At 54.7% G+C, this 55,905-nt stretch carries 60 protein-coding genes, 1 tRNA gene and 1 pseudogene; 25 read left to right on the top strand and 37 right to left on the bottom strand.

Features of this window, described 5'->3' with window-relative positions; translation table 11 throughout:
* Positions 1-127 precede the first annotated feature (127 nt).
* Positions 128-1,573, bottom strand: a complete 1,446-nt coding sequence (gene pyk / locus GOW48_RS14780; RefSeq protein ID WP_170754955.1) for a pyruvate kinase — start codon at positions 1,571-1,573, stop codon at positions 128-130.
* Positions 1,574-1,706: 133 nt separating this feature from the next.
* Between pyk and GOW48_RS14775 the strand changes: the two genes are divergently transcribed.
* From GOW48_RS14775 to GOW48_RS14765, 3 genes are all read left to right on the top strand, one after another.
* Positions 1,707-2,444, top strand: coding sequence for an N-formylglutamate amidohydrolase (locus tag GOW48_RS14775; RefSeq protein WP_170754953.1), 738 nt, complete (start codon positions 1,707-1,709; stop codon positions 2,442-2,444).
* A 59-nt stretch (positions 2,445-2,503) separates the two neighbouring features.
* On the top strand, positions 2,504-2,743 hold the full coding sequence (locus tag GOW48_RS14770) for a DUF6868 family protein (protein ID WP_170754952.1): 240 nt from the start codon (positions 2,504-2,506) through the stop codon (positions 2,741-2,743).
* Positions 2,744-2,816: 73 nt separating this feature from the next.
* On the top strand, positions 2,817-3,131 hold the full coding sequence (locus GOW48_RS14765) for a DUF1244 domain-containing protein (protein WP_170754950.1): 315 nt from the start codon (positions 2,817-2,819) through the stop codon (positions 3,129-3,131).
* A 43-nt stretch (positions 3,132-3,174) separates the two neighbouring features.
* Here the strand turns inward: GOW48_RS14765 and GOW48_RS14760 are convergent, their stop codons facing one another.
* The 3 genes from GOW48_RS14760 to dgcN form a co-directional block, all read right to left on the bottom strand.
* Positions 3,175-4,035 carry a D-amino-acid transaminase gene (locus tag GOW48_RS14760; protein WP_170754947.1) on the bottom strand — a complete coding sequence of 287 codons (861 nt, stop codon included), beginning with the start codon at positions 4,033-4,035 and terminating at the stop codon, positions 3,175-3,177.
* A gap of 10 nt (positions 4,036-4,045) precedes the next feature.
* A complete protein-coding gene (gene dgcA, locus GOW48_RS14755; RefSeq protein WP_170754945.1) occupies positions 4,046-5,011 on the bottom strand; it encodes an N-acetyl-D-Glu racemase DgcA in 966 nt (321 codons plus the stop codon).
* A 61-nt stretch (positions 5,012-5,072) separates the two neighbouring features.
* Positions 5,073-6,074 carry an N-acetyltransferase DgcN gene (gene dgcN, locus GOW48_RS14750; protein WP_170754943.1) on the bottom strand — a complete coding sequence of 334 codons (1,002 nt, stop codon included), beginning with the start codon at positions 6,072-6,074 and terminating at the stop codon, positions 5,073-5,075.
* 295 nt (positions 6,075-6,369) lie between these two features.
* Between dgcN and GOW48_RS14745 the strand changes: the two genes are divergently transcribed.
* Positions 6,370-7,332: an L-malyl-CoA/beta-methylmalyl-CoA lyase gene (locus tag GOW48_RS14745; RefSeq protein WP_170754941.1), complete on the top strand. Its 963-nt coding sequence runs from the start codon at positions 6,370-6,372 to the stop codon at positions 7,330-7,332.
* A gap of 33 nt (positions 7,333-7,365) precedes the next feature.
* On the opposite strand, the gene GOW48_RS14740 is transcribed toward GOW48_RS14745, so the two are convergent.
* Positions 7,366-7,944: a PA14 domain-containing protein gene (locus tag GOW48_RS14740; RefSeq protein WP_170754939.1), complete on the bottom strand. Its 579-nt coding sequence runs from the start codon at positions 7,942-7,944 to the stop codon at positions 7,366-7,368.
* 117 nt (positions 7,945-8,061) lie between these two features.
* A complete protein-coding gene (locus GOW48_RS14735; protein ID WP_170754938.1) occupies positions 8,062-8,514 on the bottom strand; it encodes an Lrp/AsnC family transcriptional regulator in 453 nt (150 codons plus the stop codon).
* Between the two features lie 73 nt (positions 8,515-8,587).
* On the opposite strand from GOW48_RS14735, the gene GOW48_RS14730 reads away from it, so the two are divergent.
* Complete coding sequence (locus GOW48_RS14730; RefSeq protein ID WP_170755109.1) at positions 8,588-9,184, top strand: LysE family translocator; 597 nt, start codon at positions 8,588-8,590, stop codon at positions 9,182-9,184.
* Position 9,185: 1 nt separating this feature from the next.
* Here the strand turns inward: GOW48_RS14730 and GOW48_RS14725 are convergent, their stop codons facing one another.
* Positions 9,186-10,019 (bottom strand): AraC family transcriptional regulator, encoded by an 834-nt coding sequence (locus GOW48_RS14725; RefSeq protein WP_170754936.1) that lies wholly within the window; start codon positions 10,017-10,019, stop codon positions 9,186-9,188.
* Between the two features lie 122 nt (positions 10,020-10,141).
* Here GOW48_RS14725 and GOW48_RS14720 point away from each other — a divergent pair, with 122 nt between their 5' ends.
* A complete protein-coding gene (locus GOW48_RS14720) occupies positions 10,142-11,104 on the top strand; it encodes an acetyl-CoA carboxylase carboxyltransferase subunit alpha (protein WP_170754934.1) in 963 nt (320 codons plus the stop codon).
* Between the two features lie 5 nt (positions 11,105-11,109).
* On the opposite strand, the gene GOW48_RS14715 is transcribed toward GOW48_RS14720, so the two are convergent.
* The 3 genes from GOW48_RS14715 to GOW48_RS14705 form a co-directional block, all read right to left on the bottom strand.
* On the bottom strand, positions 11,110-12,237 hold the full coding sequence (locus tag GOW48_RS14715; RefSeq protein WP_170754932.1) for a lytic murein transglycosylase: 1,128 nt from the start codon (positions 12,235-12,237) through the stop codon (positions 11,110-11,112).
* 112 nt (positions 12,238-12,349) lie between these two features.
* Positions 12,350-12,997, bottom strand: a complete 648-nt coding sequence (locus tag GOW48_RS14710) for a GntR family transcriptional regulator (protein WP_170356067.1) — start codon at positions 12,995-12,997, stop codon at positions 12,350-12,352.
* A gap of 30 nt (positions 12,998-13,027) precedes the next feature.
* Positions 13,028-13,723, bottom strand: coding sequence for a M48 family metallopeptidase (locus GOW48_RS14705; protein ID WP_170754930.1), 696 nt, complete (start codon positions 13,721-13,723; stop codon positions 13,028-13,030).
* A 100-nt stretch (positions 13,724-13,823) separates the two neighbouring features.
* Between GOW48_RS14705 and GOW48_RS14700 the strand changes: the two genes are divergently transcribed.
* The 6 genes from GOW48_RS14700 to GOW48_RS14675 all read left to right on the top strand — a co-directional run bounded on the left by GOW48_RS14700 (position 13,824) and on the right by GOW48_RS14675 (position 20,064).
* Complete coding sequence (locus GOW48_RS14700) at positions 13,824-14,150, top strand: TIGR02300 family protein (protein WP_170754928.1); 327 nt, start codon at positions 13,824-13,826, stop codon at positions 14,148-14,150.
* Between the two features lie 140 nt (positions 14,151-14,290).
* Positions 14,291-14,366, top strand: a tRNA-Ala gene (locus tag GOW48_RS14695).
* A 503-nt stretch (positions 14,367-14,869) separates the two neighbouring features.
* Positions 14,870-16,633 carry an adenylate/guanylate cyclase domain-containing protein gene (locus GOW48_RS14690; RefSeq protein WP_170754926.1) on the top strand — a complete coding sequence of 588 codons (1,764 nt, stop codon included), beginning with the start codon at positions 14,870-14,872 and terminating at the stop codon, positions 16,631-16,633.
* 354 nt (positions 16,634-16,987) lie between these two features.
* On the top strand, positions 16,988-17,821 hold the full coding sequence (locus GOW48_RS14685) for a c-type cytochrome (protein ID WP_170754924.1): 834 nt from the start codon (positions 16,988-16,990) through the stop codon (positions 17,819-17,821).
* A 534-nt stretch (positions 17,822-18,355) separates the two neighbouring features.
* A complete protein-coding gene (locus GOW48_RS14680) occupies positions 18,356-19,120 on the top strand; it encodes an MBL fold metallo-hydrolase (protein ID WP_234900793.1) in 765 nt (254 codons plus the stop codon).
* A 2-nt stretch (positions 19,121-19,122) separates the two neighbouring features.
* The gene (locus GOW48_RS14675) at positions 19,123-20,064 is read left to right on the top strand and encodes an MBL fold metallo-hydrolase (RefSeq protein ID WP_170755108.1); all 942 of its coding nucleotides are present in this window, start codon (positions 19,123-19,125) and stop codon (positions 20,062-20,064) included.
* A 1-nt stretch (position 20,065) separates the two neighbouring features.
* On the opposite strand, the gene GOW48_RS14670 is transcribed toward GOW48_RS14675, so the two are convergent.
* From GOW48_RS14670 to GOW48_RS14605, 14 genes are all read right to left on the bottom strand, one after another.
* A complete protein-coding gene (locus GOW48_RS14670) occupies positions 20,066-21,124 on the bottom strand; it encodes a YeeE/YedE family protein (protein ID WP_331251816.1) in 1,059 nt (352 codons plus the stop codon).
* 52 nt (positions 21,125-21,176) lie between these two features.
* Positions 21,177-22,400, bottom strand: coding sequence for a 5-aminolevulinate synthase (hemA, locus tag GOW48_RS14665; protein WP_170754919.1), 1,224 nt, complete (start codon positions 22,398-22,400; stop codon positions 21,177-21,179).
* 1 nt (position 22,401) lies between these two features.
* Complete coding sequence (locus GOW48_RS14660) at positions 22,402-22,836, bottom strand: DUF302 domain-containing protein (RefSeq protein WP_170754917.1); 435 nt, start codon at positions 22,834-22,836, stop codon at positions 22,402-22,404.
* A gap of 80 nt (positions 22,837-22,916) precedes the next feature.
* Positions 22,917-24,179 (bottom strand): NAD(P)/FAD-dependent oxidoreductase, encoded by a 1,263-nt coding sequence (locus GOW48_RS14655; RefSeq protein ID WP_170754915.1) that lies wholly within the window; start codon positions 24,177-24,179, stop codon positions 22,917-22,919.
* A 24-nt stretch (positions 24,180-24,203) separates the two neighbouring features.
* Positions 24,204-24,911, bottom strand: a complete 708-nt coding sequence (locus GOW48_RS14650; RefSeq protein ID WP_414478919.1) for a c-type cytochrome — start codon at positions 24,909-24,911, stop codon at positions 24,204-24,206.
* 2 nt (positions 24,912-24,913) lie between these two features.
* The gene (locus GOW48_RS14645) at positions 24,914-26,239 is read right to left on the bottom strand and encodes a c-type cytochrome (protein ID WP_170754913.1); all 1,326 of its coding nucleotides are present in this window, start codon (positions 26,237-26,239) and stop codon (positions 24,914-24,916) included.
* The gene (gene soxC / locus GOW48_RS14640) at positions 26,223-27,485 is read right to left on the bottom strand and encodes a sulfite dehydrogenase (protein ID WP_170754911.1); all 1,263 of its coding nucleotides are present in this window, start codon (positions 27,483-27,485) and stop codon (positions 26,223-26,225) included. Before soxC ends, GOW48_RS14645 begins: the two co-directional genes overlap by 17 nt.
* Positions 27,486-27,509: 24 nt before the next feature.
* Positions 27,510-29,207 carry a thiosulfohydrolase SoxB gene (gene soxB, locus GOW48_RS14635; RefSeq protein WP_170754909.1) on the bottom strand — a complete coding sequence of 566 codons (1,698 nt, stop codon included), beginning with the start codon at positions 29,205-29,207 and terminating at the stop codon, positions 27,510-27,512.
* A gap of 87 nt (positions 29,208-29,294) precedes the next feature.
* Positions 29,295-30,140, bottom strand: a complete 846-nt coding sequence (gene soxA / locus GOW48_RS14630; RefSeq protein ID WP_170754907.1) for a sulfur oxidation c-type cytochrome SoxA — start codon at positions 30,138-30,140, stop codon at positions 29,295-29,297.
* A gap of 70 nt (positions 30,141-30,210) precedes the next feature.
* Positions 30,211-30,540, bottom strand: a complete 330-nt coding sequence (gene soxZ, locus GOW48_RS14625; protein WP_170542839.1) for a thiosulfate oxidation carrier complex protein SoxZ — start codon at positions 30,538-30,540, stop codon at positions 30,211-30,213.
* A gap of 34 nt (positions 30,541-30,574) precedes the next feature.
* The gene (soxY, locus tag GOW48_RS14620; RefSeq protein WP_170754905.1) at positions 30,575-30,991 is read right to left on the bottom strand and encodes a thiosulfate oxidation carrier protein SoxY; all 417 of its coding nucleotides are present in this window, start codon (positions 30,989-30,991) and stop codon (positions 30,575-30,577) included.
* A gap of 46 nt (positions 30,992-31,037) precedes the next feature.
* Positions 31,038-31,514: a sulfur oxidation c-type cytochrome SoxX gene (gene soxX / locus GOW48_RS14615; RefSeq protein WP_170353169.1), complete on the bottom strand. Its 477-nt coding sequence runs from the start codon at positions 31,512-31,514 to the stop codon at positions 31,038-31,040.
* Positions 31,515-31,644: 130 nt separating this feature from the next.
* Positions 31,645-32,223 carry a thioredoxin family protein gene (locus tag GOW48_RS14610; RefSeq protein ID WP_170353170.1) on the bottom strand — a complete coding sequence of 193 codons (579 nt, stop codon included), beginning with the start codon at positions 32,221-32,223 and terminating at the stop codon, positions 31,645-31,647.
* A gap of 14 nt (positions 32,224-32,237) precedes the next feature.
* The gene (locus tag GOW48_RS14605; protein WP_170624581.1) at positions 32,238-32,978 is read right to left on the bottom strand and encodes a cytochrome c biogenesis CcdA family protein; all 741 of its coding nucleotides are present in this window, start codon (positions 32,976-32,978) and stop codon (positions 32,238-32,240) included.
* 149 nt (positions 32,979-33,127) lie between these two features.
* On the opposite strand from GOW48_RS14605, the gene GOW48_RS14600 reads away from it, so the two are divergent.
* The 3 genes from GOW48_RS14600 to GOW48_RS14590 all read left to right on the top strand — a co-directional run bounded on the left by GOW48_RS14600 (position 33,128) and on the right by GOW48_RS14590 (position 34,945).
* Positions 33,128-33,433, top strand: coding sequence for a hypothetical protein (locus GOW48_RS14600; RefSeq protein WP_331251815.1), 306 nt, complete (start codon positions 33,128-33,130; stop codon positions 33,431-33,433).
* A 100-nt stretch (positions 33,434-33,533) separates the two neighbouring features.
* Positions 33,534-33,842, top strand: coding sequence for an ArsR/SmtB family transcription factor (locus tag GOW48_RS14595; protein WP_058276434.1), 309 nt, complete (start codon positions 33,534-33,536; stop codon positions 33,840-33,842).
* Between the two features lie 41 nt (positions 33,843-33,883).
* Positions 33,884-34,945 carry a YeeE/YedE family protein gene (locus GOW48_RS14590; RefSeq protein ID WP_170754901.1) on the top strand — a complete coding sequence of 354 codons (1,062 nt, stop codon included), beginning with the start codon at positions 33,884-33,886 and terminating at the stop codon, positions 34,943-34,945.
* A 184-nt stretch (positions 34,946-35,129) separates the two neighbouring features.
* On the opposite strand, the gene GOW48_RS14585 is transcribed toward GOW48_RS14590, so the two are convergent.
* From GOW48_RS14585 to GOW48_RS14560, 6 genes are all read right to left on the bottom strand, one after another.
* Entirely contained in the window at positions 35,130-36,848 is a 1,719-nt protein-coding gene (locus GOW48_RS14585; protein ID WP_170754899.1) for a SulP family inorganic anion transporter, read from the bottom strand.
* 12 nt (positions 36,849-36,860) lie between these two features.
* Positions 36,861-37,199 carry a protein tyrosine phosphatase family protein gene (locus GOW48_RS14580; protein ID WP_170754897.1) on the bottom strand — a complete coding sequence of 113 codons (339 nt, stop codon included), beginning with the start codon at positions 37,197-37,199 and terminating at the stop codon, positions 36,861-36,863.
* A gap of 19 nt (positions 37,200-37,218) precedes the next feature.
* Positions 37,219-38,100, bottom strand: a complete 882-nt coding sequence (locus tag GOW48_RS14575; protein WP_170754895.1) for an MBL fold metallo-hydrolase — start codon at positions 38,098-38,100, stop codon at positions 37,219-37,221.
* Between the two features lie 37 nt (positions 38,101-38,137).
* A complete protein-coding gene (locus GOW48_RS14570; RefSeq protein ID WP_170754893.1) occupies positions 38,138-38,566 on the bottom strand; it encodes a DUF6691 family protein in 429 nt (142 codons plus the stop codon).
* Between the two features lie 4 nt (positions 38,567-38,570).
* The gene (locus GOW48_RS14565) at positions 38,571-39,002 is read right to left on the bottom strand and encodes a YeeE/YedE family protein (RefSeq protein WP_170754891.1); all 432 of its coding nucleotides are present in this window, start codon (positions 39,000-39,002) and stop codon (positions 38,571-38,573) included.
* Positions 39,003-39,087: 85 nt separating this feature from the next.
* Complete coding sequence (locus GOW48_RS14560; protein ID WP_170754889.1) at positions 39,088-39,750, bottom strand: Crp/Fnr family transcriptional regulator; 663 nt, start codon at positions 39,748-39,750, stop codon at positions 39,088-39,090.
* 912 nt (positions 39,751-40,662) lie between these two features.
* Between GOW48_RS14560 and GOW48_RS14550 the strand changes: the two genes are divergently transcribed.
* The gene (locus GOW48_RS14550) at positions 40,663-41,178 is read left to right on the top strand and encodes a hypothetical protein (protein ID WP_170754885.1); all 516 of its coding nucleotides are present in this window, start codon (positions 40,663-40,665) and stop codon (positions 41,176-41,178) included.
* Positions 41,179-41,417: 239 nt separating this feature from the next.
* Here the strand turns inward: GOW48_RS14550 and GOW48_RS14545 are convergent, their stop codons facing one another.
* Positions 41,418-41,834, bottom strand: coding sequence for a MerR family transcriptional regulator (locus GOW48_RS14545; protein WP_170754883.1), 417 nt, complete (start codon positions 41,832-41,834; stop codon positions 41,418-41,420).
* A gap of 72 nt (positions 41,835-41,906) precedes the next feature.
* On the opposite strand from GOW48_RS14545, the gene GOW48_RS14540 reads away from it, so the two are divergent.
* Positions 41,907-42,542, top strand: a complete 636-nt coding sequence (locus GOW48_RS14540; RefSeq protein ID WP_170754881.1) for a cation transporter — start codon at positions 41,907-41,909, stop codon at positions 42,540-42,542.
* Positions 42,543-42,933: 391 nt separating this feature from the next.
* A pseudogene (gene rsgA, locus GOW48_RS14535) lies at positions 42,934-43,851 on the top strand (ribosome small subunit-dependent GTPase A).
* Here the strand turns inward: rsgA and GOW48_RS14530 are convergent.
* Positions 43,805-44,182 carry a hypothetical protein gene (locus tag GOW48_RS14530; RefSeq protein WP_269149609.1) on the bottom strand — a complete coding sequence of 126 codons (378 nt, stop codon included), beginning with the start codon at positions 44,180-44,182 and terminating at the stop codon, positions 43,805-43,807. The pseudogene rsgA and the gene GOW48_RS14530 overlap by 47 nt on opposite strands.
* Before the next feature lie 691 nt (positions 44,183-44,873).
* Here GOW48_RS14530 and GOW48_RS14525 point away from each other — a divergent pair.
* Positions 44,874-45,623: a site-specific integrase gene (locus GOW48_RS14525; RefSeq protein ID WP_170754879.1), complete on the top strand. Its 750-nt coding sequence runs from the start codon at positions 44,874-44,876 to the stop codon at positions 45,621-45,623.
* A gap of 150 nt (positions 45,624-45,773) precedes the next feature.
* Here GOW48_RS14525 and GOW48_RS14520 read toward each other — a convergent pair whose 3' ends face one another.
* Positions 45,774-46,655, bottom strand: a complete 882-nt coding sequence (locus GOW48_RS14520) for an AraC family transcriptional regulator (RefSeq protein WP_170754877.1) — start codon at positions 46,653-46,655, stop codon at positions 45,774-45,776.
* A gap of 161 nt (positions 46,656-46,816) precedes the next feature.
* On the opposite strand from GOW48_RS14520, the gene GOW48_RS14515 reads away from it, so the two are divergent.
* The 6 genes from GOW48_RS14515 to GOW48_RS14490 all read left to right on the top strand — a co-directional run bounded on the left by GOW48_RS14515 (position 46,817) and on the right by GOW48_RS14490 (position 52,422).
* Positions 46,817-47,770: an SDR family oxidoreductase gene (locus tag GOW48_RS14515; protein WP_170754875.1), complete on the top strand. Its 954-nt coding sequence runs from the start codon at positions 46,817-46,819 to the stop codon at positions 47,768-47,770.
* 372 nt (positions 47,771-48,142) lie between these two features.
* Positions 48,143-48,703, top strand: a complete 561-nt coding sequence (locus GOW48_RS14510) for a recombinase family protein (protein ID WP_170754872.1) — start codon at positions 48,143-48,145, stop codon at positions 48,701-48,703.
* A 1,217-nt stretch (positions 48,704-49,920) separates the two neighbouring features.
* Complete coding sequence (locus GOW48_RS14505) at positions 49,921-50,634, top strand: DUF6629 family protein (RefSeq protein ID WP_170754870.1); 714 nt, start codon at positions 49,921-49,923, stop codon at positions 50,632-50,634.
* Between the two features lie 131 nt (positions 50,635-50,765).
* Positions 50,766-51,107 carry a copper resistance CopC family protein gene (locus GOW48_RS14500; RefSeq protein ID WP_331251814.1) on the top strand — a complete coding sequence of 114 codons (342 nt, stop codon included), beginning with the start codon at positions 50,766-50,768 and terminating at the stop codon, positions 51,105-51,107.
* Positions 51,108-51,109: 2 nt separating this feature from the next.
* Entirely contained in the window at positions 51,110-51,976 is an 867-nt protein-coding gene (locus GOW48_RS14495) for a copper resistance D family protein (RefSeq protein WP_170754869.1), read from the top strand.
* An 11-nt stretch (positions 51,977-51,987) separates the two neighbouring features.
* Complete coding sequence (locus tag GOW48_RS14490) at positions 51,988-52,422, top strand: c-type cytochrome (RefSeq protein ID WP_170754867.1); 435 nt, start codon at positions 51,988-51,990, stop codon at positions 52,420-52,422.
* A 98-nt stretch (positions 52,423-52,520) separates the two neighbouring features.
* Here the strand turns inward: GOW48_RS14490 and GOW48_RS14485 are convergent, their stop codons facing one another.
* The 4 genes from GOW48_RS14485 to GOW48_RS14470 form a co-directional block, all read right to left on the bottom strand.
* On the bottom strand, positions 52,521-52,847 hold the full coding sequence (locus tag GOW48_RS14485; RefSeq protein ID WP_170754865.1) for a potassium channel family protein: 327 nt from the start codon (positions 52,845-52,847) through the stop codon (positions 52,521-52,523).
* 31 nt (positions 52,848-52,878) lie between these two features.
* Positions 52,879-54,105 (bottom strand): HlyD family secretion protein, encoded by a 1,227-nt coding sequence (locus tag GOW48_RS14480; RefSeq protein ID WP_170754863.1) that lies wholly within the window; start codon positions 54,103-54,105, stop codon positions 52,879-52,881.
* Positions 54,098-54,436, bottom strand: a complete 339-nt coding sequence (locus GOW48_RS14475; protein WP_170356634.1) for a hypothetical protein — start codon at positions 54,434-54,436, stop codon at positions 54,098-54,100. Before GOW48_RS14475 ends, GOW48_RS14480 begins: the two co-directional genes overlap by 8 nt.
* Before the next feature lie 695 nt (positions 54,437-55,131).
* Complete coding sequence (locus GOW48_RS14470) at positions 55,132-55,779, bottom strand: glycine-rich domain-containing protein (protein ID WP_170754861.1); 648 nt, start codon at positions 55,777-55,779, stop codon at positions 55,132-55,134.
* Between the last annotated feature and the right edge of the window lie 126 nt (positions 55,780-55,905).

Raw genomic sequence — 55,905 nt, 5'->3', positions numbered from 1 at the left:
CCGTGAAAATCAGTATCCGAGAAAAACAGCGAAAAACAGAGGGGAAACTGCTGATTACCCTCAAATTTCATCTATATATATGTTTTTAAAGTGTATATTTTGCCTATTTATTGAGCAACACAGGGCTTCAACCCGGATCTGTGTTGTAAATCAAACGCTCATCACAGGGCGCGATACGTAGGATATTGGTGGTGCCCGGCACATTAAACGGCACACCAGCAGTCACCACGATCTGATCAGTTTCAGCGGCAAAGCCCCCAGCACGAGCTGCACGGGCTGCATTCACAACCGCGCCCTTGAAACGCTCCAGCTCGGGCGTCATCACACAATGGCACCCCCAGCTCAGGCATAGTCGCCGCGCAGTGCCGGTGGCCGGGGTCATGGCGATAATCGGCACTTCGGGCCTTTCTCGGGCAGTCAGCAAAGCAGTAGTCCCGCTTTGGGTGAAGCAGCAGATCGCCTTGATATCAGTCTTTTCTGCAATCTCGCGCGCAGCGGCAACGATCCCATCGGCGATCGTTGTCCCCTTGGCCGTACGAGACGAGGCAATAATCTGGCCATATGTCGGGTCCGCCTCGACCTCGATGGCGACCTTGTTCATTGTCTGCACGGCTTCGATCGGGTAGGAACCCGCAGCCGACTCGGCACTGAGCATGATAGCATCGGTGCCCTCATAGATCGCGGTTGCCACGTCCGAAACCTCGGCCCGCGTGGGCATTGGACTTTCAATCATGCTTTCCAGCATCTGCGTCGCGACAATCACCGGTTTGGCCGCGCCCCGGCACTTGCGCACCAGACGTTTCTGAATGGGCGGTACTGCTGAAACGGGCAGTTCAACCCCCAGATCGCCACGCGCCACCATGATCCCATCAGACGCATCCAGAATGTCGTCAAATGCCTCGACCGCGGCGGGCTTTTCAATCTTGGACAGGATCGCCGCCCGACCATCGGCCAGCGCGCGCGCCTCAAAAACGTCCTTGGCGCGCTGCACAAAGCTCAGCGCCAGCCAGTCGACACCCAATTGGCAAACAAATTCCAGATCGTCGCGGTCCTTGGCCGACAGGGCCGCCAACGGCAGCACCACATCAGGCACATTCACGCCTTTGCGGTTAGAGATCGTGCCACCCACCTCAACGGTACAATTGGCGAAATCCTGACCGCACTCCTGCACGATCAGGCGGATTTTACCGTCATTGACAAGCAGGCGTGCGCCGGGTTCCAACGCAGCGAAAATCTCGGGATGCGGCAGGCAAACGCGATTGATGTCCCCGGCCTCCGGGTCAAGGTCCAGCCGGAACGCCGCCCCCTCTTCCAATTCCTCAGAGTCGTTGGCAAAGACGCCGACACGCAGTTTCGGTCCCTGCAAATCGGCCAGAATGGCAATCGGGCTGTCCAGATCCTTTTCAACCTGACGGATAATCCGGTGCCGCTCGCGGATTTCATCATGGCTACCGTGGCTCATGTTCAAGCGGAACACATCGGCCCCGGCCTCGTGCAGGGCTCGGATCATGTCATAGTCATTCGACGCCGGACCCAGCGTCGCCACGATTTTCACATTTCTCAGGCGTCGCATTGTTGGTGCTCTCCTCACGTATTCCCTGGGCGTCGCGCAAATGTTACCGCAAACATTGCTTCAAGCTGCTTATTGCGCAATTCCCTTTTATTAGCAACTGCCCTACACCTGCGACGAACCAGATGACAGGCTTATGACGTATTCTCCGTTTTTTATCCACGGCGCAGATCGCCCTTCGCGTTGGCTGATCACATGTGACCACGCCACCAACACCGTCCCGCATGACATCAACGGCGGAGACCTCGGCCTGCCGCGCGAGGATATGGAGCGTCACATCGCCTATGACGTGGGGGCGTACGAGGTCTCGAAACATCTTGGGGAAATCCTGAACGCGCCTGTAGTGGCGGCCAATTTCTCGCGTCTGGTGATCGACCCGAACCGGGGCGAGGATGACCCGACCCTGCTGATGAAGCTGTATGATGGGTCGATCATCCCCGGCAATCGTCACGCCGACGCGGCCGAGCGGGAACGGCGGCTGAACATGTGTTATCGCCCCTATCACAATGCTTTGGCCGAGCTGGCGGCCTTACCCCATGCGGTGATTGTGTCCGTGCACTCCTTTACCCGACAGCTGCGGGGGCGCGACCCCCGCCCGTGGCATGTGGGCGTTTTGCACACCCCGGACGAGCGTTTTGCGCGCCCGCTGATCACCCGGTTGCAGGCAGAAGACGACCTGTGCGTCGGCGTAAACGAACCCTATACCGGTGTCCTGCCCGGAGATGCCATCGACAAGCACTGCACCGCCTTTGGTCGCCCCAATGCCCTGATCGAGCTGCGCAATGATCTGATCGCCGATCACGCTGGACAACGGGCTTGGGCGGAACGTTTGGCCGTTGTGCTACAGGACGCGCTGGATACCAGCGACCTTTGATCACACGTCATTGTGAGGATACCACCTGATCCCCATATATTCGTCGAAAGGGGATCGCCATGACCCAGGAATTCGTAACCTCTGTGTTTGGTTGGATAGCCGCGCTGAACATCGCAGTACTGTTGTTCACAACATTAATGGTCCTGCTGCTGCAGGAGCAGATTGCGGGCATTCACAGCAAGTTATTCCAGATGGAGCGGTCGGAAGTGAAACGAACGTATTTCCGGTATCTGGCCAACTACAAGGTCCTTACATTGATCTTTTGCATCGTACCTTGGCTGGCCTTGAAACTGGCCTGACATCCTGTTTGTTGAAACATCGCCTCCGGGCCGCTAGGTCAAGGACAACGATACTGTCATCCGGAGTCAGCACATGGACAAGCAAACCGAAATCGAACTTCAGGCCGCAGCCTTCCGCCGGTTGCAAAAGCACCTGATGGAAGACCGCACCGACGTGCAGAACATCGACATGATGAACCTGGCCGGGTTCTGCCGCAACTGCCTGTCGCGCTGGTATCAGGAAGCCGCAAACGAAAAAGGCATCGAGATGGGCAAGGACGAAGCCCGTCAGATTTTCTACGGCATGACCATGGATGAGTGGAAAGCCAATTATCAGACCGAAGCCAGCCCCGAAAAACAGGCAGCCTTCGAGGTCGCCTTTGACGAAAACGTCACCAAAAAAGGTTGAACGCTGAAATCAAAAAGGCCCGCCGGTTTGGCGGGCCTTTTCCTTAGATCGCCGCCTTGCGGCTTTCATCCAGATAAATCTCGCGTAGGCGTTTGGCAATCGCTCCCGGCGTACCATCGCCCAGCGCGACACCGTCAATCTCGACCACTGGCATAACAAAGGCGCTGGCCGAGGTGGTGAACGCTTCATCCGCCTCTTTCGCCTCATCGATCGTAAACAGGCGTTCTTCGACTTCCATCTGCGCCTCGGCAGCCATACGCAACACAGCCTTGCGGGTGATCCCGTGCAAGATGTCATTGGACAACGGGCGGGTCACGATCTTGCCGTCCTTTACGAAATAGGCGTTGTTGCTAGTGCCTTCAGTGACATAGCCATCCTCAATCATCCACGCATCATCGCATCCGGCGGCCTTGGCCATCATCTTGCCCATCGACGGGTACAGCAACTGCACTGTCTTGATATCACGGCGGCCCCAGCGAATGTCATCAATCGAGATGATCTTGGCGCCCTTCTGCGCCGCCGGGCTGTCGGCCAATCCTGGCTTGTTCTGGGTGAACAGAACCAGCGTCGGCTTGGTATCGGCCGCAGGGAACACGAAATCCCGGTCCCCGTCGCTGCCACGCGAGACCTGCAGGTAGATCAGACCTTCTTCGATCCCGTTCAGCTCGACCAGTTTGCGGTGAATAGCCAGGAGTTTATCCTTACTGCATGGCTCGGCCATCTGCAGCTCGTCCAGAGAGCGTTTCAGGCGCACGGCGTGGCCTTCGAAATCGATCAGCTTGCCGTCCAGCACGCTAGTCACCTCATAAACGGCATCGGCCATCAGGAAACCACGGTCAAAGATCGAGACCTTGGCCTCGGTTTCGGGCAGGTACTCTCCGTTCACGTAAACGGTGCGGGTCATGTCACTCTCCTCAGCCCCAGAGCGCCGCTTTTGGCGGATGCACTCCGGCGTCATCAAAAATCAGCGGGTTGGTGCGGTCTTCGGCCAGAAGAAGCGGGCCGTCAAGGTCTGTGACCATCGCACCCTGTGCCAACAAGGTCGCAGGGGCCATCGCAAGCGAGCTGCCGACCATGCAACCAACCATGACCTTATAGCCCTCGGCCAACGCCTGTTCCCGCAGGGCCAGCGCTTCGGTTAAACCACCGGTCTTGTCGAGCTTGATGTTGACGACATCGTACTTGCCTTTAAGACCGGGTAGGCTGCTGCGGTCATGACAGGACTCGTCGGCACAAACGGGCACTGGACGCGCCATTCCGATCAACGCCTCATCTTCACCGGCAGGCAAGGGTTGCTCGACCAGCGCCACACCCAATCGCACCAGATGCGGGGCAAGGTCGGCATAAACAGCGGCCGACCAACCCTCATTTGCGTCGACGATGATCTGCGCACCGGGCGCGCCCGCGCGAACGGCCTCAAGCCGGGGCATGTCATCCGGCGTGCCCAGCTTGATCTTGAGCAAAGGGCGGTGCGCATTGGCCGCAGCTTGCGCCTGCATTGCCTCGGGCGTGTCCAGCGACAGGGTATAGGCGGTGATCTCGGGGCCGGGCACCGGCAGACCGGCCAGGTCCCAGGCCCGCTTGCCAGTGCGCTTGCACTCCAGATCCCACAGCGCACAGTCTACGGCATTTCGCGCCGCCCCGGCGGGCAGCAAATCCATCAGGGATTGGCGAGTGAAGTCCGCAGGCAGACCCGCGATCTCGGCCTCGACCGAGTCTAGCGTTTCATCATAGCGCGCATAGGGCACACATTCGCCCCAGCCCTTATGCACCCCGTCCGAGATCCGAACGGTCAGCACCTTGGCCTCGGTCCGCGACCCGCGCGAGATGGTAAACACCTGCGCCAACCGAAACACATCCCGCGAAATGTCTATCCGCATCACAAATCTTTCCCCTGCAGAGTGACCAAGATCTTTCGACGAAAATCTTAGCCAGACCGTGTTACAGCGCCGCCAGCGCGTCAACCAGCTTACCCGCACCAAAGCGGTACGGGTCGGTTGCGGGCAAGCCCATCTCCGCCTCAACCTCGGCGATATAGGCACGCGCGTCGTCTTCGCTTAGGTTCTGCGTGTTAATCGACACACCGACAACCTGACAGGCCGGGTTGGCGATCCTCGCCAGCGGCAGGGCCGTATCGCGCAAGTCCGGCAACGATGGCAGAGAATACTCGGGCAAGCCCCGCATATGCGTCCGAGTGGGTTCGTGACACAGGATCAGCGCGTCGGGCTGACCGCCATGGATCAACGCCATGGTCACCCCGGAATAGGATACGTGATACAGCGACCCCTGCCCTTCGATGTGATCCCAGTGATCGGCGTCATTCTCGGGCGTCAGATACTCGACCGCACCAGCCATGAAGTCGGCCACAACCGCGTCCAAAGGAACACCCTGACCAGTGATCAGAATACCCGTTTGCCCTGTGGCGCGGAAGGTGGATTTCATGCCCCGTTTGCGCATCTCGGCGTCCATCGACATGGCGGTGTACATCTTGCCTGCCGAACAATCGGTCCCCACGGCCAGACACCGCTTGCCGCTGCGCTTTTTTCCATTGGCAATCGGATATCCAACGGTCGGAACGCGCACGTCGTGCAACGTGCAGCCATGGGTTTGCGCCGCGGCCACCAGATCGCCCTCGTCGCGCAACAGGTTATGTAGGCCAGAGGCCAGATCAAACCCCATCTCAAGTGCCTCAATCAGCACTTTCTTCCACGCCGCACTGATCACGCCGCCCCGATTGGCAACGCCAATGACCAGCGTTTTCGCACCAGCAGCTTTGGCCTCGGCCAAAGTCAGGTCGGTCATGCCCAGATCGGCCTTGCAACCCTCCATCCGGTACTGACCCACAGCGTTCTCGGGACGCCAGTCCCGGATGCCGATGGCAACCTTAGCGGCCAGCTGGTCGGGCGCATCGCCCAAAAACAACAGATACGGTGTCTCGATCATTGCGGTGCACTCCTTTGATTCCGACGCAGGCTAGTGGAGCTGGCAGGCGAGAGTTTCGCGAATTCCTTGGGCAACGTCAGGTCGTGTGGGATAATTTTGCACATATGTCACGAACTACGCAAAAACCTTTCATGTTTTCAAACCGATTAAACTTTAACCGTCCGCGACGCAGCGTATTTTGGTGAATGCTGCGAACGCAATGCCGCAACTGCACAAAGGTGCTTGCGCCGGGTTGCGCAATTTAATACCTCATAAAGCAAGAAAATCGTAATTTCCTTTCTCGCACGAGGTCCAGATGAGCTTTCGCCTTCAACCCGCCGCCCCCGCCCGTCCCAACCGCTGTCAGCTGTTTGGCCCCGGATCGAACACCAAGCTGTTCCCCAAAATGGCGGCCTCGGCGGCCGATGTGATCAATCTGGACCTTGAGGATTCCGTCGCCCCCACCGACAAGGACGTGGCCCGTGCCAATGTGATCGAGGCGCTGAACACAATCGACTGGGGCGGCAAATACATGTCCGTCCGCATCAACAGCCTCGACACGCCCTACTGGTATCGCGACGTGGTTGATCTGCTGGAACAGGCCGGCGACCGTCTGGACCAAATCATGATACCCAAGGTGGGTTGTGCGGAGGACGTCTATGCCGTTGACGCGCTAGTCACGGCGATCGAGCGCGCCAAGGGCCGCACCAAGCCGATCAGCTTTGAGGTCATCATCGAATCCGCCGCTGGTATCGCCCATGTCGAAGCCATCGCGGCCTCCTCCCCGCGTCTGCAGGCCATGAGCCTTGGGGCAGCAGACTTTGCGGCCTCGATGGGGATGCAAACCACCGGCATCGGTGGCACGCAGGAAAACTATTACATGCTGCGCGAGGGCGAAAAGCACTGGTCCGATCCGTGGCATTGGGCGCAAGCCGCCATCGTCGCCGCCTGCCGCACCCATGGCGTGCTGCCGGTTGACGGCCCGTTCGGCGATTTCTCGGATGATGAGGGGTATATCGCACAGGCCAAGCGCTCGGCCACGCTGGGTATGGTGGGCAAATGGGCGATTCACCCCAAGCAGATCGCGCTGGCCAATCAGGTCTTCACCCCGTCGGACGAAGCGGTGTCCGAGGCGCGCGAGATCCTGGCGGCAATGGAACAGGCCAAGGCCAATGGCGAAGGCGCAACCGTCTACAAAGGGCGTTTGGTCGATATCGCCTCGATCAAACAGGCCGAGGTGATCGTGGCACAGGCCGAACTGATCGCCGCCAACGGTTAACGAAGCAAGGCGCCCCCCGGGGCGCCTTTTTCTTTACCGACCGAAGACGTCGTTGGGCGTCCATGTAAAACGCTCACCCTTTTTGCCCGATTTCATCATCAGGCAGGATGTGCCATATTTCTGAAAATATGTGATCTTCAGCGGATACCACCCGGCTTGTGGCACTTCGACCTCGGTTCTCTGATTGGCTTCGCAGCCTTGCCGCCCATTGACATAGCCGATCTGCTGCCCCCCGACCCAAGCGTCGATACCGTCATTCGACCAAGTCTCAAGCTCATAGACACCGGGTGAGTCGAACTTGATATACCCAGTGACTTCAGCTGCGACGTTGAACGCCTCGTTGAATGTCAAAACCGGATCGCCTTCGGTCGTATCACGATAATCCAAGCCACGCAGTGGTTTACCTGACTTGGCTTTCTTCAGAAGAAAACCAACTTTGGCCAAGTTTTGAATTTTGCGAGGAGGGTTCCCTTCCCATGCGTATTTCACATCCAACCCGGGTTTGGGATTGGGTTGCGGGTTTGCCGGTTGCAGTTTCAAGGGTGCAGCCAACGCACCCCCGGCGAAAATCGCCAAGGCAGCGGCAAGTGCTCCGGTTCGAACGAGGTTCATGTTCTTCTCCCTGATACGGTCCCTTTGAGGTTATTCCCCATTTTGGTTGGGACATTTGTTCAACACTAGGACGTCGGAAATTACCCGGCAAGAGAGTTAACAATCACATTTTCGCAGTCATCCGCGCATATCTTTGGGAGAACCCATCACCACGTATGACGTGATCGAGGTGACATGCGGCAGTGTTCCCAAAACGTCGGTGTGGAATGTTTTGTAGGCGGGCAGATCTTGGCATTCTACGCGCAACAGGTACTCGATCGTCCCGGTGATGTTGTGGCATTCAACCACCTCGGGCGCGTTTTGCAGTGCGCGTTCAAACCCTTCCTGCGCCGCTTTTGTATGCTCGCCCAGCCCCACACCGATATAGGCCACAAAGCCCACCCCTAACGCCGCAGGGTTCAATACTGCGCGGTAACCTGAAATTACGCCTGAGCGCTCCATCTCCTGCACCCGGCGCAAACAAGCCGAGGGGGACAGACCCACGCGGTCGGCCAATTCCAGGTTGCTGACACGTCCATCTCGGCTCAATTCACGCAATATATGTTGGTTAATTTGATTTATTTTCGACATTTGTTGCTAAAACTAAAGACAAACGCACAATTTTGCAATTTCATTTGCCGTTTTCTGGGCAATGCTGCGCGCCATGACCTACGACTTGCTTCTGGCCCTGATCACCTTTGCCTTTGTCTCTTCCATTACACCGGGACCGAACAACCTGATGCTGATGGCCTCGGGTGCAAATTTCGGGTTCCGCCGGTCAATCCCTCATATGCTTGGGATCGGACTGGGCTTCACCTTCATGGTTGTTTTAGTTGGGCTGGGTCTGGCGGCTGTCTTCGACCAATACCCAACCAGTTACACGGTGCTGAAAATCGCATCCGTAATCTATCTGCTATTCTTGGCCTGGAAAATCGCCAATGCCGCACCTTCAGGTCAAGCGGCCGAGGCTGGAACGCCCATGACGTTTCTGCAAGCTGCCGCATTTCAATGGGTTAATCCCAAAGCGTGGGCCATGGCCCTGACAGCGACCACGGCCTATTCACCGGGCCGCACGCCCGAGGCCATTTTGATCGTGGCTCTGGTCTTTGGCGCCGTCAATCTGCCATCGGTCAGCACATGGACGGTACTTGGGCAGCAGATGGCACGAGTCCTCACGAACCCGCGCCGTTTGTTGGTTTTCAATTGGACCATGGCCACGTTGCTGGTTGCGTCGCTCTATCCGGTCCTTTGGCCTGCTTGATTTACTTGAGCGGCAGGCAGATTTCGGTAAGCAATTCATCGGGCGGCGTATCGCGTGGGTCGTTGAGGTAAATCTCATAGCAGGGTTGATCCGCAGGCTCTTCGCCTGAGTCCGGCAGCCAATTGCCGAACAGGCTGTGATAGGCGGCGTGAATACCGGAATACGGACCTTTGTAGCGCAAGACAGCCTTCTTACCGCCGGGGATACTTAGGTCTTCCATCCCGTCCGGGGCCGCGTCTCCACGGTATTCCGCGCCTGCGTAGCTGCGCAGGTCCTGCTCGGGCACCTCGTCGGGGCTGTCAAGGTAAAGACCAATGACCGGGCCTAATTGAGGCCAAAGCTTGCGGGATTCGCACAACGCGCCGAAAGTTTCAAAACTCCTGCCGATCTCGGCATAGTTGCCGCGGTGCTTCAACGCGACAATCCGGCGGGCAGGTTCAGTACGGGTTTCAACGGGGTGCATCGGGTAGTCTCCTGTTTTGAAATGTGGATGTGCTGGCAGGAACAGACCGGCCTTGCGAAAGGCGGCAGGGCTGGTGCCATAGGCGTCAGAGAACGCCCGCGCGAAGGAGTTCAGGTTCGGATAGCCCACGTCGTTGGCCACTTGCGCAACCGGCACGTCGGTCTGCACCAACCGGCTGGCGGCACGGTGCAAACGGATCCGGCGCACTGCCTGCGCACAGGTTTCGCCCGTTATTGCCCGAAACACACGGTGCCAGTGAAATCTCGACATCGCCGCCACATCCGCAAGTGCATCCAATGACAGATCCCCTGCGGGGTTGTCGTGGATATATTCAAGCACACGCAGGATGCGGGTTTCATAGCTGTTTGCCATCCGGTTTCGTCCTTCTTCCTTGCCCCCTCACACAAACATATTGCCGATCCACAAATCTTGCTGAGTTGCATCCCAGGCGACGTCAGGTCATATAGCAGGGAACTTCCGCGTTGAGAGGCGTCATGACCCAGTATCTGGATTTCGAAAAACCGCTGGCCGAGATCGAAGGCAAGGCCGAGGAACTGCGCGCGCTGGCCCGCGCCAACGAAGAAATGGACGTGGCCGAAGAAGCCGCCGCGCTGGATGCCAAGGCCGCCAAGCTGCTGGATGAGTTGTATGGCGATCTGACCCCGTGGCGCAAATGCCAGGTGGCGCGGCACCCCATGCGCCCTCATTGTCAGGGCTATGTCAAAGAGCTGTTTACCGAATTCACCCCTCTGGCCGGCGACCGCAATTTTGCCGACGATCTCGCGGTGATCGGCGGGTTGGCGCGGTTCAACGATCAGCCCGTGATGGTGATCGGCCACGAAAAGGGATCAGACACCAAATCGCGGATCGAGCGCAATTTCGGCATGGCCCGCCCAGAAGGCTATCGCAAAGCCGTTCGCTTGATGGAAATGGCGGGGCGTTTTGGCCTGCCGGTGATCACCCTGATCGACACGGCCGGGGCATATCCCGGCAAAGGGGCCGAGGAACGCGGCCAGTCCGAGGCCATCGCGCGGTCAACCGAGATGTGCCTGAAGATCGGTGTGCCGCTGGTTTCCGTGATCATCGGAGAAGGAGGTTCGGGCGGTGCGGTTGCGTTCGCGACGGCTAACCGTGTCGCGATGCTGGAACATTCGGTCTACTCGGTGATCTCGCCCGAGGGCTGTGCCTCGATCCTGTGGAAAGATGCCGAAAAGATGCGCGAGGCCGCCGAGGCGTTGCGCCTGACCGCCCAAGACCTATACAAACTTGGCGTCTGCGACCGGATCATTACCGAGCCCAAGGGCGGGGCCCATCGCGATCCCTCGGCCACTGTTGATTCGGTGCGTGCAGCGATTGCCTCGATGCTGCAAGAGCTCGACGGCAAAGACCCGGCAGCCCTGATACGCGACCGCCGCCAGAAATTCCTGGATATCGGCTCGAAAGGTCTGGCAGCCTAAAGCGCCTAGCCGCCCAACCTGCGCAACAGCGCGACCGAGGGCTCTCCGGTCACCGGAAGGCCATTGGCGCTCTGATAGCCGCTGATGGCGGATTTAGTGTTGTTACCAATCACCCCATCCGCGCCTTGCGTGTCGTAACCCGCAGCGGTCAGACGGTGCTGCAGCTCTTTGCGGTCCTCCAGCGTCAGCCCGGTCGCATCCGGCCCGAACGAGGCCTGAAACGGCGCGCCCCCCGCGATCCGGTCTGACAGGTGTCCGACGCCAATCGCGTAGCTATCCGAGTTGTTGTACCGCTTGATCACCTGAAAATTGCGGAACACGGCAATGCGCGGCCCCGGCACCTGCGGCTGCAGCACCGCGACGGGTGTACCGGAAACCGTGCCGACCTCGCCCCCCCAGGGCTGCCCACGCTTCCATCCCGAACGGGCCAGATAGGCCGCTGTCGACGCGAGCGAATCTGAGGGGTCCTCGGACCAGATGTCACGCCTGCCGTCGCCGGTATGATCCACTGCAAAGGCCAGATACGAGGTCGGGATGAATTGAGTATGCCCCATTGCACCGGCCCAACTGCCGGTCATCTTGTCCGGCGTCGTATCCCCCGCCTGAATGATCTGAAGCGCCGCGATCAGCTGTTTTTCAAAAAACGCACCGCGTCGCCCGTCATAGGCCAATGTGGATGTTGCCGAAACCACCGGCACATCCCCGCGCCGCGCGCCATATCGGCTCTCTAACCCCCAGACAGCGACGACAACCTCTTTGTCGACACCATATTGCGCCTCGATCTGCGACAGAGTTGCGGCGTGCCGAACCATCATCTGCCGGCCTGTCTCGATCCGCTCATCCGAGGCTGCGATAGCCAGATAATCCTCGAGCGAACGCTTGAACTCGACCTGATTGCGGTCACGTTCGATAACTCCGGGCAAATAGCCTGCCCCCTGGAACGCACGGTTTAGGGTTGTTTGCGAAATCCCCTGCGATGCGGCGCGAGTTTTGAAACCGGCTACCCAGGCGTCCCACCCGGCATTCGGAACCGGCCGCATCCGCGATGCAGGAGCTGTGGTTTGCGTGCCACCTGAACAGGCGGCCAAGAGGGTCGATCCAAGACCGACAGAAAATACCCGACGATTGATCATGATTGAAATCTGCTCTTGTTGTGGTTTGGGATCAGAGTAACCCAGACCACCCGTCCAAGCCAGAACTGCTGTATCGAAACAAACGCACGCGGCAATGTCGGCAAATCGCCGCTTAAGTTACCAGCATCCGCAGACCCTGCGTCACGTCCGAACGCACCGCCAGACGCAAACCGGGCTCATCCCCGGCCTTGAGCGCGGCGATGATCAGTTTGTGATAATGCGGGGGTTCTGTACGCCGCAGCCGCCCATAAAGCGCCCGCATGGTCGGCCCAAGTTGCAGCCACACAGTCTCGGCCATCGCCAGCATCGCTGGAGCCTGCGCCCTCAGGTACAAAGTGCGGTGGAATTCGAGATTTGTGCGGATATAGCCAACGGCATCGCGCTTGGTAACCATCTCGGCAACGGTCATGTTGATGCTCTGCAATCGGTCGATCAGGGCCATGTGCGCGCGCGGCAGGGCCCGGCTGGCAAGCTCGACCTCTAGCAGCGCGCGCAGAGCTGCAAGTTCCTCGATACGGTCATTGGTCAACTCTGGTGTCGACACCCGCCCGGATGAGGACAGGAACAAGGCGCCTTCGGCCGCAAGACGCCGCACAGCTTCGCGTGCGGGCGTCATGGACACCCCGAATTCTTTACCGATCCCACGCAGGGTCAACGCATGACCCGGAGCGATTTCCCCATGCATGATCCGCGCACGCAGGGTCCGATACACCCTGTCATGCGTAGCTGTCTGCGAGTCGGAAGAACGCGTGTTTAACATTTGACCATGTGATCACAAATTGATTTGGGGTCAACTCACAGGAGCGTCAAATCTGTACTGATGCAACTGCGCCCCGTTGTCGCGCAGCCAACGCCGCTGTTCACGGTAGTCACCAAATATCCGTTCAACCTGAGCCCAGAACGCTCGGGAATGGTTCATCTCGACCAGATGGGCCACTTCATGTGCAGCGACATAGTGCAGAATTTCAGACGGCGCGAGGATCAGCCGCCATGAAAACATCAAACCACCAGCCGAGCTGCATGACCCCCAACGCGACCGCGTATCGCGAATAGTCAGGCCAGAGTAACTGCGCCCCAACATCGCCGCGTAGTCATCGCAGGCACCGGTCAACCGGTCGCGAGCGAGCTCTTTCAGAAACCGGGCCAAACGCTTTGCCTCGGCGCCCTCGGGCACGGCGATTTCGTCGCCTCTGAGAAGCACGCGCCGCCCTTCTGCTGGGACGATTCGCCGTTCGGTTCCTTCGACTGGCAACATCTGACCAAATTGCACCACCGCAGGATCCGGACGATCTTGCAGATGTTGGCGTATCCAGTCTGCCTTGAGATGCGCAAACTTCAACGCCTCAGACTCGGGCACACCATCGGGGTAAGTTAGTGTAACACGTCCATCCAATTGGGAAATCCGCAGGCTGATCCGCCTGGCACGCGCTGATTTGCGCAGTGTCAGCCGCACACGGGGTGTGCCGGGTAGTGCGTGCTCTCCCATTGGTTATGTTCTCCTGTGCAAAGGCTTTGACAGTGCCCGCTGCATGTGGCACGTGACCTGAATCGTTATTACGACTCACCTGATATCAAGGGGATTTCACATGCCCAAGGAAGAATGGGGCGTTAAGCGCGTTTGCCCAACAACCGGCAAGCGGTTTTACGACCTGAACAAGGACCCGATCGTCAGCCCCTATACCGGCGAGATCGTTGAGCTGGACACCGGCAAAAGCCGGATGATTGCGGCTGACGCGGAAGATGCGGCCTCGGCCAAAGCGCGCGAGAATGCGTCGAACGAGGATATTGTTCTGGACGATGACGACAATGTCGACGTCGATCTGGACGATGACCTGCTGGATGATGATGACGACAACAATGATGACGTCTCTCTGGACGACATCAAAGACATGTCGTCTGAAGACGAAAACTAATACCGTTCAGAGGCGGCCCAGCGCCGCCTCGAACCTTCCCGGACGATGAGCGGAAAGATTTTGCCAGAATCCATTTTTGGACTTGCACTCGCTGCCGCCGTCTCATAAACGTCCGTCCACTGCTTCGGCAGTCCCTAGATGGGGCCTTAGCTCAGTTGGGAGAGCGCTTGCATGGCATGCAAGAGGTCAGGGGTTCGACTCCCCTAGGCTCCACCAAAAACCATTGATTTTATTGAACTATTTCGCGTTATTGCGCGTCTGCCCCTATTCTAACCCTAAATTCACGCCGCTTGCCGAGGCTTCCAGCGTCGTATCCCCGAGGCCCAACCGAGTCGGAATGTCGCACCCCACCCCCCGGCCTCATCCGGACGCGGCGCAATTTTGTTTATACCCCACGCACACCAAGCGCGGGGTATCTGGACTTTTTGACTGCCAGGTCAGGTGAGATATGGCCACCCCCGCGCGACTACAAACTCGTTACGCCGAGAGTACATCAGCTGCTTGGCTATTTGATGCACTTAGCACGAAAGACCGCTTTGAAGTCTACGCAGACACCCGATCCATTCAGATGATTATTCGCAATGCGGACAAAACAGCCACTGTGTAGCCAGCTTACGCGCCCCTTTTGACCACTCAGGTCTTGTTGAGCGAGATGCAACTCAGAACTGGATTTCAGTTTTCCGTAAGTCTAATCTCCTTTTTTTGGGAGGGTTGTGTGTATGAAACGAAGACTTGCTGCAATACTTGCGGCAGATGTCGTTGGTTACTCGCGCCTTGTCCGCTCTAACGAAGAACGGACATTAGCGAAGTTGCGAGAACTTCGGGAAAGTGTTGTCGAGCCCGCCGTTGCAAAACACGCAGGTCGAGTAGTCAAATGGATGGGCGACGGAGTATTGACGGAGTTTGCCAGCGCCGTCGACGCAGTTTCATGCGCGTATGAAATCCAAAGTTCTATCCATTCACGCAACAGAGAAGCCTTGGGCGATCAGGAGATAACTTTTCGTGTCGGCATAAATATCGGTGACGTTGTGGTGGAAGGTGATGACATTCATGGCGATGGAGTAAACGTGGCCTCAAGATTGGAGACGCTGTCCGATCCTGGCGGGATTTGCATTTCGGCCTCAGTCCATGAACAGATCAAGCACCGCTTGAATGTGCCTTTTCAAGACGCGGGAGCTCAGCAGGTTAAAAACATTGTAGAGCCAATCCGCATCTGGAAATGGACGAACTCGGCGAATGATGACGCAGGAAGTAAAAAGTCCACCTCAGATTCAGCTTTGAATTCAGCCCCGAGCCTGCCGGAAATTCCTTCTATCGCAGTTTTGCCGTTTGACAATATGTCGGGCGATGCAGAGCAAGAGTACTTCGCAGACGGCATGACAGAGGACTTAATCACCGACCTCTCAAAATTGTCTGGCTTGTTGGTCATCGGCCGCAACTCTTCTTTTGTTTACAAAGGCAAGGCGGTGGATCTGCGACTCGTCGGTAAAGAGTTGGGCGTGCATTATGTCCTAGAGGGTAGTATCCGCAGGGCAGGCAACCGAATTCGCATGAACGCGCAGCTAATTGAAACCGGAAATGGAAGCCACGTTTGGGCCAATCGCAGGGACGGAACGCTAGAAGATGTTTTTGACCTGCAAGACGAGATTACACGGGAAATTGTCGACGCGCTGTCTGTTCAATTAAGGGAAGGCGAGGAAACGCGTCTTGGCAGTCAATACACAAGTAATACTGAAGCTCGCGACTGGTTTCTCAAAGGCCGCCAGCGCTATCGTGAACCGGGTCCGCAAGCCAACGCCGAAGCGCAGGTACTATTCACCAAAGCTTTAGAAGCTGACCCAAACTTTGCTTACGCCATGGCCGTTAGAAGCTACCTAAAATTCCATGCTTGGTTCTTCAAGTGGAACAGCCACCAGAATGCGTTCGAAGAGGCGTTGGCTGAGGCTGAGCTTGCCGCCAAAATCGACCCTAACCTGGCGGCTGCTCATGCTTTTCTGGGTTGGATGCATATGTGGGGCGAAGGCTTCAAAAGAGCCCTTTCTGAGCATAAAACAGCCTTGTCATTGGACCCCAATTCTTCCGATGGTCACTTGTGGCAGGCTTCGTCGTTCATCTACGCGGGAACACCGGAGTTGGCAATTGCTCCAATGGACCGAGCTATGCGGCTAGAACCGCATACTCCACCGATATACCTTCTGAATTATGGTCACTTGATGTTGCAACTTGACCGCTATGAAGAAGCTATCGAATATTTGCAAGCGGCAATACGAAACGCACCTCAGTTCCCTATGAACTACATATTTCTGTCGGCAGTGAAAACTGCGCAGGGCAAGTTGAAAGAAGCTGAGGAAGCCGGCATGAGACTTCTCGAACTGATCCCTGTAGCTACGGTATCCACATTGAGTTCCCAATTGCCTTACGCAAAAGAAGAGCACAGACAAAAAGTCGTTGCGGGCCTGAAAGCCGCAGGACTGCCAGATTAATGATTAGCAAAGAAGTCGGCTAAGGCTCGATGCAATCATTTGCTAAGTAGTGGTAGATTTCCATGTTGAGGACACTCCCCCCTCAAATTAGACTTACTGCAACCCAACCTCTCGTTGGTATTTGTAGTGGGCGAACGCTCGACCCATGCAAGATTTTTGGGGAGTTCAGGACAAGTTCTTGAATTGACTTTTTTCCCCGCAAATCCAGTGGCAAGGTCGTACATAAACCCAGCGAGGAGCAGCAAAGTATTTGGATTTTCTCGAAGTAGTGTATGATTTCAAATTGTTGGGACGCTGGATAGTTCGTCTTTGTTGATCGGTACGCGCCCAACTTTTTCTTGGGGGGGATAATTTATGCAAAAACTACTCATAGCTATTTCAGCTGTTTATTTTCCGATTACCGCCTTGGCTGAACCAAGTTTGGAACGTGGAAAATATCTCGTGCGAGGACCGGCTGCGTGCGGCAATTGCCATACGCCGCAAGGACCGAACGGGCCTGATATGTCCAATGAGCTTGGCGGCATGATGGTTGAAAAAAACGACATGATGGAGGCCTGGGCGGTTAACATAACACCAGGGAGCCGCGTTGCGGGTTGGAGCGATGAAGAACTTGCCCGAGCAATTCGTGAAGGTATCCGTCCAGATGGCACCGTCATTGGACCGCCTATGCCCATCGGCTTGTATCGCGGACTGAGTGATGAAGACCTCATGTCTATGGTTATGTTTCTTCGGACGATACCGGATAGTAGCAATTCCACGCCTGTTTCAACGTACGGATTCCCTCTTCCTCCAAACTACGGTCCGCCGATTGATAGTGTTTCGGCTCCATTGCAAGGCGCAACTGTCGAATACGGCGAATACCTCGCTGGACCGGTCGCGCATTGTACAGAATGTCATACGACATTCGGACCCAAGGGCCCGATGTTCGACACGCATCTTGGTGCAGGCGGTTTCGAATTTCATGGACCGTGGGGGGTATCAGTGGCCCCCAATATCACCAGCCACGAGGATGGACTCGCCGGTTATTCGGACGAAGAGCTGAAAACAATGATCGTCTCGGGTAAACGCCCAAGCGGGACGCAGATGCTACCGCCGATGGGTTACGCTTATTACGCAACAATGTCGCCCGAAGACCTTGAGGCCATTGTAATGTATCTACGGACCATTCCTCCTCTTCCTGATCCTTAATTGTCGATATGAGAAACTGCCAGAAACTGCACGACTGAACTCATCGTTGCGTTAGGCTTGTGGGCCCACTTTACGAGATACATATTCGTTTCCGCTTTGGGCTCCATGCGGTCGTTCGCTGCGCCTTGCTTGAACGTCTACTTTGCGGACAGAGCAGACATCGAGCGACGAGCAAATTGCATAGGACGTGATGCCTGTATACGGCACCACCGGAAAGCGAATGACATTGAAGCTGGTCTTGAGGTGCTAAATTGGCGATTTTTATTTCATAGAGTAAATGCTGCGAAAGCCCCTGCCCGCCCCAACTCTAGTTCTTCTGGAAAGACCCCACCTTACGTCATTTACAAATTAATATATTCATTTTATTGATTGTTAATGGATCGAAATGAGTTTTCACGACGCAGATTCTTGTATGGCGCCACGTGTATCGCAGCGCTTGGAGTTCAATCCAAGATCGGGTGGGCAGAGTTACAACTCGGTGCTTCGGCTCGGATTACAACCATGTCAGATGGGTACCTGTCATTGCCTTCGGAAATGGTCTTTGGCGCCATGCCGAAGGAAGAGCTCAGGCAGCTTTTGGATAACTACAAGGTGGACGCTACCAAGTACGAGCCAGAGTGCAACGTGGCACTTTATCAAGACGATCAAAACTCCGTGCTGTTCGATGTGGGATCTGGGCCAGATTTCATGCCCACTTCTGGTAATCTTCTGGAGGCTCTTGAAACAACCGACCTGTCGCCCGAAGACATCTCGCACGTGATCTTCACCCATGCGCACCCGGATCACATTTGGGGTGTTTTGGATGATTTCGACGACCTTCTGTTCCCCAACGCCACGCATCACTTTGGCCGTAATGAGTGGGATTATTGGTGGAACCCCTCAACGGTGGATACCATTGGAGAAGATCGCGCTGCGTTCGCAGTAGGCGCAAAACGGCGTATGGAAGCAATTGAAGATCAGACCGCGTTCTTTGACGACGGGCAAGAGATCCTTCCCGGTATTGCCGCACGCGCGAGCTTTGGACACACTCCCGGTCACATGGCGTTTGAAATTCGCAGCGGGGGTGAATCCGTGATGATTGTCGGCGACGCGCTGGGAAATCCACACGTAGCTTTTGAACGCCCCGACTGGCACAGCGGCACGGATCAGGATCCGCAGGCGGCGGCAGCAACTCGGAATTCACTGCTGGATCAGATTTCACACGAGCAAATGAAAATAATTGGTTTCCACCTGCCGAATGGTGGAATCGGCCGGATCGAGAAGACTGGGTCTGCTTATAAGTTCATTGGAGAACAATAATGATGCGATCGCTGGCGATTTTCTTGGCCCTAGCCACACCAGCTTGGGCAAGCGAGGATATTGCAGACCAATACCCGCAAAGTGTGCTGTATTCCAAACCGGTCGAGTACATCCCCGGGGTCTATTCCGCCATTGGCGCAACCGCCCCGCCGACCTACGAGAACTCTGGTCACAACAACAACCTCAGCTTCATAGTTACCGGAGATGGCGTGATCGTCATAAACGGCGGCGCGGCTTATGTGCTTGCTGAAGCGCTTCACCAGGAAATTCAGGCAATCACGGATCAGCCGGTTAAGCTTGTCTTCAACGAAAATGGTCAGGGGCACGCGACGCTTGGCAACGCCTACTGGTCAGAGCTCGGTATTCCGATCATCGCCCATTCGGATGCTGCGGCTGAATTCGAGGAATACGGCCCACAGATCCTTGAAGGAATGCAGCGGTACAACCAGGACAAGGCTGAAAGAACCTTCCTGGCAGGCCCAACCGAGACATTCGAGGATGAATACGTGATTGAAATGGGTGATTTCCGGATTGAGGCCAAATATCTCGGGCCGGCCCATAGTCCCGGCGATATCTCGATTTGGCTGCCGAACCAAAGCCTAGTTATCGCGGGTGATATGGCGTTTCACGAGCGAATGCTGCCGATCTTTCAAGAGACCTATACAGCGGATTGGCTTGAAACATGGGACAACGAGTTCGAAGCTTTGGGAGCCAAGTATGTCATCCCCGGACATGGTCATCCGACGAACATGGATCAGGTGCGCCGCTATACACGCGACTACCTAGTCTACCTGCGCGGCAAGATCCAAGAGCACATGGATGCCGGCGGCGATCTGGCAGAGGCTTACTATGTCGATCAATCACCGTATGCCCATTTGGACACGTTTGAGGAACTGGCGACAAAAAATGCCGGGCGGGTATTTGAGCAGATGGAATTCGAATAACTCAGGACGTTTGAGGAACAGGAATTCGGCGCATTAACCTATGCGCGCTGATCGCTCCAACCCACATGAAGAAAACGGCAAGCCAAGCCGTCAATGACAGGGCGGACCCTCCTGAAAGCCCTGCACCCACGGCGCAACCTCCGGCCAGCATGGCTCCAAACCCCATGAGGACAGCTCCAACAAGGTAGCGCTCCATCGGAGCATCCGGACCAAAACGTTCGATCTTCCACTCCCCTGCAGTTAGGGCCGAGCCTGCAGCACCAATTGCTACGCCTGGAACAAGGCCGATACCGAAGGACAACACGACGTTTCGCTCGGCAACCAACGCCATCAGTGTATCCGTAGCCGGTCCGGTGAACGTGACTGACGAAACAGGCACGACTTCAAATGATGCTTGCGCGATGGCAAATGTCATTAACCAGCCAAGCGCCACCGCCACGCCAACTCCTGCGGCTGTTACGATCCTGATTGGAGCAACTCTCCGGTGGAATGCGAATGCAATTGCCGACACCAATCCCAATACTGCAACGGCTGTATAAGCAACTGACGAAAATCCAAGTATTTCTGAAAGATCTCTCGAGGCGCCCCCTGAGACAGTCCAGATCCCAGAAAGCAATTCGCGGGCGGGACTAAGAACGCCCGTGTAAGCAGCCTGAGCCACTAAGGTTAAAACCAATCCTGCAATCAGGGCGCGCAGATTACCGCAGGAGGCCAATACCAACAGGCGAGATGCGCACCCACGCGCCAGAACCATACCAACGCCGAACATCGCTCCGCCAATTATCGCGCCGCTGAGACTGCCCGTCGACGCAATCGCGCGTGTCTCAGAAAGGTCTAACCACTCAAACGCGACAAACGCCTGCACTAAGGTGAGCGTTGCGGTGAAGGCGATTAGCCAGACAGCCAGTCGAGGACCAAGCTCGCCTTTGGCGACTTCGATGGTCGACGCTCTCAAACAAAAGTGAGACTTCTGGGCCGTCACGCCGAACAAGATACCGACAAGCGCACCGGCAAATGCCAAAGCGCCAGGGTCTCCCAACAAATCGATGAGTCTTTCCATCAACAGAGACTCTCACTTGGTTGCTTGCGCGTCCTTGTCTTCGGTCAAGTTGTCATTGAGCGGCCATTGGTCTGCGCGCCAACTGGCATTGTGTCCATAGCTCACCCAAGGCAGACACCAGTCGATCCACGTCGTCGGTGGAATGCACTGGGGAAGGTGTAATCCGTAGACGTTCCGTTCCCTTGGGGACGGTTGGATAATTGATCGGCTGGATATAAATTCCATAGTCACGCATCAGCACGTCAGAGATGAAGCGACACTTGACCGGATCGCCGACCATGACCGGAATTATGTGACTTGGGTTCGGTGTATGCGGAATGCCCAGATCGTCCAGCCTGTCTCGCACCTCGCGCACGCGCTGCTGGTGTAGATGTCGTTCCGAATTGCTTTGCTTCAGGTGCCGAACCGAAGCAGCAGCTCCTGCGGCCACGGCTGGAGGCAATGCAGTGGTAAAGATAAACCCGCTGGCGAAGGATCGCACAAAGTCGACAAGCTCTTTCGACGCCGAGATGTATCCACCAACTACGCCGAATGCTTTGCCCAATGTCCCCTCAATGACGGTTAGCCGATCCATCAGACCCTCGCGTTCGGCAATGCCTCCGCCGCGTGGTCCATAAAGCCCTACGGCGTGAACCTCATCCAAATAGGTCATCGCACCATAGCGATCAGCCAGATCACAGATCTCGGCAATTGGTGCAATATCGCCATCCATGGAATAGACGCTCTCAAACGCAATGAGCTTCGGTGCATTGGCAGGCAATTCAGCAAGGTGCCTTTCAAGGTCCGCCACATCGTTGTGTTTCCAGATACGCTTCTGGCACCGACTGTGGCGAATGCCCTCGATCATCGAGGCATGGTTCAACTCGTCAGACAGGACTGTGATGCCAGGAATGCGAGACGCCAAAGTTCCCAAGGCAGCCCAGTTCGAGACGTACCCGGAGGTGAACAGCAAAGCAGCATCTTTTCGGTGCAAGTCAGCAAGTTCTCGTTCCAGCAAAACATGCTCGTGGGTCGTTCCAGAGATATTCCGCGTTCCGCCTGCCCCGGCACCACACTCATCGATCACCTTGTGCATTGCTGCAATAACACTGGGGTGCTGACCCATCCCCAGATAATCATTAGAGCACCATACAGTGACTTTCTCGGGACCATTTTCCGCGTAGCTACGCGCTTGCGGGAACGCGCCACACTGCCTTTCGAGATCCGCAAAGACCCGATAGTTCCCTTCCTCTTGAAGCTGGTCGAGTTGATCACGAAAAAACCGCTGGTAGTTCATTTCAGTTCTCAACGGCTTCTTCTACGATCCCGGACAACAGGGTCTGAACCTTTTGCATTGGTCCATCAGGATAGCTTCGGTATCCAACCATCACACCATTGTCGTCTTCGGCTACAAAAATCCCATAGGGGCAGAAGCCAATATTCATTGGGTCGGCTTCCATGACCTCGCGCGAAATTTTTGCCGAGCAGAAGATTAAGATGTCTGCAGCTGCAAATATCTGTTTGTCGCTGCCGACATCAGCGCCTGTTCGATTCAACATGTCGCCGACGTGGCTTACATAGTCGATGACCAGTCCCTGTCCCACAATAGCGGACTCGACGGCGAACGTTGCATCATCAAAACTGCCGTCGAAGGGGATAGTGATGATCTCTTCTGCAAGCCCTTGGCTCGCCAGAACAGTGGAAAACGCGGCTGCGGCGATAAAGTGTTTCATGTTTTTAGTCCTCCTCCTGAACCGCATTTTCTCAGATTGATCATCGGGGTCTTTGACACCGGTCAAAGCCCCCGATTGCCTCAACCAAACATGTCCGACGTGATACCGGCGTACCAACCCAGCGACTCTTCGTAAGTCGCTTTTCTCAAATCGGCATCTTCACCGGTTTGACTGATAAAGCCATCGACTTTCGCGATCTTTTCTGGCGTCGCCTCATAGGTTGCGCCAACCTTAACGCCATCATCGGTATCGATCAGCGACCAGCATGTGTTCGAGAACTTGGCCGGGAATACTTTAGATCCGGTCAACGCACCTCGCACCGCATTCGCACATACTTTTGCCTGACTGTTTGCCGAAAAACCGGATTTCGGCATGTCACCCTGCTGGCTGGCATCACCAAGAACGTAGATATCCGGATCGGCTTTGGAGGACATGTCCGCAGCATTTACTGGTGCCCAGTTGCCATCGGTCACTCCCGCCATTTCCGCAATTCGACCTGCTTTCATCGCTGGGATCACATTGCAGACATCAACCTTCGTCTCTTCGCCGTCGATAGTCACCGTCATTGCATCCGGATTCACGGATACAATGCCACCGCCGAAATCTTCGCCGATCCAGTCGACCATTCCTTCGTAGTTGTTTCCCCAGCCCTCTTGGAACAAAGCCATTTTCGAGAATTTCGGCTTCGGATCGGCGACAATGATCTTTGCTGTTGGGTTGTTTGCCTTCAGCACGTGCGCCACCATCGAAACCCGTTCATACGGCCCGGGCGGGCAACGGTACGGGTTAGGAGGAGCGACCATCGCGAAGGTACCGCCTTCGGGCATCGCCATGATCTGCGCTTTCAAAAGCTCAGTCTGAGAACCAGCCTTGTACGCATGTGGCATCTTGTTTTGGGCCGATAGGTCCCAGCCCTCGACCGCGCCATCAACAAAGTCGATACCCGGGCTGAGGATCAGTTTGTCATAAGGAACTGACCCACCACCTGCCAAGGACACCGTCTTTGCGTCGCGGTCGACCCCAGTGGCCCAATCATGCACGACGTTGATACCGTAGTTCGCGGCAAGCGTGCCGTAGCTGTGGGCGATGTCCGATAGCTCCTGAAAACCTCCCAAATAAAGGTTTGAGAAGAAACAGGTATAGTAAGTCCGAGACGGCTCAATCAGCGTCACGTCAATCTCACCTTTGCTGTCCTTTGCAATGTACCGCGCGGCAGTTGCACCGCCTGCACCGCCACCAACAACCACTACACGGGGCTTGCCTTGAGCCAGCACCATCGGAGCGGATAGCCCGGCGGCCACTACCCCTGCGGCTCCAAGAAATACTCGTCTATTGAGTGTCATCGCGTTTCCTCCCCTTAGGCACTTTCATTCTGGATTATTGAAGTAGGCGGCCAATGCCGCGATCTCGTCATTGCTCAGCCGTCCAGCGATCATTTGCATGACCGGATGTGGCCGCTGTTTGTCCTTGTAAGCGTGCATGGCGACCACGAAGTCTTCGTCAGGCCAGTACACAATCGAAGGAATGCCCTCATCGCCTCCCTCAATCTGGTGGCATGTTGTACATTCGCTGCTGAGATATGCGCCGTACTCAGGATCTCCTTGTATCGCCAGGATCGCAGGATCGATCGAATGATCCGTGCCTTTCGCGGTTGGATCCGCTTCCGGGATATCTCGGGGATTGTCTGAAAAACCCCGCAAATACGCGATCACGTTGGCTCGGTCTTCCGGGTCGTTCAAACCGCGAAAACTCATCCTCGTGCCTGACGCAAATGAGCGTGGGTTTTCGATGTAGGCGGACAGAGTGTCAGCGTGCCATTCCAGACCCGAGCTACCTGCACGCACAAGGCTCTTGGAGTAATTAAACCCATCGAGGCCTGCGGCTTTCCGACCAAAAACACCGTTCAGATGCGGCCCGATTTTATTTTCGGCTCCTTCTCCAACCTGATGACAACCTTTGCATTTGGCAAACACCACTTTGCCAGCTTCAGCATCACCAAGGTCATCTGCCGCGTGGGTCGATGGCGCGATCGCAACCAAAAGTGTTGCGCAGGTTAGAATGCACGACCACCGCACGATCAGCTTCCGAAAGACTTGAGGTAGACGATCACGGCTTCAATATCGTCCGGTTTCTTTAGACCCGCAAATGACATGCGCGTGCCTTTCATGTAGTCCTTGGGTTTTGTAAGGAAGGCCGCCATTTCTTCTTCGGTCCAAACAAGACCGGCCTCGGCAGCTGTTTTCATAGCTTTGGAGTATTTGAACCCTTCAACCGACCCTGCGTTGGCCCCGATAACTCCGTTCAGCGCGGGACCCGTGCTGTCCTTAGCACCGTCACCAACCTGATGGCAGGACTTACACTTCTTGAAGACCTTCTCACCGGCTGCGAACAGTTCCGTAATCTGGTCAGCCTCGTCGATTTCCTGAACAGCCGGTGTAGCGGCAGCTTCTTCCTCAGGTCTTGGCGCTGCGGCTGGAATGAACGAGGGCCCTTCCGCCGTAAACGTCGGTAACTCGTCCGCACTGGCTTCATTCATGACCGAATTCGAACCGCCTTCTGGTGGTGTCTCAACCAGAAAGACAGAACGCATAGTAACCGCGGCCTCTGTTTTGCAGTTCTCCATGCAGGGCTCTTCTCGCCATTCTGCGTACTCAGTCTCAGGTCGCGTGTCGACGACAAATCCATCCTTGTTGTACATCCTGAATTCGGCGAAATTTTCATTGCTGAGAACGAAATCGTCATCCACCAGATCGTTGGAATAAAGGATATAGGCGACGATTGCGTAGGTCTCATCCGCCGTAAGCGTACCTGCTTCACCAAATGGCATTGAGCGGGAAATATAGTCCCAAGCGGTCGACAAATGAGGCCAATAAGACCCGATGGTTTTTACAGGATCCTCGTCGGCAAGCGTGTCGAATCCACCGGCCAGAACAGGCCAATTGTCGGCGCCCTCGGCAAACTCTCCGTGGCAGGACGCACACCGGTCGACAAACACTTCTTCTCCGGTCCAGACATCGCCTGATCCAACCGGCAAGCCACGCCCGTCGGGCAAGATGTCAACGTTCCAGGCAGCGATCTCTTCCTCCAATGCAGGACGTCCAAGCCCAATAGTACCGTCGCGAATGGGCGCCGGTGCAGTTAGGTTCGCACCATTTGCAACCCGTTCCGCGGCGGCCGCTTGGATTTCTTCGACTATAGTCTCGAGTTCAGCCGCTCGACTGGCCTCCGCTTGCGCGTTTTCTAGAGCTGATGCTGCATGCGCTTCAACCTGACCTATCCGGGTTTCCAAAGTGTCTATCTTCGACTGGCCGTAGTTCCGATTGGCAAATACCAACGCTGCCGCAAGCACAAAGGCTGTGCCACCAAATACGGGCAGGAAAACATGACTAAGAGACTTCGACATTCTCAGCGATCCCTTCTGCGCTCACGTACCAAGTTTGGATACAGTTGTTGTGGTAGACCGCGTTTTCTCCGCGCTTTTCGCGTAGCTGGTCTTTGGTTGGCTGCACATAGCCAGTCTCGTCTATCGCCCGGGCCTGCAACAACATTGGTGCTCCGTCCCAATTCGTATCGAGATAGAAACGCGTCAAAGCCTTGCTGCCGCCCTGCTTGCCAAGACGCGCCGTCTCCCAGGTGATCCCACCGTCCTTGGACACATCGACCCGCGTAATTTGCCCGTGGCCTGACCAAGCAAGCCCGGAAATGACCAAAGGTCCCGGTCCGTGTTTGATCGGCATTTGCGGGCTGGGTGAGGTGATGACGGATTTTGCATCCATCACCCACGTCCATTTCTGGGCTGTGCCATCAGCGTAGACATCAGTGTATTTTGATGTTTCTTCGCGGCTTTCGACCGCCATATCGACGACCTCAATGCGGCGCAGCCACTTGACCCACATGTTGCCTTCCCAGCCAGGAACAACCAGTCGCACCGGATATCCATGCTCCATGCGCAGCGCTTCACCATTTGCCTTGAAAGCCACCAACACGTCATCCAGCGCTTTTTCCATCGGGATGGAGCGGCCATTTGATGACGCGTCTGCGCCTTCAACATAGACCCATTTGTCTGGTGAGAAATCGGCGCCTGCTTCCTGCAACAGCGTGCGCAGAGGAACGCCGGTGTATTCCATGTTATGAATCATGCCGTGCGTAAATTGGACGCCATTGAGTTGAGCACCAGCCCACTCCATACCAGTGTTCGCCGCGCATTCGCAGAAATACACATGGTTTTCGCGCGGGAAACGCTCAATGTCTTCATAAGTAAACACAAGCGGGCGATCGACCAGCCCGTTGATCATCAGGCGATAATCCTCTTTGCGCAGCTCAATCGCGCCCGAATGATGACGCTCAAAAGCGCATCCTTGCGGAGTGATCGTACCATCAAGGGCGTGGATCGGTGTGAAGTTGATCGACGAAATCGGAGAGGCGGTCAGCCATTCCACGTTGCGCCGAACGACATGAGATTCGAAACTGATCGGCAGGCCATAAGGTGACTCATCGACACCGGCACCCGTATAAGACGCCCAATCCTGAAGCTCTGTTATCAGTGGATCGGGCGTGTCTGCGGCTGCCGCACCCGCGACTGATCCTGCGGCGACCGCAGCACTGCCTTTCAGGAAGGCCCGGCGGGACGGTTTGAACGCGTCATCCATATCTCTTAGGTCTCCATCTGTTTCTTAAGCGCCGACAACATCGACACTAGTGTTCTCTTCCACCGTTACGGTGCCAAGGTTGCGAATGTGGTTTTCGACGACATCCCAGATCGGCGGACCCTCAGTGCCTTCGTTGACACTGGCCCAACCAGCCACGACGTAGGTTTTCGACGGATCAATCGCTTCACCCGTTTTGAGCAGGGTCATTTCGCTGATCCGCTGCCCTTGTGGTTTGGTCACATCGATGCGGTAGCCAAGCCCACCGACGCGGACCATATCGCCGCCCTGCTGGTAGTAGGGGTCGGGATTGAACAGGTTGTCACCGACATCCTCGAGAATCACATGGATGAATTCGCCTGTCATTTCTGTGCGATAGGCATTGGGATACGACATCGATGTGACGTTCCAAATGTCCTCGCGCGTGATATCCTGCGCAGGCAGTATTGACGGCCCCCAACGGACGCCGGGCGACATCGCGATGTCTGCCTCACGCTCATTGATCAGAGCATCGCAAATCAGGTCATCCCAGGTGCCGTTAAAGTTGCCACGGCGGTAGAGCAACGAATCCGTTTTGCCAATCACCTCACTCAGCGCAGCCTCGTACGGCGCGCGCTGATCATTTATCAGAGCAGTGATCGCAGGATCAGGAGCGATGACGTCAGAGAAGATCGGGATCAGCTTGTGCTTCAGCCCCATCATCTGCCCGCCCCTCACGTCGAGATCGACGCGGCTAACGAATTTTCCGTTCGAGCCAGACGCAATGATATGCGTTTTACCGACCAGAACCGGCTCGGGTAGCGCGTCATGCGTGTGACCGCTTAGGATCACGTCGATCCCTTGCACCTGACCTGCCATCTTCTTATCCACGTCAAAGCCATTATGGCTGAGGACGACGACGACATCGGCACCGGCATCGCGAACCTCGTCCACCATTACCTGCATGTTTTCATCCCGGATACCGAATGAATATTCTGGGAACATCCAGCCTGGGTTCGCGATGGGCATGTAAGGAAACGCTTGCCCGATAACAGCAACCTTTGCACCGCCCCGATCAAAAAACTTGTAGGGTTGGAACAATTCTGCAGGTTCGTCCCACTCGGCATCAAAGATGTTTTGACCCAAGGCCGCAAAAGGCAAGCTTTCGACGATTTCGTTAACCCTGTCGCTGCCCAACGTGAACTCCCAATGGAAGGTCATAGCATCGGGTTTCAGCGCGTTCATGACATTGACCATGTCCTGACCGGCCGTCTGATAGCAGGTGTATGAACCGTGCCAGGTATCGCCCCCATCCAATAAAAGGGCATCAGGACGGTCAGCACGAATGGCGTTGATGACAGTTGAGACCCGGTCCAATCCACCAACCCGACCGTAGGTCTTGGCCAGCGCAGAGAAATCATTGTAGGTCAGCGCATAGGCCGACGGGCTTCCATCTTCGATCCCGTACGCCTTGCGGAAAACCGCCCCCGTGACATGCGGCATCTGCCCTCGCGCATCGCCAATACCAAGGTTTACCTCGGGTTCACGGAAATAGATCGGCTTGAGTTGCGCGTGGATGTCGGTGACATGGATCAGGCTGATATTGCCGAAGGTCTCGAACTCCAGCAATTGATCCTGCGTTAGGCTTTGCTGCGCGGCAAGCTTGGCCCATTTGCCAAACCCGGACGCCCCGTACAGGGCCGAAGCTGCCATTGAAACCTGCAAGAAGTCACGTCGAGAAATCATCTATCAGCTTCCCTATAACACATATAAATGTATGAATGTTATATGCATGAAAAACCCGCGCAGGACAACGCCCGCGCGGCTCGTTCGTTATTGACGTACAGCAGGAGTTTCGACTGAAAGCCCGTTGCCACGCGAGGCCACATAGAGCTCAAGCGCGCGAAACTCGTCCGATCCTTCGGCAAAAGTTTCCGCCCGCGTATCGCGAATACAGCCGCGGAAACGATTGTGGCGCGAGATCAGCTTGGCCTGTTTCAGACGATACGTCGGGAACCCGTTGATCATACCTTGGCTCAGGTGGTCGGCGCGGATCATGTTGCCCCAGTTGTCTTCATGACAATTGGCACAGCTCAACTCCAGCTGACCATAGCGGGTATAATACATCTCCTTGCCCTGCTCCCAAAATGGGGCGGCATCGCCATCAATCGCTACGTTCATAGGCAACCCGCGTGATTGCAGACCGATCAAAGCGACCATGCCCTGCATATCACCCCCGGACCATTTCCAGGCATCGGCTTCCATGCGGTCCGTGCGGCACTTGTTGATCAGATCTTCCATGACGACAAGCTTACCAGTTTCGGCATCCACCTTCGGCATGGACGCCTGCAATCCCTTGAAGCTTTCCACCCCATCGTGGCAAGAGGCACAGCTCTCGCCAGCGGCACCATCAACGGTCCCGAAGAGATCGGTGGCCTGATCGACGAAGATCATTGCGGGGTTGTCGAAGTCATCAAGTTGAAGCGCTTGCGTTTCATCCGTGCGAAAATGCCAACCCGAGTAGATCGTGTCCAAATTTTCCAGATGCGCCGGAGCTTCAGTGACCGAGGTCATGTCCAACTCATCATTGATAACCAAATTGTCTTCATCCGGTCCAGCCATCGCTGCAGCCGGGAAAACCAGAATTGCCGCGATCGCCGTAAGTGCCTTGGTATTCATTGCGTTCCTCCCTTGGTGGATCAGCGCCAACTCCTCCTACCAGCGCTGATCTGCCTTAGTGTTTGAGCCGTCAGGCGATCTCGATCGTTTTTTTCTCATCGTAAACAGAGCCGTCATCATCGTACCAAGTGAAGACAAACTCACCGGCGTCGGGCACCGTCGCTTCGAACTGGAAGTACGGGTTGGTCGAAATCGCCGGCTCCATCGTCACATCCACCACCATTTCTCCATTAAACTCGCAGGTGAAACGGTTGATGATCGAACGCGGGATGACGTTGCCTTCTTTGTCCTTACGCTGGCCGCTTTCCATCTTGTGGCTGATCAGTGTCTTGATCGTTATGGTTTCACCAGCTGCGGCTGTCTTTGGAACCTTGACGCGGGGTTTTACACCGGATGCCATTGGTTAATCTCCTGTTCTTCAGGGCGCGTGGCGATCAGCCGCCGCAGCCGCCGATTGTCACTTTTACGGTCGCGGACGCTTTGGCAAAGCTGCCATCTGCCATCTTCGCCACAGCAATGACGTCCTGCGTTCCGGCAAGACGGATGCGGGTTGATGCGGCTTGTTCAGCCGCCAATGGGCCGAATTTGAATGTCGCGACGCCCGGTTCGGGGTTGCCTGCAGCCACGATCAGAATTGCAGCGGCACCCGGGGCACTCACTTCGATAGGTACAGTATTTCCGTTTTCTGCGATTTCCGGTGCAGTCAACGTAACACCGCCATCAGCCACATCTGCCCCGCCTGTAAATGCCGCAATGGCATCTTCAGCAGCTGCATTTGCCCGAAGCGGCATAATTGTCAGGAACGCGGCGCCCAGCCCAAGGGCCAGTGTCTCGCGGCGAGAGAGTTCCATTTTCAATCTCCTTTGATTCTTCGAAAATCTGCGCTTGAAAGCGCAGCTATTCTTCTTTCAGGGTCGCAAGAAACGCGACCACGTCCTCAATTTCTTGCGCTGTCAGGATCGACGTCAAAGGCGCGGTTGGGGCTTTTCCGGTATAGGCGTCGCCCGGGCGGATATAACCGTCATCCTTGTAGAACGCAGGCATCACCGTGCCTTCGAACGTCATCTTGGCATTTGCGACCAATCCGCGAAGTTCTGCTTCGGTCCAACGATCACCGGCGCCATCCAGCATCGGACCAACTTCGCCATGGAACGGGATGTCAGCTAAAGCCGAAACCGCGTGGCACGCAACGCAGTTGCCTTTTGACTTGTCCCCAACGATCAGCGCGCCATTCGCCGCGTCGCCAGCAGCTCCGGTCAACGAAGCCTCAATGGCACCATAGTCGTCATAGGTTACGTCTTGCGGGTCTGTTTCTGCCGCAATTGCGGCAACGCCTGTCATTGCGCAGACCAATGTTAAGAGTCTCAGCTTCATGATCCCTCCCATGTGCTAACGCGCCGACGGCGCCTTGCGACCCAAAGCCTTGTGTACCGTAGTCGACGAGTACCGCTTGTCGCAACATTAAATTCATAATAATGAATTTTTTTATTTATAATGGCAGCATTCAATCCTGAGAAACATTGTTTCGCTCTTGAATGCGCCGCGCATGATAGCGTTGGAAATCTTCACCATTTTCAAGCTCATATCGTTTTTCCTCGACCCAGGTGAAAAGGTCTAAGGTTGTTCCTTTTGAGAACGCTCCGGGCATAACAGCGACCGCAGCATCGATGGCTGTAGCGTCCTCTGGCACCTCTTCCGGCAGGAATACGAGCGTCGGGGTGAACAGAATCCCCCATTTTCGCATCAGCGCTCTTTGCTCATTCTCTTCACCGTCAAAGTCGATGGCCGTGGTGCTGCCATGCAAATCTAGTTGGACGACAAAGAAATTCTCTTCGATGAACGCTGCAAGGTCAGGCTGGGGGAACACTTCTTCATGCATTTTCTTGCAATAGATGCAGCCTTGTTGCTCAATAAATAAAACCAACCGCTTGTCTTCGCTTGACGCCTCTTCAAGATCCTCACGAAGGTCTTTGAAGGTGTCGCGCATCCACGGAGTTTTATGCAAACCGTCGTCGCCCAGTTCAGCGGCGGAAACTGCCCCGCCGATCAGACAAGCGATCAATAATGACAAAACTCGATTCATGTCTTCCTCCCGAGTTATCCAATGGCTGCAAGCCAAGGCATATGGTCGAGCATCCATTGTGCGATGTGATTGATGGAGTTGGTTGCGATGAGGATGCCGAAGAGCACCAGAAAGCCACCCATTGCCATTTCGATGAGGGGCAAGTGCTTTCTGAACCGTGCCATCCACTGCATGAAGGGGCGGACCAGGAAGGCCGCCAGAACAAACGGTGCGGTCATTCCAACACCGTAGACGAATAGAAGCACCGCTCCACGCCAGGCCGTTTCGGTTCCGGCCGCTGTGAACAGGATTGCAGCGAGCACCGGCCCAACACAGGGGGTCCAGCCAAAAGCAAACGCCAATCCAAGAACATATGCTCCAACAAGGCTCACATTTGATGTATCACCAACATCCGCACGAAATTGGCGATACAGGAACCCGATGCGGATAATCCCCAAGAAATGCATGCCCATCACAATGATGATGGCCGCAGCGATCCAACGCAGGATGTCGAAATACTCTCGTACCAGCTGCCCGAATATCGAAGCCGTCGCACCTAACGCCATGAAGATCGTTATGATCCCGGCTGCAAATGCTATCGCAGAAAGCGTTGCCTTGCGACGAACGCCGCCGGGAATTGTAGAACCCGCAGATATCTGATCAATCCCGACACCGGCCAGATAGCTGAGATAAAACGGTACTATAGGTAGGATGCAGGGCGACAGGAACGACAATAGCCCTGCAATTAAAGCTCCCGCAAATGTAATGTCGAGCATGGTCAAACCTGTCCTGGCACGCTATCATTCACACATTCAAAATAATAAAGATATGTCGCTGCGGTCAATCGGAGCTTGAGATGCGCCACCTAATTCTACTTCTGATTGCAATTACGTTGTTTGTTTCTCCCGTGGTTTCACGGGCAGAAATGACTCTTCTGATGGCCGAAGAAGATGGGTGTATGTGGTGCGCACGTTGGGACACCGACATCTCGGAGATCTACCCCAAGACACCGGAAGGACATGCCGCTCCACTTCAACGCATCGATATCCACGCGGCCGTGCCTGAAGGCATCGCATTGGAGCGGCCTCTCTACTACACGCCAACCTTTGTTCTGCTGGACGATGGCCAAGAGGTCGGCCGGATCGAAGGCTATCCCGGCGAAGATTTTTTCTGGGGGTTGCTGGGCGTTTTGCTGCGTGACGCTGGGGTACCGATCGAGAGCTCTGGATAAACTGCGGCGCATTACATAAACTGTTATGAATGCGTGAAGCTATGAAAGCGAGGCGATCTTGTTGGACAAATCTTCGAAACTGCCTGTGTTCTCCCCGGACATGTGCGCCGAAGACATGGACAGAATGATGGAAAATGCTCAGACTGCGTCAAGTTTCCTCAAGGCAATCAGCCATGAAGGACGCTTGATGATATTGTGCTATCTGTCCTCGGGTGAAAAATCTGTCGCGCAGATGGAAGAAATGCTCTCGGCACGCCAGGCCGCCGTGTCTCAACAACTATCTCGCCTACGCTTTGAGGGCTTGGTCAAAACGCGACGCGAGGGGAAAACGATCTACTACAGATTGGCGGATGATCGATCGACACAGATCCTGGAAGTCGTTTACGATCTGTTCTGCAGGGAGAAATAGAAGCCGCCAAAACACCCGCCAGCTTTGGGAGGAGACTGGCAATGTTTGAAGCATTGGGAGACGCCAACGCCGTCGCCCTGATCGGTTTGATCGGTGGCATTGTGTTGGGCTTGGCCGCACGCATTGGCCGTTTTTGCACGTTGGGTGCAATCGAAGACTACCTTTACGCAGATGATGACCGGCGGCTGCGTATGTGGGCAATTGCGATTGGCGTAGCAATTGTCGGCAGCCACTTAGCTATGGCTTTAGGTTGGCTGGACCCTCTTGGAACAAGGTATCTTGCACAGACCTGGAACCCACTTGGGTCGATAATAGGTGGTCTCATGTTCGGTTACGGAATGGCCATCAGCGGAAACTGTGGCTATGGCGCGCTGGCAAGGCTTGGAGGCGGCGACCTTCGATCATTCGTCATCGTTTTGATTATGGGTCTTTCTGCTTACGTTGTCATGTCCGGGCCCCTTGCATATTTGCGCGTATGGGTCTTCCCCGAGGAAATGGATCTTGAAGGCCCTCAGAGCATTAGCTTCCTTGCCGAACAACTGACCTCTATCCCAGCTTGGCTCATTGGCGCGGTCATCGGCATTGCGTTGGTGATTTTCGCCTTGGCAAACCGACGCTTCCGCCGCGCTCCCGCACAGGTATTTTGGGGATCTGTAGTTGGGCTGGCGATCGTATCAGGGTGGCTCGGCACGAATTGGGTTGCGACGCACGGTTTCGATGGTGAACCGGTTCAAACCCATACCTTCGCCGCACCACTTGGCGACACGTTATTCTACCTCATGACAGCGTCCGGAAACACTTTGTCCTTTGCGGTCGGATCAGTCTCCGGCGTTCTCATTGGTGCATTTTTGGGGTCCTGGTCCAAAGGTCATTTCCGATGGGAAGCATGCGAGGATCCACGCGAACTCAAGCGTCAAATGCTCGGCGCGGCGATTATGGGGCCAGGTGCGATCATCGCAGTCGGTTGCAGCGTCGGACAAGGTATTTCTGCCTTCTCACTTTTGGCCTACAGCGCGCCTGTAACATTCGCTGCCATCTTCGCCGGTGCGGCGCTTGGCTTGAAACAACTCATGTATGGGTTGTCTTTCATAACTGAGCGTTGAGGTCACAGTTCAAACAAAAATTCACGTGTGAAGGACGGTTTCGGCGGTTCTCTTTTATTCAGAAAGCGATTGCCTTTGATGGACATATCGGCACGAGACGTTCATTAATCAAATGCGCTTATACGTTAGCTATGCGAACCAAAGCGCTCGTTCTGATCACGTTCACAAACCAAGCTGATCTTAGTCACTCGCTCGCTTCTGCAATGAGCGTTGTCCACGCATCGTGCTGGGACAAGAAAACCCTGCCGATCAGACCGTCGACAATATGAGACCGTTTGAGTCTGTCCATAACAGGACCCTTGACTTCGGACAGATGTAGGCCAACGCCAAGCTCCCTAAGGCGGTGATTGATCGCCTCGAGAGTTTCCAGCGCTGAGTAGTCCACTTCGTTAACGGCGGAGAACATCAAAACAACATGTTTGACCTTCGTCCGGTCGGCAAGGCGACTGAAGATCAGTTCTTCCAGAAAGCCGGCGTTTACAAAGTAAAGACTCTCGTCGATGCGCAGCGTTAGCACCGTAGGTGCGGTTTCGACATCGTGGCGCTGGACATTTCGAAAGTGCTCTGTCCCGGGCACGCGGCCCACTTCCGCAACATGCGGTCGAGACGTCTTGTACAAATGCAAAAGTATTGAAATCGCCACTCCAGACGCGACGCCGACTTCGACACCCAGACCGAGCGTCAGCAAAACCGTTGCTGATACCGCGATGAAGTCTGCACGGGAATAGTCCCATGTTCTGCGAAATATTGAAAAATCCACGAGGCTCAGAACCGCCACAATGATTGTAGCGGCCAACGTGGCGTTTGGCAGGAAATACACCAATGGTGTCAACGCCAAGGCGGCGATTGCGAGGCCAAGCGCAGTATAGGCGCCAGCAGCTGGAGTTTCAGCGCCAGCATCGAAATTGACGACTGATCGCGCAAATCCCCCCGTGACAGGGTAGCCTCCGGTGAACGCTGCGCCTATGTTGGCTGCGCCCAGTCCAATGAGTTCCTGGTCCGGATCAATCCGTTGACGTTTCTTGGCTGCCAAAGTTTGCGCGACTGAGACGGATTCGACAAAGCCAATCACTGAAATCAGGACCGCCGGAACCAACAGCGCTGCAAGCAAGTCGGGCGCAAAGACTGGCAATGTAAGCGGCGGCAGGCTTTGCGGGACTTCCCCAACGATTTTCACACCCATTTCGACAAGATCTAGTGCCCAAACCGTAACCGTAGTGGCAACTACGGCGGCAACAGGTCCCGCCTTCGTTAGAATATCGGCAAGCGCCGCCGGAGCACCCAACCTTAATAATCCGGGTTTTAACCATCGGCGGGCCCAAAAAAGGAAGGCCGTCGCACTGAGGCCGATTACGAGCGTAACCCAATTCACCTCGTGCAAGTGCGCTGCAATCGATGCGACGATCTCGAGCAATGTATGTCCGTGCGCATTTACACCCAAAATGTGCTTGAGTTGGCTGGCCGCAATCAAGATCCCAGATGCTGTGATAAACCCGGCGATCACCGGGTGGCTCAAAAAATTAGCCAGGAAGCCCAGCCGCAAGAACCCCAAAAGCAACAGGAAACTGCCAGAAAGAAATGCGAGGGTCAGTGCCGCAACCGCGTAACCTGCCGTGCCTTGTTCAGCAACCTGACCGACAGCCGACGCTGTTAATAGTGAGACAACGGCAACCGGGCCAACCGCTAAGGCGCGACTGGTTCCAAATATTGCGTAAAGAATAATTGGCGCGATGGATGCATACAGCCCTGCTTCTGGAGGCAATCCAGCCAAGAGCGCGTAGGCCAAGGATTGGGGTATCAGCATGATGGTGACGATCACCGCCGCCATCAGATCGTTAGAAAGCTCTGCCCGTCCATAGCTGCGAGCCCAACTCAGAACCGGCAGATATTGCGCCGTCCGCATCCTTACCTCCCGCTACGCCGCAGTGTCTCGTCGTGCGTGCCACAGCGTTGCAGCGCGCTGACCGCTTCGGCAGTAGCCAAGGACAGGCTCGGACAGCTCTGCCAACGCCTCAGAAAATGCAATGTGGTTCGCTTCTGTTGCGCCGGAGGGTTTAACCGGCACATAGCGAGCTTGCAGACCTTGCGCCTTGGCGCATTCTTGGATCTGGCTAAAAGTAGGCTGCTCCTTATGTTCGCCGTCAGGACGCACACAGATTAGCGAGCGAAATCCAAGCGTTTTGACTTCCGCCAAGTCATCGGTCTCCAATTGACCGCAAGTACTGAAGTCGTGGGAAATTTGGGTGATTTCCATCGCTCTCATCCTTTCAAAATCAGAGTTTGTTGACCGGAACCTTGAGCATGGGGTTGCCGTCCACGTCCGTTGGCACTTCACCCGCGCGCATATTTACTTGAAGAGATGGGATGATCAGCTTCGGCATTTCCAGCAGAGCATCTCGTTCAACTCGGAACTTGACGAACTCTTCTTTTGATTTGCCACCACCAACGTGGATATTGTGGGCTTTCTCATTGCCGACAGTTGTTTCCCAGGCGATGTCGCGCCCGTTTGGTCCGTAGTCATGGCACATGAAAAGTCGTGTCTCGTCCGGCAAGCTCAGGACTCTTTGAATGCTATCGTAAAGCGTTGCTGCATCGCCGCCGGGAAAATCTGCGCGCGCTGATCCCCCATCCGGCATGAACAAAGTATCGCCCACAAAAGCCGCATCTCCTGCGACATGTACCATGCAAGCCGGCGTATGGCCGGGGGTGTACATTGTGAACACCTGCATATTGCCAACCGTGTACGTATCGCCGTCTTCGAAAAGCTGATCGAACTGGCTGCCATCACGCTGGAACTCGGTACCTTCATTGAAGACCTTCCCAAACGTGTCCTGCACGATCATGATTTTTGAACCAATGCCGATTTTTCCCCCAAGCTTTTCTTGGATATACGGCGCGGCACTCAAATGATCGGCGTGAACATGGGTCTCAATGATCCATTCCAAATTCAGATCTTGGCTTACGACCTGGTGGACGAGCTCGTCTGCGTGATCGTGAGTGATGCGCCCCGCCGCGAAGTCAATGTCCATTACGCTATCGACAATGGCACATGAATTCGAGGTGGGATCCTTCACAATATAGCTGATGGTGTTCGTTGCCTCATCGAAGAAGGCCTGAACGTCCGGCTTGATGTTCATGTTCACGGGATACGTCATTTGATTGTACTCCAGGGAGGTTCAGGGAAATCGGTGACTAAGCCGCCGACTGAACAGGACGCGCGAAAAGGAGCCTGCGCAGTACAAATCCGGCAAGAACGGCAACCAGAAAGAGAACAACTTCCCAACGCCCGGTACCAAGTGCCGGTATCGCAGCGCCGGGGCAGAAGCCTGCAATTCCCCAACCGATGCCGAAGAGAGCCGAACCACCAACCAATCGCTTGTCTACGGCCGTCGCGTTTGGGATTTGAAAACGCCCAACAAAGAGCGGCGTTGTTTGCCGCCAGGCAAGTCTGTAGCCGAAGAACGTGACCAGGAGCGCACCACCCATAACAAAGGCGAGGCTAGGATCCCACGTCCCGGCAATATCGAAGAAATTCAAAACTTTGGCCGGATCCATCATGCCCGAAACAGCGATACCAACGCCAAAGATCAGGCCGGTAAACAAAGCAAACACAAGTTTCATTGCTTTATACTCCAAAGACGTGACGGATCAGGAAGACTGTGATTGCAGCTGTGACCATGAAGGTCGGCACTGCCACCAAAGAGCGAACAGACAGCCGAGATAGTCCGCAAACACCATGCCCTGACGTGCAGCCAGATCCGAGACTGGCGCCCAGACCGACGATCACACCGCCGATCACGATCATAATCGGGCTGACAGGTACTGTAAGTTCAGGCATTGCACCGGTCGCAGCGTAGATCAGGCCCGGTGCGAGCATCATTCCCACAACCAAGGCCGTTCGCCAGGCGAATTCCTCGCGGTTTTCAGGGAATGCCAAGCCAGACAATATGCCCGTTGCACCCATGATCCGTCCCAGTCCGAGCATCAAAAGCACGGATCCAAGTCCAATTGCGAGCCCCCCTCCAAATGAGGCGATCGGCGTAAACACGGTTTCCATCAGGCGTCTCCGGTTGTTCATGTTGCAACCTGATTACCGGTCGGCACCTCACTCTTCAGTGACAATGTCACTTAACGCAAAGAATTCATGCGCTGTTCGCCAAACGCTCCAATTGAGGTTTGTTCCGGAGGGTGATCCGCCCCCTCGTCTGAAGGATAAGTCCTCGCTTTTGAAAGTCATTCAGTATGCGTGAAACGACCTCACGCGCTGTCCCTAACTCGTTTGCTAAAGCCTGATGCGTCGCCTGGATTTCGGAATGGCCTTCTCCTAGCGCCAAAAGGCGCTCTGCCAGTCGAACATCCATTCTGCCAAAGGCGACATCGTCTACTACGCGCAAAAGATCAATCAACCGACGAGAATAAGCCGAGAAAACGAAACCGCGAAAACTGTCTTCTTCAGCAGCCAGCCTATCAAATGAAGTTTTAGGTAATGTGATAGCAGTGACGTCAGTCTCCGCAATACCCTCAGCATTATAAGCTTCCTCGGACAGCATGCAGGCGGTGGTCAGCACGCAGCTCTCTCCAGCTTCAACGCGATACAGCACGATTTCTCGCCCGGCATCAGAACTTTGAGAGACGCGTATGCGGCCGGCATGCAAAAACATCAGACTGTCCGGGATGTTGTCGGGTCCAAAAACTTGCTGACCCTGCTTGTATGAAACCACGCGTGCTTCATGTAGAAGCTTATCCCTGACCCGCCGAGGTAGATTTCTGGTGCCAAGAAAGCTTTCGGTCCAATCTCCCTTCAATTTATGTCCTATGCTCTGTGCGTTCGGTTCACTGGTTCCCTACAAAGATGCGGTGGCACGCGATCTGGATCAATGGCTCTCTTCGTTTTTGTAACCAGCTAGATCCGAGCATCGCCCAACATTGACCCGCCCGACTTGCCATTAACGCACGGCTCAGCGCTTTGGCCGCTTCGGGGCTCAGAGCAGTCGTTCGCATTGTTTGCTCGCTCATCAGGTCTTCCAACGTCGGCATTGCGGACAATGCGGCCCGACGCAGCTCGACTGACAAAATCTTGCCAATTTGAGACATGTCATTTTTTTGCATTCCCTCCACCCTTTACAATCGCCAAAGTAAAAGGAGGGACACATACGAGAGATTTCGATGAAGTCGCCTTGTCATTTTGGCTTAATTTGTTTGCTAGCATCCTGCGGTGGCGGGGGAGGATCGGGGCCAAGTTGGTTGTCGAAGACCCGTAGAGCCAATTTCGTTTCAAGCTCTCTCGCACCCTCATTCACATGAGATTGCTTTGGGCTGAGAAGATGCATCTGACTTAAATGCGGACTTAGCCGCCTTGGGCATTTGGCTTCTGCGACACGCGGAAAAGGAAGAAAAACATGGATAGGATCGCGTGCTTTAGTAACCCAAAAGGGGGTGAACCCTGAGTGCGTCACTCGACTTTGATCCACGTCAATCACATGCGAAATTCGGCATGTTAGCTAGAACCTACTTGGCTCGAGGTGTCCGTAGTAGCTGATCGCTCAATCAGAATACTGGTGGGTTGGCGGTTTCACGCGCCATCCATTCAGTATCAGAGCAGAGCGATTGATAGCCATTTCCAGAGTTTCTTTCCTCGGCCAAAAGGGAGGATTTGGAGAATGCTTAGAAGGCCGTTCAACTTAATACTTGTTGCGTCACTACTCTTTGGATGCCAAATGACTGAACCTGTTGTTTCGGCAGACTCCAGCACATTCAGCGTCACGTCCGTTAAAGTCGCTCTGGCAGACCCGGTATCAATCGACAAGCGATTGGCTCGTTGGGATATCGGAGTTACAAGTGAGCGTTTCGCAGAGGACGTACGCCTGGCTGCGAGCCAAGCCTTGAGGTCACCGCCGGAAGGCGGAGGTCGGACGGTCGCTGTGAAGCTCACATTGATTGACCTGACATTAGACAGCACAATTCCTGGCCTTCTGCAAAGTCCGCTAATCACGCCTTACCCTTACAGCCGGATCGTCGCGGAGGTTCAGGTGCATGACGCACAGTCTGGTGAATTGTTGATCCGGCGGAATTTTCTTGGAGATGACAATCCCGGCGAGCACACCTTCGGTAGCACGGTGCGCTCCAGTTTCAGTGGAGGAAAATCTCTTCCTGAAGCTTATCAGGACGTGGTGAATGGTTTCGCCGACGATTTGGTTCGCCAGTTCAAAGTAGGGTTCGATAAGACGACCTGACGTGTTCCCTAATGCCTCTCCCCGAAAGAAGGTTTAGCCGAAGCACGGGCCTGGCTTCGAGACAAAGCGCGGGGCACAGAACGCTTTGGGTTGGTCGCCTCATCAGGCGGGCACCTATGCCGGATTAACGGCGGCTCTGGGCTCAAACCGCTAATTCGCTACGCCCCATCCCAACAACCGCTGCGCGGACTTAGCTGCCGTTAACTTTTAGCGGTCAAATGTCCGCTTCCCTCGGTGTTCTAGTGGTCTCTGTCGCACAAGCCGTGGTCGGCCAACGATGCTAATACGTAGCAGTCTTCGGAAACGCCTTTACCATTGCAGCCCTTCGATATCCGGTTGAGTTCTTTTTCAAGTGTTCGGAGGCGTTTGATCTTGGTGCGGACCTCTTCAAGTTGAGATGTTGCGATATCCGTCGCAGCCTCGCACGACCGGTCGGGGTGCTCCTGCAATTCGATCAGCGAAGAAATTGCTTCAATTGAAAACCCAAGATCACGCGCATGGCGGATGAAGCTCAGCCGCTCTAACCCAGCTTGGTCGTATCGTCTTTGGTTGCCTGACGAGCGCTCTGCCTCGGGCAGTAGTCCCATTTCCTCGTAATACCGGATGGTCGGAACTTTGACCTTTGTGCGCTTAGAAAGCTCGCCAATGGAAAACATGAAGAAACCTCTTGAACCTCTAGTCACTAGAGACATTACATCTTGAACAACCAAAGATGAAAGAGGATTCCCATGGCTGGTTGCTGCGGACATGACGCCAAGTTTGACGGTGTTTCAGATGACTACAAAAGACGGCTTTGGATCGTGATCGCGCTCAACGCGACGATGTTCTTTGTCGAGATGACAGCGGGTCATTTGGCCAAATCCCAAGCGCTGCAGGCAGACGCACTCGACTTCGCAGGCGATGCGCTCACCTACGGCATTTCGCTTGCTGTTATCGGGGCCTCTCTCCGCGCAAGAACGAATGCAGCACTGTTCAAAGGCATCAGCCTTCTGATGATGGGCCTTTGGGTGTTCGGATCGACTGTCTATCGCGTCTTCTATGTTGGCGTTCCAACTGCAGAGATCATGGGGGGCGTCGGCTTTCTCGCGTTGCTTACCAATCTAGCAAGCGTCTTGCTTTTGGTCCGCTACAAAGATGGTGATGCCAATGTTCGGTCGGTTTGGCTGTGTTCGCGCAATGACGCGATTGGGAACGTGGCAGTGATGTTTGCAGCACTTGGTGTCTGGGGCACGTCAACAGGTTGGCCTGATCTTGTCGTGGCAACCGTCATGGCCGGGCTCTTTCTGTCGTCTGCTTTCCAAATTGTGCGCCAAGCCTTGGCTGAGCGCCGGGAAATGACCGACCATAAGCACGCGGAAGCATGATGCAGCCGACCAAGCGCAAAAACAGACCTTCGCCATAGCGCGGCTTCTTGGGAGGTATTGGCTCGAAGTAGTTATTCGCGAAATGACTGCTCAGCGCACAAAAGCTGACATAGTCTTTTTCCTGTTGAATTGCCGCTACGGTAACCGAAGAAGAGTTCCAAATCAGCCGTCAACTGTTGTGTTGTGCACGCGTTCATCCTATGTGCACATAATCTGAAATGGAGATTTCATGTCCCGGTAAGGAAGGGAGGCAGCGCGCCTCCCGGAGCACATTCAACATCTGAAGAAACACTGTCACATTATGGCCGACGGTGAGGTTTGATGTGAAAACTTTTTTCTCACCAACAGCGCCCAGATCAGACTTGGGCCAGAGACATGAAAGTGACACCCCATGATAAGGGATTACTCAGACTTCCTTCCGCTTCGCGCACGCAACGCCGGAAGACACTCCGACTTCAACCCTCTTCAAGCATTGGGATGGCAACCGTTTTTCGCCCAGCAGATCAGCGTAGAAGATTTGTCGGTGACACCGCCCGTTCGAATTGTCGAAGTGCATCGCAATGGGCTGCACGCCCTCGGTGACGGCATCGATACGATACTTCCTCCCAGAGCCGATGTAACTTTAGGGGACTGGCTGATGCTGGATCCTTTGCGCCCGCGATCCAGTCGGGTTCTAGAGCGCACGAGCCTCATCAAACGGCCTGCGCCCGGAACCGACTGGCAGGAACAACTGATCGCGGCGAACATTGATACCGCCTTTATCGTCACGTCCTGCAATCAGGATTTCAAAGTGGCCCGGCTGGAACGCTATGCAGCTCTCACTTTTGAGGCAGGGATCACGCCTGTCATCGTCGTCACAAAGACCGACCTCCTGACGGACTCGCAAAGCTACATCGACTCGGCTCGCACGGTGTCGGACATGATCGATGTGGTCGCACTTTACGCCCGCGGAGACGCGCCCCGGACAAAACTTACTTCTTGGTGCAGGCCCGGCAAGACGGTGGCGTTTCTCGGCTCATCTGGCGTTGGGAAATCGACGTTAGCCAATGCATTGCTCTAGAGCCAATCCATCGAGACCCAATCTATTCGCGAGGACGACGCCAAGGGGCGGCATACGACAACGCGGCGCGAGCTCCATGCGATGCCCAATGGATGTCTGATACTGGACACCCCGGGTATGCGGGAATTGCAGCTCACCGATGCAGCTGACGGCATTGATGATCTCTTTGCCGACATTCAGGAGTTGGCCGTGCGGTGTCGATTCAGGGAATGTCCCGCCCGAACCCGCGCACGCGAATTTCGTCCTTGATCGTCAGGTTCCGTTCGAGCCGCGCAACCGTGACGAAGTTCAGGTAGAGCATCGACAGCTCCGCCAACGCCGGAAGATGCGATTGCAGGCAGATGGTGGTGCGACACGGATCAATGCCCACGGCCAAATAGTCCAGCGCTACCTCCATTACGCTGCGCCGGACTTTTTCCGGGTCATTGGCGTTGTCGGTTAGGGCTTGGGTATCCGCCAGCAACAGAAATTGTTCATGACTGTCCTGATAGCGCAGCCGATTAGCAAGCGAGCCCGCATAGTGCCCGATGTGAAGCGGTCCCGTGGTGCGGTCACCTGTAAGAATGGTTGGTCTGTTCATTTGCGTCTTCTTATGAAAAGGGAGACGGCGCATCGGGAAGCTCGGAAAACAAAAGGCCGCCCATGCGGCGGCCTCGGAATACGTTTGGTCATCCGGCCGCCCTGTCAGGAGGCCAGCCACCAAGTCATTGAGATGATCGTAGTGTTTTCCATAGAACACTGGCTATCGGCTGCGAGATTGCTCGTCAACCAAATGGTGGAAAGCGCTCACTGCCGACCTCGGAGACGGCGCAGCTTCGGCTCACTGTGAACAGCTAAGCACAATCAAGGACGTCCCAAAGCGGCCATTTGCGCCAGCCGCATCGAAGGTCTGGTTTGAGCCCGTAGCGGCCATTGCATAACCTCGCGCTAACTTCCGCTGGTCGGCAAGGAGGCAGAGACCATTGTGTGACCTCTGCCTCATCACTTCATCTATTGAAGGACTTAGCAACAGCATCGGTTGATGCCTTCACGGCCTCGGGCTTGTAGTAGAAGTCCACATGGGAGAACTCATCAAACGCCAATTCCTCATGCTCATTGGTCAACTTCTCGACAAACTGCGTTGAACAAGGGGCCGTGAATGCTGAGCTGCTATAGATAGTCAGGGACGGCTGCACGATCTTGTCGGCATAGGCCTACCAACGCTATCCCTAAGCACAGTCAACAAGGCCTTGGGAAGGCTGCAAGGGATATGGAAGTGGGCAGACAAACAGTTGGACGAAGAGGTTGCCGACATTTTTGGGCCGATGAAGATAGCTGATAACAAAAACGCCAGAAACCAACACGACCCGTTCAGCAAAGAGCAACTGCAGACCATCTTCAACAGCCCACTGTACACGGGGTGCAAATCAAGGCGGTTCCGCACAGTGCCGGGATATACAGACTTGAGCAATACCAGTTGGTATTGGCTTCCACTGCTCGGCCTATGGACTGGCGCACGTCTGAACGAGTTATGCCAGTTGAACGTTGCAGATATCGACCATGAAGAGGGTATACCCCTAATTCGGGTCCAAGAGAGCGACGAAGACCAACGCGTCAAGTTCGGCAAAAGCAGACTTGTTCCCATACACCCCGAGTTAGTTCGGCTTGGCTTCCTCCGCTTCGTACAGGCTCAAAGACAGACAGGGCACAAGCGACTGTTCCCTGAACTAAAGCTGGGAGCGACAGGTTACTACTCAGATCAGGCCAGCAAAGACTTTAACCGCTACATCGACAGAATTGGTGTGAAGACGGCCAAGACCTCTTTCCACTCATTCCGCCATAACTTCAAAGATGCATGCCGTCATGCTGGTGTGCAACCTGACACCAATGACATCCTCTTGGGTCATAAGCTGCCCAGTATGGCAGGGCGCTATGGCGACGGCAACGTACCTTTGCCGGTGCTAACCGAAGCGATCTGCAAGATTAGGTACAGAGAACTGCGTTTAGAGCACGTCAATGGGTACCGAGGAGCTGGAGGCTGAAGTTGGGGACAATGCGGTCGTTTGCTGCAACTAGCTTTAAGGCCCACTTTGCGGACAAACCCGTCATTCGGTGCTGCACGCCCAGTGACTTTTGCACCACTCAAATCGAACATTCGCCAGAATTGAGCTATCGGGTGCACTTTAGGTCAATCATTCTGGCACCTGCACCGCGTTGCTCCATTGCCGGGGCGATTGGCCGTACATCCTTTTGAACTCGCGGCTAAACTGAGAGGAGCTTTGGTAGCCTACATCCCACGCCGCCTCCGACACGGTCTTCCCTTCCGCGATTTTCATGGCGGCGTAGTTCAGACGCATGGATTTCACGAACTGTATCGGGGACATTGTCGTGGCTTCTTTGAACCGCCGATGGAGTACCGCGCGGCTCATGCCGACATGGTTGGCCATGTCGTCGATAGTGACCTGCTTGTTCTGGTGGTTCGAGAGGTAGTCGATGATGCGCGCAATTTCGTTGCCGACGCCAAAGGCCCTCCTTGCGGCGGCCCCGGCCTCGCCCATGAGCACCGCGTAACAAAACTCTCGCATACGCCCCTGTCCGAGCACCTCCAGATCAACCGGATTGTCGAGCAACTCGATAAGCCGCAGCAGAGCCTGCGTGAAACCAACATCCCAGGACGCCAAAGCTAAAGCCGATGGCGCGCAATCCCGCGATTGTTTGTTGCCAGCAGCGGCGGTCTCAATTTCCATTGTAAGCTCCCGCATCATCCGTGGCTCCAGCGCAATCACCACACCGAGCAGAGGATCTTCTTCGGACGCCTTTGGCGTGCCCGCCTCCACTGGTAACGTCATGGGGCACAGCAGGTATTTGTCGCTGCCATAGACATGGTGCTCACCGTCAAGAACAGCTTCCTTGGTGCCACTGAGAATAGCCACCACCGTTGGCTGGTAGACAGCAGGCATGCAGGGCACAGCCTCGGTCACCCGGAAAAGCTGAACGCCTTTCAACACGGTATCGACGAGGCCTGCCTCTGGCAGACGGCGCTCGATAAGGTTTTTGATCTGTGCTCTGCTCATGCACTCTAGCTGGCAGAGGACTTTCATCTTTGCAATGGAGTTGAAACGATTGGGCAAGTAATCGAGAGGATATCGTCTGTTTGCGTGCCAAGTCAGGTTCTATCTATGCTTTCAAACAACAGCACTTCAATCCGCCGGTTTGGGCTGGCAGGAGACAGAAAATGGTAGATACGACATTCGGACCCAAAGGTTGGACACCCGCGCGCCTCGGCGACCAGTATGGTAAGACCTACATCATAACTGGCGCTAACGCGGGCGCAGGCTTTCAAGCCGCGCGCATTCTCCTGAAGAAGAACGCTAAGGTGGTGATGCTGAACCGCTCAGCCGAGAAATCTGAGGCGGCAATCGCGGACCTAAAACAGGAACTCGGTGCGAAAGCTGATGTTAGCTTCATCCGCATGGACCTGTCTGTTCTGGCCAGCGTGCGCGAGGCGGCCAAAGAGGTCCTGAAGACTGTGCCCCGCATCGACGCACTGATCAACAACGCGGCCATCGCGCAGGTGCCGACGCGCAATCTGACCGTCGACGGTTTCGAAAGTCAACTTGGCACCAACCACTACGGACATTTTCTACTGAATGGCCTGCTTTTTGATCGCATCGCGGAAAGCAAAGGCCGGATCGTGGTCGTCGCGAGCCTTGGCTACAACCTTGGGCTCAAGACCATCAAATTCGACGATATGAATTGGAATGAGGGTTATGGCGCTAATACCGCATATTCGCAAAGCAAACTGGCGCAGATGATGTTTGCCTACGCATTGCAGGAACGTCTGGCCGCTGTGGGGCGCAAAGATGTTGAAGTCTTCGTCTGCCATCCCGGCTCATCGGCGACGTCTCTGATCACAACAAGCGGCAGCCGCACGATGCGTTTCATCTGGTGGCTGATGACCAAAACGCCGATGGTCCAGACCGCAGAACAAGGCTCATACCCCGAAGTCATGTGCGCTACCGAAGGGGCATTGACGGAGCAGCGCGCCCTCTACGGTCCGACGGGCCGCATGGAAGCGGTCGGTCCGGTCGGCAAAGGGACACTAAACGCTCATGCCCATGACAAGGTTGTCATGTCGCGCCTCTGGGGGGTGTCCGAAAAAGCCGTTGGGTTCGAGTGGAAACTCTGACAAATTTATAGAAGTCGACTGCCAGTGCACCGGCCCGGAAAGCGGGCATAGGTGCGATGTGCGGCATCGGGCGGGATGGGCTCAGGGCGGTTATTCGCGGCATACAGCTTCAATGTCCGCTGCTTAGGCCGAACTTACTGTGATGTTTTGTCGAATTTTTTCGAGCTCGTATCTATAGTTCTGGACAGGCTGAGTTCCCCCATGGGGTAGTCAGCATACGTCCTGGCCCTTTTGTTTAGTATTGCTGTTTCACAAGGCCCTGCCCCAGAGGCACAACTGGCACACACGCAAATTGTGTCTCACATAAATTGATTTCGGGTTTTGAGACAGTATGCATTTCAATATTTAGGACTTTGAGAGACGGAACAGATCATGCTTGTTGGCTATGCTAGGACTTCCACTTTGGATCAAACGGCTGGGCTTGATGCTCAACTAAGGGAACTGGAAAAAGCCAGGTGCGAGAAGGTACTCACCGAACAGGTATCCTCAGTGGATGTGAGAGCGCGTGAGAAGCTCACAGAGGCGCTTAACTTCATTCGAGAGGGTGATCACCTAGTAGTCACCAAATTGGACCGTCTGGCGCGCTCCATGGCCCACCTGATGGAAATCCGCAGCCAGCTTGACGCCGTCCGGGCGCACCTAACGATCTTGGGTCTAAGTCTCGACACGTCCACTGCCCAAGGCAAGCTGATGTTGAACCTGTTGGGAAGCGTGGCCGAGTTTGAGCGTGAGATCATGCTGGTACGTCAGCGTGAAGGAATTGCCAAGGCCAAAGCTGCCGGAAAGTACAAAGGACGCAAGCCAACCGCATTGGCAAGGTCGGACGAGGTGCTTACTCTGGCAGGCGAAGGCGTCGGCGCTACCAAGATTGCCCAAGACCTCGGTATCAGCCGTGCATCGGTGTACCGGATACTCAATGCAGGTCAAAGCTGACCGCTGCCACCTTAGTTGTTAGTTGGCTGGACAAGTGCCGATCTGAACCTGAACAGATGCATGCTCATGCCGGGTCATCTATCTTCTTTGCAAGTCATGTACATTTGCGCCGATACTGGCTTATCCCTCCCTCAGTTGAGCAAATAAACCGAGCGGACAGATTGCAAAAACGTGATCTGTCTGCCGCTGCACGGATATAGATTGGATTAGATACAAGATGTGTATCCGAGCCTAATAGGTATGTCTGACATATACATTTAGTACCGATACTTAGATGCACTCTTAAGTATCACATGCTTAGTATAATCCTTACTGTATTACCTGAATATGCATATTAATGCTCTCGATAGCAGATACTAAATGCAGATATTTATTACCAGTATGCATATACTAAAGATGTACATAATATGGTTTGGTATATAGCAAAGTTTAGTACTAAGTTACCTATGCAGTGCAAATCAGCCAACGTAAACCGAATAGGTTAGCGATAGTAATCACTATGTTAATGCACCTTGTATAAACACAGTACGGTCATTAACCGTATCTATTTATCTTTTAATAGCTTCGACACTGCACTCGGTTAAATTCTGTAGTTGAAAACCCACGAGCGAAAGCAGCCTCACAACCAAGTCAAAGAGACTGCATCAGGTACAGAACAGCACGTTGACACTGACTTGTTCTATAACTGGAATGCAATTGAGAGACCTTCCTTCGTGAGACGAACTGTATGGCGTTGTCACGGGCGCTCCCGTGCAGTAGCGTCCAGCCCCATGGTCATCCGGCGATAGTCACTTGTGCTATTTGTTAGCGTTCTAGTCATCCTGACCAGCCTTGGCAGCGTCGCTCACGCTCTATCAAATGGTTGCGCTGGCCTTCACTGTCAGGACCATATGCATCCTGCTGAACACTCTGCAGTGGAAAAGAGCAGCGGGGACATCTCGGCTCCAAGTAATCACCATGACCCAGATAGTTCAGGAACTGGAGAGTGCAATCCCTTTCCTGCCGAGTATCCGACAGGTTTGTGCCCGCATTTCGCAACCCGGATTGCAGAGTCCGAACCGACATTCCCAATGCTGCCGCTGTTTCCGGAATACCAAATTCGTAATCTGCAAAGTCAAAAGGCCGCTAAAAGCCGACCTTGTGTGCCTATAGTGAGATGAAAAGCTTGGCTGCTACAATCACCGACATATGATGCTGGCTAAAGATATATGTACTGAATGGAGTTAAACATGTGCTTTTCAGCTACGGCAAGTTTTGTCGCGGGGGGAATATTGTCCGTTGCCGGTGCAGCTACCATGATTTCTGCATGCAGACAGAAGTTGGGGTGTGGCCTAATATTCCTGTCATCTTTTCCGTTAGTTTTCGGTTTACAACAAAGTCTTGAGGGTTTGGTCTGGCTCGGGATATCCGACCAATTGTCTTTGAGACTTTTAACGATAGTAAACTATGGCTTCATTTTTTTCGCGTTTTTCTATTGGCCTGTTGCTGGCCCAACTGCAGGTTTTCTGATCGAAAAGCGAAAGTGGCGTAAACACTTATTCGGTGGACTTATCATTGGTGGTTTGGCTGTGGGAACTTACCTTATGTTGAACGCAATCAATCACCCCGTACTTCCCACCTCTAGCGATGAATGGGGAGGGCATATTTTGTACCTACAAGGTATGACCCTTATCCCAAACATCCAATACATTTACTTCTTTACTGCATGTACTGCGCTCGCTGCCTCATCGAACCCCACCGCTTTCAAGTTTGGCCTAGCGCTTACAGCGTCGTTTTTGGTCACGCTCTTCGGTTATGAATTGTTTGTTCTACCTTCGGTGTGGTGTTTCTTCGCTGCGCTTTGCAGCATCGTCATTTCCTATGACGTTCTTCGAGGTAAGACTGTACAATACTTAGAGGAGCAGAGTGATGATCTCCGGGCCATTGTCTGACGGACGTATTGCGGGTGCTGTCAGACCAATTCGAACCAGTCTCAGTTTGCTGCGGAAACTGCGAACCTATCCGGTGATCGCGTGCATTCGTGAAATTCAACGTGCCAACGGGATAAATTGAGGACTGGACCGTGAAAAAGATCATAACGCTCGCACTCATGGTTGCTCTTCCCAGCGGCGTGCTGGCGCATTCCAAGGTCGAAGAAACAACCCCTGCCAACGGAGCAACAATAACGGCTGTGCCCGCTGAAATTGGCCTCAACTTCTCTAAGGACATCCGGCTGACACGGATAGAGATGGCCCATGAAGAACACTCGGCAGTAAGCCTGGATTTGGGCGACCAGACAAGTTTTGGTCAAGAGTTCACGATCCCGCTGCCGAGCAATGGAACGGGCACCTATGTCATCGAATGGCGTGGTTTAGGTGAAGACGGCCATGCGATGCAGGGCGAGTTTTCCTTTACCGTGGAATGAGCATGCCAGATATTTGGGGTATTGCCGCAGTCTTCGTAAAGCTGGGGCTCTACATCGGCTTTGCGGGCTCCACCGGGCTTATCATTGTTAGCTGCTTCTATTCCGGCTTTGTCGCCCCGATACACCGAGTAATGAAGCGCCAAGCTAGGGCCTTAGCGTGCCTTGCTCTCGCCGCAACGGCAATTGGCTTCATGCTTCGTGGAGCCGCCTTAACAGGCGGAGTTGACGGCATGGTCGATCCAGAGATGCTTGGTCTACTTTGGCAGACATCCGTGGGTGACGTCCTTGTTTACCGCCTTGTAGGCGCAGCGATGATCATTGTGGGGCTGTCTGTTCCTCGCGTTGGTCTACCGATCGCACTGTTGGGTGGCACAGTGGCATTGTGGTCCTTTGCTCAGATCGGGCACGTGCCCGAACTAGAGAGTTTTGGCGTTCAACTCTTGCTCCTGTTGCACCTGCTATGTGTAGCCTTCTGGGTGGGCATCTTTAGCCCGCTGCGGAGTATGGCTCTCATGCCTGAACACCTGTCAGATGCTGCTGAATTAGGTCATAGGTTTGGGCAAACTGCTGCATTGGTTGTGCCGACTTTAATCGGTGCGGGCCTATGGATTGCTTGGTTAATTGTCGGCAATCTCCAAGGGCTCTTGTTTACTGGCTACGGGCGGGCACTGTTGCTCAAAGTGTTTCTTGTGGCGTTGCTGATGATCCTCGCCGCTGCCAACAAGCTTCGATTTGTTCCCGCCATGCAAAGTGGAGAGGCTAAGGCAGCGCGGCACCTCGCCCGATCTATCGAGGCGGAGGCAATAGTCGTATTAGTGGTTTTGGCGACAACGGCGACACTCACCAGCGTATTAACACTTCCGAGTTAAGGTAGGCAGAAATGAACAAACACCTGTGTACACTCGCTATATGCAGTATTGGTACTAGCGTCGCTGCAGATCATGAGTTGATAGACAGAGACCTTGCGAATGGGCAGGAACTCTACGCAGAGCACTGTGCCTCATGCCATGGAGTTAATCTGGAAGGCCAACCCAACTGGCAAACACCCGACGATGACGGAGTGTTACCTGCACCACCACATGACGTGACAGGGCACACATGGCACCATGATAACCAGCTACTGTTTGAGTATACCAAACAAGGTGGAGCAGACGCATTGGCAGCACGTGGTATTAAAGACTTCAACAGTGGCATGCCCGGCTTTGAAGGCACCCTGACTGACGAAGACATATGGGACGTGCTGGCCTACATACGCTCCACTTGGCCCGACGATGTTCAGCAAATGCAGGCCAGCCGCAACCTTCCGCACCAGTAGAAGGCTGTAGGCCCAGTTTGCCGACATTACACTCGCTACCTTACGCCAGCGGCAATGTGCGGATGCGCAATCTCAATCGACTAGTTCAGCCTAAAAAATTAGAACTCTGCCGTCATCGCGGTCTCGACGGCATGGACGCCTATACCGACAATAATTCCGACAAAGATCAGCCCAACAAATGCGTTGATAACGGCCAAAGCCCGGCTCGCAGGTTTCTCAGGTTTAATGTCGCCGTAACCTACCGTGGTAGCGTTTATAAACGCGTGGTAGAGGCTCGATCCAGTTGACCAGCCTTCGATCTTGCCAATCGATATCCCCAGTGTGCTAACCAGAACCAATAAAAACACAATTATGGGTGACAGGTAGATTAGGTCGTAAAAGAAAACCGATAGAAACGTGCAAATGTAGCTGGCGTCGCAACCCATAGCGAAACTTTACCTCTCTGCCGGTTGGGGCCTAGTTGAATACCAATGTCTTCACCGGAAGCAGGATGGCTTGCGCACGCAAGACAATTGCATTTGCTATACCCATGCCATCCACAATTCTTGCAATGAAGGCGGACAGGCCTGTGATCTCACCAGCGTCGATTTCCTTTGCTCGGCTCGTATAAGCAACGCCAACGCACGCACTACCGGGCGGGATGCTATCAAGATGCTCTGGAAAAATAGGTGCTAGGAACGCTGTAACTGTACCGGGTCGCGCTCGATCCTGCTGATCCAGCAGCGCATCACCCGGTCGGAACTGCCCCGCAGCAATCGCCCCTTGCACGTCATCCACAACCATCGGGACGATGGTCAACGGTTTAGACGCGCAGGTAATTTCCACCAGCATACCCGGCTTTAGTACACTGGCAGAAATCTGACCAAAAGCCGCGATAAAACGCCCCTGCCCCGTGACCTCAGGCACTAAAATCCCGGCAGGGCGTAGAATTGGGTTAACGATATCGCCCGGCTTAAGGAGGAACTGAGTTACGGTCCCATCCACCTCGGCAAACACAGTGGATTTTGATATCTCGTTCTCCGACTCGCTCAAAACCGCACGTGCAGTTTCAAGCTGGGCAGGTAGAAGAGTGGTTTGGCGCAATTTGGCACCATCCAGCGTGGCCTTAGCGGCAGCACGCTGACTTTCCGCGCCGGACACTGCTGTTTGCAAGCGTTCCAGTTCCTGCTCACTAACAACGGAGTTGTTTCGCTCCGCCAGCTCCAGACGTCGCTCCAAATCGCTCGTAGCCTGTGCAAGGTCAGCTTCCGTCGCCTCCACCCGAGCGGTGGCGCTCGCGACTTCCGTTGCGGTCAGGCCCAAGGCCGCCTCAATCTCTTCGATACGACGCTGAGCAGTTTGCGCTGCTGCCTCCTGCCGTGTGGTGTCCAGTCGGAAAATGGCCTCGCCAGCTAAAACGTCTTCATTATTGGCAACATAGACTTCCGCAACCCGCCCCGCGCGATCCGACAGAATAGTAATTGTGCGAAACGCCGCAGAGACATTCCGCGTTGAGGGGTGGAAATAGAAGATCACCGTGATCAGCGTCACAGCCAATATTGCACAGGCGGTCAAACCCCACCGCAATTCATACCAGACATTGAACAGGGTTATTTCGTGCCCCCAACGCTTGCCTTGCTTATAGCGGCGATACAGATAGTCCGGGACGATTGTGATCAGTGCAGAGAAGACCAACTCAAGCATCGTCGCTCTCCGAGACGTCTACTTCGGTCTTGAGTGGAAAGATTTCATGCAACGGCACGGCGGCGATCAAAATAGCCGCGATCCAGAAAGCGTTGTTCAGGGTGAAGAGAGAGATCAACCCAAGCACACCGACCAACTGCATTTGGACCTTATGAGCACCTGCCGCCATGCGGTCTGGAATGGCCTGTACGGTGAAGTAGAGTGCACCAAAACCCAGCAGCACTATCACTAGAACCAATCCGACAACGATCAGAAACCCGTCTGTCTCCCCCGGAGGTGTTACCCAGAATGGGAGCCTCGCCATCGCCTCATCAGAAATAGAACTGTTCACCTGTACCCCCAAAAATCCAAGTGATCACATTCGAATATAACTGATTGAAATCAAAAAGACCAATCTCGCTGCAGATGGCGAAGTGGCTTTGATACGGCTTGGTACCGCGTGATTAAGGTTGTTGGCGAGCAGACCTGCACACAACCGCTCCACATCGTTCGCAACACTTCAAAATGGAAAAAGCAGTAGGTCTGAACAGTAGACCAAGCAGGGCAGTAAAGAGGTTTGCACGCTTTGATTTGCACAGCTTGGCGGAAGAGGTTGTGCATATTAGAGTGTGACACTAAGGTGAGACACACTGCAAACCAACGCGCTGCAATAGTGTTTACTATCAGTGCATTAGGCGTTCGGCGGCGTTTCCCCTAGGCTCCACCAAAACCTAACTGGAAAATCCTCCATAGTTCTTCCATAAATATGCGTGTTTCTTCCATTTTCAGGCTGACGCGGCGTGTCGCACCTGGCACACGATTTTCATCACCCTCTATCGGCCCGGCTGTATCAATTGGCTGGGAACGCATCGTTGCAGGTTTGATATTTGAGATTTTTTGTCAATCTTGCGCTGGTCGTTCTGCGCATGATTTGCGGCCTCGCGGATCGGATTGGGGTTTTTGGCTAAACCGATCAAGGGCGAGTTTGTCATTCTTTGAGCGTGCTACGACCCTGAGCAACCGTAACCAGCATGCACGACTTACGGCTCAATCGCCGCAACCACCGCCATCGCCCGAACCACAATCACCTGCATCGTCGTCGGCAAACGGGTCGCCGCTTTCAAATATCAGCGTGAGTTCACTTGTCGACGTCAGGCTGTTGAGGGCAATCACAAAACAAACGACCGGTACAGTCAGCCAAAGAAATCCAAATAGTAGATTGTCACTTTGCACGATGGAGCTACCGCCGATGCAAATGAACACCGCCAAGAAGATCAACATCAGAAAAGTTCCAAGCCTGTCTTTTTGTCTCCAGATCCCTTTTGGGGGCGTTCCGAACAGGGCCGAATAGGCTTTGACGGTGGCCTTGTAGTCATCCAGATGTTGCGCGCCCAGGCTACCAGGATTGTGGTGCACGGGCTTGCCCAGCTTCTTGCAAAAGACATCCCAATAGTCGCGACTGTGCTGCATATGCAAATGCCACACCAAATCCACCGCCTTCGAGGGCACATTACGCTCGTGCCGTGTAGCACAAAGATACATGAATTTTTGATATTCGGCGATCGCTACTTTGGCGGTATCGAGAGAGATGCGGTATTCGTCCATCAGTTGTTCAATGAACGGTTTGCCTGCAGCATCATCAGGCATCTTGTGCGTCTTAATCAGCTCCCATAGCTGAATATTGAGAGAGGTCATCGGAGCCTCCTGTGTTTTCTCTTTTTCAGTTTTTGGCTAACGCACAAATATGACAAGTATGTGACACGCTGGTTCTCACGGGCTGCGCGGACACTGCCGCTACCTGAAGCCGGGAGGACCCCGCCG

This window comes from Ruegeria lacuscaerulensis (assembly GCF_013033355.1).
Lineage (GTDB): Bacteria > Pseudomonadota > Alphaproteobacteria > Rhodobacterales > Rhodobacteraceae > Ruegeria > Ruegeria lacuscaerulensis_A.
The sequence above is the reverse complement of the archived record's forward strand: the minus strand, read 5'-3'. Positions and strand labels throughout refer to the sequence as shown.

Bases quoted from the DNA above. Each gene is read 5' to 3' on its own strand.
- GOW48_RS14570 (WP_170754893.1), bottom strand. From the start codon at position 38,566: ATGAAACTTGTGTTTGCTTTGTTTACCGGCCTGATCTTTGGCGTTGGT.
- GOW48_RS14775 (WP_170754953.1), top strand. From the start codon at position 1,707: ATGACGTATTCTCCGTTTTTTATCCACGGCGCAGATCGCCCTTCGCGT.
- GOW48_RS14595 (WP_058276434.1), top strand. From the start codon at position 33,534: ATGTGCGCCGAAGACATGGACAGAATGATGGAAAATGCTCAGACTGCG.
- GOW48_RS14660 (WP_170754917.1), bottom strand. From the start codon at position 22,836: ATGAAACACTTTATCGCCGCAGCCGCGTTTTCCACTGTTCTGGCGAGC.
- GOW48_RS14710 (WP_170356067.1), bottom strand. From the start codon at position 12,997: ATGTTAAACACGCGTTCTTCCGACTCGCAGACAGCTACGCATGACAGG.
- GOW48_RS14730 (WP_170755109.1), top strand. From the start codon at position 8,588: ATGACCTACGACTTGCTTCTGGCCCTGATCACCTTTGCCTTTGTCTCT.
- soxY (WP_170754905.1), bottom strand. From the start codon at position 30,991: ATGGAACTCTCTCGCCGCGAGACACTGGCCCTTGGGCTGGGCGCCGCG.
- soxA (WP_170754907.1), bottom strand. From the start codon at position 30,140: ATGAATACCAAGGCACTTACGGCGATCGCGGCAATTCTGGTTTTCCCG.
- GOW48_RS14735 (WP_170754938.1), bottom strand. From the start codon at position 8,514: ATGTCGAAAATAAATCAAATTAACCAACATATATTGCGTGAATTGAGC.
- GOW48_RS14720 (WP_170754934.1), top strand. From the start codon at position 10,142: ATGACCCAGTATCTGGATTTCGAAAAACCGCTGGCCGAGATCGAAGGC.
- GOW48_RS14680 (WP_234900793.1), top strand. From the start codon at position 18,356: ATGGTCTTTGGCGCCATGCCGAAGGAAGAGCTCAGGCAGCTTTTGGAT.
- GOW48_RS14505 (WP_170754870.1), top strand. From the start codon at position 49,921: ATGGAGTTAAACATGTGCTTTTCAGCTACGGCAAGTTTTGTCGCGGGG.
- GOW48_RS14550 (WP_170754885.1), top strand. From the start codon at position 40,663: ATGACTGAACCTGTTGTTTCGGCAGACTCCAGCACATTCAGCGTCACG.
- GOW48_RS14515 (WP_170754875.1), top strand. From the start codon at position 46,817: ATGGTAGATACGACATTCGGACCCAAAGGTTGGACACCCGCGCGCCTC.
- GOW48_RS14670 (WP_331251816.1), bottom strand. From the start codon at position 21,124: ATGGAAAGACTCATCGATTTGTTGGGAGACCCTGGCGCTTTGGCATTT.
- GOW48_RS14470 (WP_170754861.1), bottom strand. From the start codon at position 55,779: ATGACCTCTCTCAATATTCAGCTATGGGAGCTGATTAAGACGCACAAG.
- GOW48_RS14765 (WP_170754950.1), top strand. From the start codon at position 2,817: ATGGACAAGCAAACCGAAATCGAACTTCAGGCCGCAGCCTTCCGCCGG.
- dgcN (WP_170754943.1), bottom strand. From the start codon at position 6,074: ATGATCGAGACACCGTATCTGTTGTTTTTGGGCGATGCGCCCGACCAG.
- GOW48_RS14700 (WP_170754928.1), top strand. From the start codon at position 13,824: ATGCCCAAGGAAGAATGGGGCGTTAAGCGCGTTTGCCCAACAACCGGC.
- hemA (WP_170754919.1), bottom strand. From the start codon at position 22,400: ATGAACTACCAGCGGTTTTTTCGTGATCAACTCGACCAGCTTCAAGAG.
- soxC (WP_170754911.1), bottom strand. From the start codon at position 27,485: ATGGATGACGCGTTCAAACCGTCCCGCCGGGCCTTCCTGAAAGGCAGT.
- GOW48_RS14745 (WP_170754941.1), top strand. From the start codon at position 6,370: ATGAGCTTTCGCCTTCAACCCGCCGCCCCCGCCCGTCCCAACCGCTGT.
- GOW48_RS14760 (WP_170754947.1), bottom strand. From the start codon at position 4,035: ATGACCCGCACCGTTTACGTGAACGGAGAGTACCTGCCCGAAACCGAG.
- GOW48_RS14585 (WP_170754899.1), bottom strand. From the start codon at position 36,848: ATGCGGACGGCGCAATATCTGCCGGTTCTGAGTTGGGCTCGCAGCTAT.
- GOW48_RS14655 (WP_170754915.1), bottom strand. From the start codon at position 24,179: ATGACACTCAATAGACGAGTATTTCTTGGAGCCGCAGGGGTAGTGGCC.
- GOW48_RS14715 (WP_170754932.1), bottom strand. From the start codon at position 12,237: ATGATCAATCGTCGGGTATTTTCTGTCGGTCTTGGATCGACCCTCTTG.
- GOW48_RS14685 (WP_170754924.1), top strand. From the start codon at position 16,988: ATGCAAAAACTACTCATAGCTATTTCAGCTGTTTATTTTCCGATTACC.
- GOW48_RS14545 (WP_170754883.1), bottom strand. From the start codon at position 41,834: ATGTTTTCCATTGGCGAGCTTTCTAAGCGCACAAAGGTCAAAGTTCCG.
- GOW48_RS14540 (WP_170754881.1), top strand. From the start codon at position 41,907: ATGGCTGGTTGCTGCGGACATGACGCCAAGTTTGACGGTGTTTCAGAT.
- dgcA (WP_170754945.1), bottom strand. From the start codon at position 5,011: ATGCGGATAGACATTTCGCGGGATGTGTTTCGGTTGGCGCAGGTGTTT.
- GOW48_RS14770 (WP_170754952.1), top strand. From the start codon at position 2,504: ATGACCCAGGAATTCGTAACCTCTGTGTTTGGTTGGATAGCCGCGCTG.
- GOW48_RS14610 (WP_170353170.1), bottom strand. From the start codon at position 32,223: ATGAATCGAGTTTTGTCATTATTGATCGCTTGTCTGATCGGCGGGGCA.
- GOW48_RS14490 (WP_170754867.1), top strand. From the start codon at position 51,988: ATGAACAAACACCTGTGTACACTCGCTATATGCAGTATTGGTACTAGC.
- GOW48_RS14740 (WP_170754939.1), bottom strand. From the start codon at position 7,944: ATGAACCTCGTTCGAACCGGAGCACTTGCCGCTGCCTTGGCGATTTTC.
- GOW48_RS14495 (WP_170754869.1), top strand. From the start codon at position 51,110: ATGCCAGATATTTGGGGTATTGCCGCAGTCTTCGTAAAGCTGGGGCTC.
- GOW48_RS14605 (WP_170624581.1), bottom strand. From the start codon at position 32,978: ATGCTCGACATTACATTTGCGGGAGCTTTAATTGCAGGGCTATTGTCG.
- GOW48_RS14485 (WP_170754865.1), bottom strand. From the start codon at position 52,847: ATGGGTTGCGACGCCAGCTACATTTGCACGTTTCTATCGGTTTTCTTT.
- GOW48_RS14565 (WP_170754891.1), bottom strand. From the start codon at position 39,002: ATGGAAACCGTGTTTACGCCGATCGCCTCATTTGGAGGGGGGCTCGCA.
- GOW48_RS14705 (WP_170754930.1), bottom strand. From the start codon at position 13,723: ATGGGAGAGCACGCACTACCCGGCACACCCCGTGTGCGGCTGACACTG.
- GOW48_RS14580 (WP_170754897.1), bottom strand. From the start codon at position 37,199: ATGGAAATCACCCAAATTTCCCACGACTTCAGTACTTGCGGTCAATTG.
- GOW48_RS14590 (WP_170754901.1), top strand. From the start codon at position 33,884: ATGTTTGAAGCATTGGGAGACGCCAACGCCGTCGCCCTGATCGGTTTG.
- GOW48_RS14675 (WP_170755108.1), top strand. From the start codon at position 19,123: ATGCGATCGCTGGCGATTTTCTTGGCCCTAGCCACACCAGCTTGGGCA.
- GOW48_RS14510 (WP_170754872.1), top strand. From the start codon at position 48,143: ATGCTTGTTGGCTATGCTAGGACTTCCACTTTGGATCAAACGGCTGGG.
- GOW48_RS14520 (WP_170754877.1), bottom strand. From the start codon at position 46,655: ATGAGCAGAGCACAGATCAAAAACCTTATCGAGCGCCGTCTGCCAGAG.
- GOW48_RS14575 (WP_170754895.1), bottom strand. From the start codon at position 38,100: ATGACGTATCCCGTGAACATGAACATCAAGCCGGACGTTCAGGCCTTC.
- soxZ (WP_170542839.1), bottom strand. From the start codon at position 30,540: ATGGCATCCGGTGTAAAACCCCGCGTCAAGGTTCCAAAGACAGCCGCA.
- soxB (WP_170754909.1), bottom strand. From the start codon at position 29,207: ATGATTTCTCGACGTGACTTCTTGCAGGTTTCAATGGCAGCTTCGGCC.
- GOW48_RS14690 (WP_170754926.1), top strand. From the start codon at position 14,870: ATGAAACGAAGACTTGCTGCAATACTTGCGGCAGATGTCGTTGGTTAC.
- GOW48_RS14725 (WP_170754936.1), bottom strand. From the start codon at position 10,019: ATGGCAAACAGCTATGAAACCCGCATCCTGCGTGTGCTTGAATATATC.
- GOW48_RS14480 (WP_170754863.1), bottom strand. From the start codon at position 54,105: ATGCTTGAGTTGGTCTTCTCTGCACTGATCACAATCGTCCCGGACTAT.
- pyk (WP_170754955.1), bottom strand. From the start codon at position 1,573: ATGCGACGCCTGAGAAATGTGAAAATCGTGGCGACGCTGGGTCCGGCG.
- GOW48_RS14530 (WP_269149609.1), bottom strand. From the start codon at position 44,182: ATGAACAGACCAACCATTCTTACAGGTGACCGCACCACGGGACCGCTT.
- GOW48_RS14645 (WP_170754913.1), bottom strand. From the start codon at position 26,239: ATGTCGAAGTCTCTTAGTCATGTTTTCCTGCCCGTATTTGGTGGCACA.
- GOW48_RS14600 (WP_331251815.1), top strand. From the start codon at position 33,128: ATGACTCTTCTGATGGCCGAAGAAGATGGGTGTATGTGGTGCGCACGT.
- soxX (WP_170353169.1), bottom strand. From the start codon at position 31,514: ATGAAGCTGAGACTCTTAACATTGGTCTGCGCAATGACAGGCGTTGCC.